Annotated in this window: 51 protein-coding genes, 1 tRNA gene and 1 pseudogene (1 of these 53 running past the window's edge); 30 read left to right on the forward strand and 23 right to left on the reverse strand. The window is 66.3% G+C overall.

The features are described 5' to 3' along the window. Positions 1-215 precede the first annotated feature (215 nt). Positions 216-338, forward strand: coding sequence for a hypothetical protein (locus tag LIG30_RS27450; RefSeq protein WP_268760690.1), 123 nt, complete (start codon positions 216-218; stop codon positions 336-338). Positions 339-1,219: 881 nt separating this feature from the next. Here LIG30_RS27450 and fusA read toward each other — a convergent pair. The 4 genes from fusA to LIG30_RS06140 all read right to left on the reverse strand — a co-directional run bounded on the left by fusA (position 1,220) and on the right by LIG30_RS06140 (position 5,277). After that, complete coding sequence (gene fusA / locus LIG30_RS06130; RefSeq protein WP_038710551.1) at positions 1,220-3,334, reverse strand: elongation factor G; 2,115 nt, start codon at positions 3,332-3,334, stop codon at positions 1,220-1,222. Positions 3,335-3,557: 223 nt separating this feature from the next. After that, positions 3,558-4,058 (reverse strand): DUF192 domain-containing protein, encoded by a 501-nt coding sequence (locus tag LIG30_RS06135; RefSeq protein ID WP_038710552.1) that lies wholly within the window; start codon positions 4,056-4,058, stop codon positions 3,558-3,560. Between the two features lie 158 nt (positions 4,059-4,216). Further along, entirely contained in the window at positions 4,217-4,432 is a 216-nt protein-coding gene (locus tag LIG30_RS25090; RefSeq protein WP_083493929.1) for a hypothetical protein, read from the reverse strand. A gap of 266 nt (positions 4,433-4,698) precedes the next feature. Beyond that, the gene (locus tag LIG30_RS06140; protein WP_038710553.1) at positions 4,699-5,277 is read right to left on the reverse strand and encodes a pseudouridine synthase; all 579 of its coding nucleotides are present in this window, start codon (positions 5,275-5,277) and stop codon (positions 4,699-4,701) included. 271 nt (positions 5,278-5,548) lie between these two features. On the opposite strand from LIG30_RS06140, the gene icd reads away from it, so the two are divergent. Both icd and LIG30_RS06150 read left to right on the forward strand, forming a co-directional pair. Further along, entirely contained in the window at positions 5,549-6,805 is a 1,257-nt protein-coding gene (gene icd / locus LIG30_RS06145) for an NADP-dependent isocitrate dehydrogenase (RefSeq protein WP_038710554.1), read from the forward strand. A 307-nt stretch (positions 6,806-7,112) separates the two neighbouring features. Continuing rightward, positions 7,113-9,341, forward strand: coding sequence for an NADP-dependent isocitrate dehydrogenase (locus tag LIG30_RS06150; RefSeq protein WP_038710556.1), 2,229 nt, complete (start codon positions 7,113-7,115; stop codon positions 9,339-9,341). A gap of 183 nt (positions 9,342-9,524) precedes the next feature. Here LIG30_RS06150 and LIG30_RS06155 read toward each other — a convergent pair whose 3' ends face one another. Then, on the reverse strand, positions 9,525-9,752 hold the full coding sequence (locus tag LIG30_RS06155) for a hypothetical protein (protein WP_038710558.1): 228 nt from the start codon (positions 9,750-9,752) through the stop codon (positions 9,525-9,527). A gap of 768 nt (positions 9,753-10,520) precedes the next feature. Here LIG30_RS06155 and LIG30_RS06160 point away from each other — a divergent pair. Then, positions 10,521-12,122, forward strand: coding sequence for a multicopper oxidase family protein (locus tag LIG30_RS06160; RefSeq protein WP_038710664.1), 1,602 nt, complete (start codon positions 10,521-10,523; stop codon positions 12,120-12,122). Between the two features lie 115 nt (positions 12,123-12,237). On the opposite strand, the gene LIG30_RS06165 is transcribed toward LIG30_RS06160, so the two are convergent. Beyond that, positions 12,238-12,441 carry a cold-shock protein gene (locus LIG30_RS06165; RefSeq protein WP_038710559.1) on the reverse strand — a complete coding sequence of 68 codons (204 nt, stop codon included), beginning with the start codon at positions 12,439-12,441 and terminating at the stop codon, positions 12,238-12,240. A 519-nt stretch (positions 12,442-12,960) separates the two neighbouring features. Here LIG30_RS06165 and clpS point away from each other — a divergent pair. From clpS to LIG30_RS06185, 4 genes are all read left to right on the forward strand, one after another. Then, on the forward strand, positions 12,961-13,275 hold the full coding sequence (clpS, locus tag LIG30_RS06170; RefSeq protein WP_038710560.1) for an ATP-dependent Clp protease adapter ClpS: 315 nt from the start codon (positions 12,961-12,963) through the stop codon (positions 13,273-13,275). Continuing rightward, positions 13,272-15,572: an ATP-dependent Clp protease ATP-binding subunit ClpA gene (gene clpA, locus LIG30_RS06175; protein ID WP_038710561.1), complete on the forward strand. Its 2,301-nt coding sequence runs from the start codon at positions 13,272-13,274 to the stop codon at positions 15,570-15,572. The genes clpS and clpA overlap by 4 nt, the downstream gene beginning before the upstream one ends. A gap of 99 nt (positions 15,573-15,671) precedes the next feature. Further along, complete coding sequence (locus LIG30_RS06180; protein WP_038710563.1) at positions 15,672-17,051, forward strand: amino acid permease; 1,380 nt, start codon at positions 15,672-15,674, stop codon at positions 17,049-17,051. A gap of 212 nt (positions 17,052-17,263) precedes the next feature. Next, on the forward strand, positions 17,264-18,022 hold the full coding sequence (locus LIG30_RS06185; protein ID WP_038710564.1) for a COG4705 family protein: 759 nt from the start codon (positions 17,264-17,266) through the stop codon (positions 18,020-18,022). Between the two features lie 40 nt (positions 18,023-18,062). Here the strand turns inward: LIG30_RS06185 and dut are convergent, their stop codons facing one another. The 5 genes from dut to LIG30_RS06210 all read right to left on the reverse strand — a co-directional run bounded on the left by dut (position 18,063) and on the right by LIG30_RS06210 (position 24,315). Beyond that, positions 18,063-18,509 (reverse strand): dUTP diphosphatase, encoded by a 447-nt coding sequence (gene dut / locus LIG30_RS06190; RefSeq protein WP_038710565.1) that lies wholly within the window; start codon positions 18,507-18,509, stop codon positions 18,063-18,065. Positions 18,510-18,584: 75 nt separating this feature from the next. Next, positions 18,585-19,796 carry a bifunctional phosphopantothenoylcysteine decarboxylase/phosphopantothenate--cysteine ligase CoaBC gene (coaBC, locus tag LIG30_RS06195; protein WP_038710567.1) on the reverse strand — a complete coding sequence of 404 codons (1,212 nt, stop codon included), beginning with the start codon at positions 19,794-19,796 and terminating at the stop codon, positions 18,585-18,587. 68 nt (positions 19,797-19,864) lie between these two features. Beyond that, on the reverse strand, positions 19,865-20,380 hold the full coding sequence (lspA, locus tag LIG30_RS06200; RefSeq protein WP_038710569.1) for a signal peptidase II: 516 nt from the start codon (positions 20,378-20,380) through the stop codon (positions 19,865-19,867). Beyond that, entirely contained in the window at positions 20,380-23,217 is a 2,838-nt protein-coding gene (gene ileS, locus LIG30_RS06205) for an isoleucine--tRNA ligase (RefSeq protein WP_038710570.1), read from the reverse strand. The genes lspA and ileS overlap by 1 nt, the downstream gene beginning before the upstream one ends. A 105-nt stretch (positions 23,218-23,322) precedes the next feature. After that, positions 23,323-24,315, reverse strand: coding sequence for a bifunctional riboflavin kinase/FAD synthetase (locus LIG30_RS06210; RefSeq protein WP_038710572.1), 993 nt, complete (start codon positions 24,313-24,315; stop codon positions 23,323-23,325). 124 nt (positions 24,316-24,439) lie between these two features. On the opposite strand from LIG30_RS06210, the gene purN reads away from it, so the two are divergent. The 6 genes from purN to nadC all read left to right on the forward strand — a co-directional run bounded on the left by purN (position 24,440) and on the right by nadC (position 31,349). Continuing rightward, positions 24,440-25,102 carry a phosphoribosylglycinamide formyltransferase gene (purN, locus tag LIG30_RS06215; protein WP_038710574.1) on the forward strand — a complete coding sequence of 221 codons (663 nt, stop codon included), beginning with the start codon at positions 24,440-24,442 and terminating at the stop codon, positions 25,100-25,102. Then, on the forward strand, positions 25,099-26,361 hold the full coding sequence (locus LIG30_RS06220) for an RsmB/NOP family class I SAM-dependent RNA methyltransferase (RefSeq protein ID WP_038710576.1): 1,263 nt from the start codon (positions 25,099-25,101) through the stop codon (positions 26,359-26,361). Before purN ends, LIG30_RS06220 begins: the two co-directional genes overlap by 4 nt. Before the next feature lie 18 nt (positions 26,362-26,379). Then, a complete protein-coding gene (locus tag LIG30_RS06225; protein ID WP_038710577.1) occupies positions 26,380-27,732 on the forward strand; it encodes a mechanosensitive ion channel family protein in 1,353 nt (450 codons plus the stop codon). A gap of 195 nt (positions 27,733-27,927) precedes the next feature. Continuing rightward, positions 27,928-29,124, forward strand: a complete 1,197-nt coding sequence (locus tag LIG30_RS06230) for a DesA family fatty acid desaturase (protein ID WP_038710579.1) — start codon at positions 27,928-27,930, stop codon at positions 29,122-29,124. 210 nt (positions 29,125-29,334) lie between these two features. Continuing rightward, positions 29,335-30,471 carry a quinolinate synthase NadA gene (nadA, locus tag LIG30_RS06235; RefSeq protein ID WP_038710665.1) on the forward strand — a complete coding sequence of 379 codons (1,137 nt, stop codon included), beginning with the start codon at positions 29,335-29,337 and terminating at the stop codon, positions 30,469-30,471. After that, positions 30,468-31,349, forward strand: coding sequence for a carboxylating nicotinate-nucleotide diphosphorylase (gene nadC, locus LIG30_RS06240; RefSeq protein WP_038710580.1), 882 nt, complete (start codon positions 30,468-30,470; stop codon positions 31,347-31,349). Before nadA ends, nadC begins: the two co-directional genes overlap by 4 nt. A gap of 90 nt (positions 31,350-31,439) precedes the next feature. Here nadC and nadB read toward each other — a convergent pair whose 3' ends face one another. The 4 genes from nadB to radC form a co-directional block, all read right to left on the reverse strand. Further along, positions 31,440-33,026, reverse strand: coding sequence for an L-aspartate oxidase (gene nadB / locus LIG30_RS06245; RefSeq protein WP_038710581.1), 1,587 nt, complete (start codon positions 33,024-33,026; stop codon positions 31,440-31,442). A 167-nt stretch (positions 33,027-33,193) separates the two neighbouring features. After that, complete coding sequence (gene rpmG / locus LIG30_RS06250) at positions 33,194-33,361, reverse strand: 50S ribosomal protein L33 (protein WP_007586229.1); 168 nt, start codon at positions 33,359-33,361, stop codon at positions 33,194-33,196. Positions 33,362-33,378: 17 nt separating this feature from the next. Beyond that, a complete protein-coding gene (gene rpmB / locus LIG30_RS06255; protein WP_004186391.1) occupies positions 33,379-33,612 on the reverse strand; it encodes a 50S ribosomal protein L28 in 234 nt (77 codons plus the stop codon). A 232-nt stretch (positions 33,613-33,844) separates the two neighbouring features. Next, entirely contained in the window at positions 33,845-34,561 is a 717-nt protein-coding gene (radC, locus tag LIG30_RS06260) for a RadC family protein (RefSeq protein WP_038710583.1), read from the reverse strand. Between the two features lie 136 nt (positions 34,562-34,697). Between radC and LIG30_RS06265 the strand changes: the two genes are divergently transcribed. From LIG30_RS06265 to LIG30_RS06295, 7 genes are all read left to right on the forward strand, one after another. Further along, complete coding sequence (locus LIG30_RS06265; protein ID WP_038710585.1) at positions 34,698-35,153, forward strand: FKBP-type peptidyl-prolyl cis-trans isomerase; 456 nt, start codon at positions 34,698-34,700, stop codon at positions 35,151-35,153. Positions 35,154-35,155: 2 nt separating this feature from the next. Next, positions 35,156-36,136, forward strand: a complete 981-nt coding sequence (gene ispH / locus LIG30_RS06270) for a 4-hydroxy-3-methylbut-2-enyl diphosphate reductase (RefSeq protein ID WP_038710586.1) — start codon at positions 35,156-35,158, stop codon at positions 36,134-36,136. Between the two features lie 272 nt (positions 36,137-36,408). Next, on the forward strand, positions 36,409-37,602 hold the full coding sequence (locus LIG30_RS06275) for a branched-chain amino acid ABC transporter substrate-binding protein (RefSeq protein WP_038710587.1): 1,194 nt from the start codon (positions 36,409-36,411) through the stop codon (positions 37,600-37,602). Between the two features lie 211 nt (positions 37,603-37,813). Further along, positions 37,814-38,764 (forward strand): branched-chain amino acid ABC transporter permease, encoded by a 951-nt coding sequence (locus LIG30_RS06280; protein WP_038710588.1) that lies wholly within the window; start codon positions 37,814-37,816, stop codon positions 38,762-38,764. A gap of 18 nt (positions 38,765-38,782) precedes the next feature. Continuing rightward, on the forward strand, positions 38,783-39,949 hold the full coding sequence (locus tag LIG30_RS06285) for an ABC transporter permease subunit (protein ID WP_038710589.1): 1,167 nt from the start codon (positions 38,783-38,785) through the stop codon (positions 39,947-39,949). A 72-nt stretch (positions 39,950-40,021) separates the two neighbouring features. Further along, positions 40,022-40,795 (forward strand): ABC transporter ATP-binding protein, encoded by a 774-nt coding sequence (locus tag LIG30_RS06290; RefSeq protein ID WP_038710591.1) that lies wholly within the window; start codon positions 40,022-40,024, stop codon positions 40,793-40,795. Beyond that, positions 40,795-41,511 (forward strand): ABC transporter ATP-binding protein, encoded by a 717-nt coding sequence (locus LIG30_RS06295; RefSeq protein ID WP_038710592.1) that lies wholly within the window; start codon positions 40,795-40,797, stop codon positions 41,509-41,511. The genes LIG30_RS06290 and LIG30_RS06295 overlap by 1 nt, the downstream gene beginning before the upstream one ends. Positions 41,512-41,615: 104 nt before the next feature. Here LIG30_RS06295 and LIG30_RS06300 read toward each other — a convergent pair. The 3 genes and pseudogenes from LIG30_RS06300 to LIG30_RS06310 form a co-directional block, all read right to left on the reverse strand. Further along, a pseudogene (locus LIG30_RS06300) lies at positions 41,616-42,074 on the reverse strand (GNAT family acetyltransferase); the annotation flags it as partial. Between the two features lie 10 nt (positions 42,075-42,084). Next, a complete protein-coding gene (locus LIG30_RS06305; RefSeq protein WP_038710595.1) occupies positions 42,085-43,269 on the reverse strand; it encodes an acetylornithine transaminase in 1,185 nt (394 codons plus the stop codon). Between the two features lie 271 nt (positions 43,270-43,540). Continuing rightward, positions 43,541-44,572, reverse strand: coding sequence for a CDP-6-deoxy-delta-3,4-glucoseen reductase (locus LIG30_RS06310; RefSeq protein ID WP_038710596.1), 1,032 nt, complete (start codon positions 44,570-44,572; stop codon positions 43,541-43,543). A 106-nt stretch (positions 44,573-44,678) separates the two neighbouring features. Between LIG30_RS06310 and LIG30_RS06315 the strand changes: the two genes are divergently transcribed. Next, the gene (locus LIG30_RS06315; protein WP_038710597.1) at positions 44,679-45,707 is read left to right on the forward strand and encodes an NAD-dependent epimerase/dehydratase family protein; all 1,029 of its coding nucleotides are present in this window, start codon (positions 44,679-44,681) and stop codon (positions 45,705-45,707) included. On the opposite strand, the gene LIG30_RS06320 is transcribed toward LIG30_RS06315, so the two are convergent. Together LIG30_RS06320 and LIG30_RS06325 are read right to left on the reverse strand one after the other, a co-directional pair. After that, positions 45,690-45,878, reverse strand: a complete 189-nt coding sequence (locus LIG30_RS06320; RefSeq protein ID WP_038710598.1) for a hypothetical protein — start codon at positions 45,876-45,878, stop codon at positions 45,690-45,692. The genes LIG30_RS06315 and LIG30_RS06320 overlap by 18 nt on opposite strands. 109 nt (positions 45,879-45,987) lie before the next feature. Further along, entirely contained in the window at positions 45,988-46,704 is a 717-nt protein-coding gene (locus LIG30_RS06325; RefSeq protein WP_038710599.1) for a pseudouridine synthase, read from the reverse strand. 126 nt (positions 46,705-46,830) lie between these two features. On the opposite strand from LIG30_RS06325, the gene copC reads away from it, so the two are divergent. Then, a complete protein-coding gene (gene copC, locus LIG30_RS06330; RefSeq protein ID WP_038710600.1) occupies positions 46,831-47,205 on the forward strand; it encodes a copper homeostasis periplasmic binding protein CopC in 375 nt (124 codons plus the stop codon). A 94-nt stretch (positions 47,206-47,299) separates the two neighbouring features. Next, positions 47,300-47,671 (forward strand): hypothetical protein, encoded by a 372-nt coding sequence (locus tag LIG30_RS06335; RefSeq protein WP_235510217.1) that lies wholly within the window; start codon positions 47,300-47,302, stop codon positions 47,669-47,671. Between the two features lie 187 nt (positions 47,672-47,858). On the opposite strand, the gene LIG30_RS06340 is transcribed toward LIG30_RS06335, so the two are convergent. The 3 genes from LIG30_RS06340 to LIG30_RS06350 all read right to left on the reverse strand — a co-directional run bounded on the left by LIG30_RS06340 (position 47,859) and on the right by LIG30_RS06350 (position 50,197). Then, positions 47,859-47,943 (reverse strand) — tRNA-Leu (locus LIG30_RS06340). Between the two features lie 87 nt (positions 47,944-48,030). Beyond that, complete coding sequence (locus LIG30_RS06345; RefSeq protein ID WP_038710601.1) at positions 48,031-49,188, reverse strand: ABC transporter substrate-binding protein; 1,158 nt, start codon at positions 49,186-49,188, stop codon at positions 48,031-48,033. A gap of 67 nt (positions 49,189-49,255) precedes the next feature. Continuing rightward, positions 49,256-50,197, reverse strand: coding sequence for a CysB family HTH-type transcriptional regulator (locus LIG30_RS06350; protein WP_038710604.1), 942 nt, complete (start codon positions 50,195-50,197; stop codon positions 49,256-49,258). 214 nt (positions 50,198-50,411) lie between these two features. Here LIG30_RS06350 and LIG30_RS06355 point away from each other — a divergent pair, with 214 nt between their 5' ends. The 6 genes from LIG30_RS06355 to cobA all read left to right on the forward strand — a co-directional run. Further along, the gene (locus tag LIG30_RS06355; protein WP_038710607.1) at positions 50,412-52,091 is read left to right on the forward strand and encodes a nitrite/sulfite reductase; all 1,680 of its coding nucleotides are present in this window, start codon (positions 50,412-50,414) and stop codon (positions 52,089-52,091) included. Positions 52,092-52,116: 25 nt separating this feature from the next. Then, the gene (locus LIG30_RS06360) at positions 52,117-52,659 is read left to right on the forward strand and encodes a DUF934 domain-containing protein (protein ID WP_038710608.1); all 543 of its coding nucleotides are present in this window, start codon (positions 52,117-52,119) and stop codon (positions 52,657-52,659) included. Further along, on the forward strand, positions 52,656-53,399 hold the full coding sequence (locus LIG30_RS06365; protein WP_038710609.1) for a phosphoadenylyl-sulfate reductase: 744 nt from the start codon (positions 52,656-52,658) through the stop codon (positions 53,397-53,399). Before LIG30_RS06360 ends, LIG30_RS06365 begins: the two co-directional genes overlap by 4 nt. Before the next feature lie 78 nt (positions 53,400-53,477). Continuing rightward, complete coding sequence (cysD, locus tag LIG30_RS06370; RefSeq protein ID WP_038710610.1) at positions 53,478-54,440, forward strand: sulfate adenylyltransferase subunit CysD; 963 nt, start codon at positions 53,478-53,480, stop codon at positions 54,438-54,440. Between the two features lie 22 nt (positions 54,441-54,462). Then, entirely contained in the window at positions 54,463-55,779 is a 1,317-nt protein-coding gene (locus LIG30_RS06375) for a sulfate adenylyltransferase subunit 1 (RefSeq protein ID WP_038710611.1), read from the forward strand. A gap of 59 nt (positions 55,780-55,838) precedes the next feature. Next, positions 55,839-56,453, forward strand: the 5' portion of a protein-coding gene (cobA, locus tag LIG30_RS06380; protein ID WP_038710613.1) for a uroporphyrinogen-III C-methyltransferase. Its footprint extends 138 nt past the window's final position; 615 of the gene's 753 nt are visible here — the first part of the coding sequence; it begins with the start codon at positions 55,839-55,841; its stop codon lies beyond the right edge, outside the window.

The following is a 56,453-nucleotide window of genomic DNA, read 5'->3' on the forward strand; positions in this document are numbered from 1 at the left end:
TGCCACCGCTGCCACCGCTACTACCGGCGCTGGCGGTGCCGCCGCCGTGACCGCCGCTGTCGCCACCAGTGCCGGCGCTACCACCATGGCCGCCAGTGCCGCTGTCGCCTTGTCCGCCTCCCGAAGTCCCGCCTCCCGATGTGCCACTACCCGAAGTCCCGCCTCCGGAACCATGGCCTCCCGAGCTACCGCCGCCTGTCGCCGGACCGGCCAATGTGCCGCTGCGCCCACTGTCGGTCGCGCCGTCCATCGTTCCCCCGACGCCGTCGTCGGCTGCCCCGGCGCTGCTGCTCCCTTGGCTGCTCGAATCGCCGCTGTCGGTGCCGCTCAAGATGTAGACGGGGGCTTCCATTGCGCTCTGCGCGACCGGTAACGGTGGGGCGGCCGGAATGTCGACGAGCGGTTGTCCGGCGATGGGCCCGGCGGGCATCGCGTCCTGCGCGACGGCATATGACCCGCAACAGCACGCGAATGCGGCGACCGCCAGCCATGTCGCCTTGCAGCCGCGTCCCGTGGGGCGCAACGGGTGTTTCGTCTTATTCATTAGTGGTCTCCCGAGGCGCGCGATGCCTTGTCGCTGCGCCGCTTTACGTGTGTGGTGCGGGAGCCATGAAGGAAATGCTGTCGTCATGACGCTCGATCCGGCCGGATCGGACGCATGACGCGCGCCGGTCGATACCGTCGCGCAGGCCCGCCGCACGGGGGCCGTTCTGCGATAAGCGTGCCAATGGCCGGTCAGGCCCGTGGCAGAAGGCACGCGCGCGACGCGCATCGCGCCATGAAACATCGGAGCAGGTGATTTGTTTCTGGAATGAAACGCGGGCGCGGGCACCCGGTCATCGAGCGCGCGCATTGGCCGCGCGCTGCCTGCGGGAAAACGGGACAGGGCCGATTCGGCGGAGGCGGGAACAGCACGGTGGCACCGTGGCTGCCGCCGAACCGCTTGCCAATTGCATCGGGCATTTCCCGTAGCGGCGAGGTTGCCGGAACGTGCCGGCGAGCGGTTCGATTTCGGTTGCAACGTCGAAACGGGCGCGGACGGCAGGCCGACCGGAATCCGGCGCGGCGCCGGGCATCACCGCGATCGGCCCGCATCCGGCTCCGGCAAGGCGGGGCAGGGCGGGAGGCTCCGGCAACGCACGCGCAAGCATGCCGGAGCGTCCGAAAAAAAAAGCCCGTCCGCGGACGGACGGGCCTGGCGAGCGCTTCCCGGGCGACGTTACTTCGTGCCGGTGCGCTTCGCGTTGATGACTGCTTCGGACACGTTCGACGGCGTTTCCGCGTAGTGCTTGAACTCCATCGTGTAGGTCGCGCGGCCTTGCGTGGCCGAGCGCAACGACGTCGAGTAGCCGAACATCTCGGCGAGCGGCACCTCGGCGCGCACGAGCTTGCCGCCGCCGCCCGCGATGTCGTCCATGCCCTGCACGATGCCGCGCCGGCTCGACAGGTCGCCCATCACGTTGCCCATGAATTCCTCGGGCGTCTCGACCTCCACGGCCATCATCGGCTCGAGCAGTACCGGCTTCGCGCGGCGCATCGCTTCCTTGAACGCCATCGAGCCGGCCATGCGGAACGCGTTTTCGTTCGAGTCGACGTCGTGATACGAGCCGAACGTCAGATGCACTTTTACATCGACGACCGGGTAGCCGGCCAGCACGCCGCTCTTGAGCGTCTCCTGGATGCCCTTGTCGACAGCGGGGATGAATTCGCGCGGAATCACGCCGCCCTTGATTTCGTCGAGGAACTCATAGCCCTTTGCCGGATTCGGCTCGAGCGTGACGACGGCGTGACCGTACTGGCCGCGCCCGCCCGACTGCTTGACGAACTTGCCCTCGACGTCGGCCGCCGTGCTGCGGACCGTCTCGCGATACGCGACCTGCGGCTTGCCGACGGTCGCTTCCACGCCGAATTCACGCTTCATCCGGTCGACCAGAATTTCGAGGTGGAGCTCGCCCATGCCCGAGATGATCGTCTGGCCCGACTCCTCGTCGGTCTGCACGCGGAACGACGGGTCTTCCTGCGCCAGACGGTTCAGCGCGAGGCCCATCTTCTCCTGGTCGGCCTTGGTCTTCGGCTCCACCGCCTGCGAGATCACCGGCTCGGGGAATTCCATCCGTTCGAGGATGATCGGATTGGCGGGATCGCACAGCGTATCGCCCGTCGTCGCGTCCTTCAGGCCGACGGCCGCGGCGATGTCGCCCGCGCGCACCTCCTTGATTTCCTTGCGCTCGTTCGCATGCATCTGCAGGATCCGGCCGAGGCGCTCCTTCTTGTCCTTCGTCGCGTTCAGCACGGTGTCGCCCGATTCGACGACGCCCGAATAGACGCGGAAGAAGATCAGCTGGCCGACGAACGGGTCGGTCATGATCTTGAACGCGAGCGAAGAGAACGGCTCGTCGTCGTTCGGATGGCGCTCCGTCTCCTTGTCGTGCAGGTCGTGACCGAGGATCGCGGGCACGTCGGCGGGCGACGGCAGGTAGTCGATCACTGCGTCGAGCATCGCCTGCACGCCCTTGTTCTTGAACGCGCTGCCGCACAGCATCGGCACGATCTCGTTGGCGATCGTGCGCTTGCGCAGCGCAGCCTTGATCTCTTCCTCGGTCAGCGAGCGATGGTCGGCCAGGTACTTCTCGAGCAGTTCCTCGCTCGCCTCGGCTGCCGCCTCGACCATCCTGTCGTGCCATTCCTCGGCGGTCGCCCGCAGGTTCTCGGGAATCTCCTCATACGTGAACTTCACGCCCTGGCTTTCGTCGTCCCAGACGATCGCCTTCATCTTGACGAGATCGACGACACCCTGGAAATGATCTTCCGCGCCGATCGGAATCTGGATCGGCACGGCGATGCCCTTCAGGCGCTCGCCGATCTGCCGCTGCACGCGGAAGAAATCGGCGCCGACGCGGTCCATCTTGTTGACGAACGCGATGCGCGGCACCTTGTACTTGTTCGCCTGGCGCCACACCGTCTCCGATTGCGGCTGCACGCCGCCGACCGAGTCGTAGACCATGCACGCGCCGTCGAGCACGCGCATCGAGCGCTCGACCTCGATCGTGAAGTCGACGTGCCCGGGGGTGTCGATGATGTTGATCCGGTGTTCCGGATAATTGCCGGCCATGCCCTTCCAGAAGGCGGTGGTCGCGGCCGACGTGATCGTGATGCCGCGTTCCTGCTCCTGCTCCATCCAGTCCATCGTGGCCGCGCCATCGTGCACTTCGCCGATCTTGTGGCTCACTCCGGTATAAAACAGGATGCGCTCGGTAGTCGTGGTTTTGCCGGCATCGATGTGAGCGCTGATCCCGATATTGCGATAGCGCTCGATGGGGGTTTTGCGGGGCACGTGAACCTCCTGTTGGTTCGGGTCGAAAGCCGGCCGACTGCGCCGGACTGTAATGCATCAAGCGAGATTTAAAGCATAGCGCTTGCGTGTGGCTTTTGCAGATGCGGCCGCCATGCGCACAATCAAGGCCGCGGCTTGGCCGCGCAACGGACGAAAAAAAAGCCGGCGCGCGAGGCGGCCGGCCGGACGGGGGAGGGGCACGCGGCAGCGCGCCGCCCAGGCGTCACTGCACTTTCGGCAGCCCGTCGATCTTCATCCCCGCCTTGATGCCTTTCGCCGCGAACCAGCCCTTGCCCATCTCGAGCGCATAGACGCCGTTGTTGCGCGGGCAGTGGTTGTTGGTCGTCTCGGCCTGCATCTCGTCGATGTCGGTGATCGTGCCGTCGGCGCGGATGAACGCGATCGACAGCGGAATCAGCGTGTTCTTCATCCAGAAGCAATGCACCGCGTTCTCGTTGAACACGAACAGCATGCCTTCGTTCGGCGCGAGCTGCGTGCGGTACATCAGCCCCTGTTCGCGGTCGGGATCGTTCGCCGCGACGGCCGCGTCGATTGCGTACATGCCGGTACGCAGCTTGACGCGCGGAAATTCGCCCGGCGCCTTGGCGCCTGCCGGCATTTGCGCGCAGGCGGCCTGCATGCCGCCCGCGGCGACGGCGAACGCGACGGGAAACAGCGCGGCACGCGCAAGGCGGCCGAGCGAAGAGCGCAGGGAAAATCGCACAGCAAGGCTCCTTTGGTGGAAAGCGAGACCCGCATGGTACGCGATGCGCGCAGACGGGCACAAAAAGAAAAAGGCAGATCGCCTTGCGGTGACCTGCCTTTCAACGCCGTAAGAACGGCAACTACCTGTTCTTCACTGCGTTATTGCAACCTGCCTGCTTAGTTCGAAGCAGCTGCCGGGGCTTCAGCGGCGCTTGCTGCTGCCTTCTTCGAAGCGTGCTTCTTGTGAGCGTGCTTCTTGTGCGCCTTCTTGGCCGGTGCCGAAGCAGCTTCTGCCTTCTCAGCCGGTGCCGAAGCAGCAGCCGGAGCCGATGCTTGTGCGAAAGCTGCCGTTGCGAAGAGACCAGCGACCAGAGCGGCGATCAGTTTGTTCATGTTGTGTTCCTCAGCTTTAGTTAATTAACCAAATGACCCGGCATAGGAGTCAAGACATCTAACGTGCCATCCACCTTTCGGTTGACAAACGCTTTGAGAAATTTCTCGTTGCGCTGCGGGCGCCGAACCGCATTCGCAAAAACCGCCGCCAGGGCGGCACAAATGCGGTATTGGCGCCAATGCCGGATAGCTCAGGTTGGCATCTGCGTGGTTTAACGCGCGGTCTTCGCAGTCGGTTGACGAAAAAAACACGCGTCATGGAAATGTCATGCGGGCCGTGCGAATCCTTCCCATGGCGCGCGCGGCGGCAGTGCGATTGTTTCGCCCGGCGCAATGCCGAGCGTGAATATATCGAGCGCGCCAATGCCGACACGCACGAGCCGCAGCGTCGGAAAGCCCACTGCGGCGGTCATTCGCCGCACCTGGCGGTTCTTTCCCTCGGTGATCGCGAGCTCGATCCAGGTGGTCGGGATCGCCGCGCGGTAGCGGATCGGCGGGGTGCGCGGCCACAGCGTGTCGGGCGGCTCGATGAATTCGGCGCGGCAGGGGCGCGTCACATAGTCGCCGAGGTCGACGCCGCGCGCGAGCGCCTTCAGGTCCGCGGCGGCCGGCGCGCCTTCGACCTGCGCCCAGTAGCGCTTGACGAGCTTGTGGCGCGGCTCGGCGATCCGCGCCTGCAGCGCGCCGTCGTCGGTGAGCAGCAGCAGGCCTTCGCTGTCCGCGTCGAGCCGGCCGGCGGGGTAGACGTCGGGCGTTTTTACCCAGTCGCCGAGCGACGGACGGGTCTCGTGCTCGGAAAACTGGCAAATCGTACCGAACGGCTTGTTGAGGGCGATCAGGGTCATGGCGGGGCGCTCGCGCGTCGGCCGGGCCGGGCGCGGGGCGGTCTATGGCAAATGGCGGAATCTTAATGCATAATACGGAACGGCAAGTCATCTGTCTTATATAAGACATAAGGGAAGACTTGATACGCTGCACCGCGCTTCGCGCCGCCGTACCCGAGAGGGGCGCTAGAATAGCGGCTCGCTGTTGTAGTCACGGGAGTGGGCCTGCCGTGCTCCCGGGCGCGCAGCTTCGACCAGATTTACTTGCTCAGCCACGTCACTGGAGTCGATCATGCCGTATCAGCACATCAAGGTTCCGGAGGGCGGTGACAAGATCACCGTCAACAAGGATTACTCGCTCAACGTTTCCGATCAGCCGATCATTCCGTATATCGAGGGCGACGGTACGGGCTTCGATATCACCCCGGTCATGATCAAGGTCGTCGACGCGGCGGTCGAGCGGGCGTACAAGGGCAAGCGCAAGATCCACTGGATGGAGATCTACGCGGGCGAGAAGGCGACGAAGGTGTACGGTCCGGACGTGTGGCTGCCGGAAGAGACGCTGCAGGTGCTGAAGGAATACGTCGTGTCGATCAAGGGGCCGCTGACGACCCCGGTCGGCGGCGGCATCCGCTCGCTGAACGTCGCGCTGCGCCAGGAACTCGACCTCTACGTGTGCCTGCGCCCGGTCCAGTACTTCAAGGGTGTGCCGTCGCCGGTGCGCGCGCCGGAAAAGATCGACATGGTGATCTTCCGCGAGAACTCGGAAGACATCTACGCGGGCATCGAATGGGCGGCCGAATCGGAGCAGGCGAAGAAGGTCATCAAGTTCCTGCAGGAAGAGATGGGCGTGAAGAAGATCCGCTTCCCGGAAACGTCGGGCATCGGCATCAAGCCCGTGTCGAAGGAAGGCACCGAGCGGCTCGTGCGCAAGGCGATCCAGTACGCGATCGACAACGACCGCAAGTCGGTCACGCTGGTGCACAAGGGCAACATCATGAAATTCACGGAAGGCCTGTTCCGTGACGCCGGCTACGCGCTCGCGCAGAAGGAGTTCGGCGGCGAGCTGATCGACGGCGGCCCGTGGATGCGCGTGAAGAACCCGAAGACGGGCAACGAGATCGTGATCAAGGACTCGATCGCCGACGCGTTCCTGCAGCAGATCCTGCTGCGCCCGGCCGAATACGACGTGATCGCGACGCTGAACCTGAACGGCGATTACATCTCCGACGCGCTGGCCGCGCAGGTCGGCGGGATCGGCATCGCGCCGGGTGCGAACCTGTCGGATTCGGTCGCGATGTTCGAAGCGACGCACGGCACCGCGCCGAAGTACGCCGGCAAGGACTACGTGAACCCGGGTTCGGAAATCCTGTCGGCGGAAATGATGCTGCGCCACCTCGGCTGGACCGAAGCGGCGGACGTCATCATCGCCGCGATGGAAAAGTCGATCCTGCAGAAGCGCGTCACGTACGACTTCGCGCGCCTGATGGAAGGTGCGACGCAGGTGTCGTGCTCGGGCTTCGGCGAAGTGCTGATCGAGAACATGTAAGTCCCTCCGGGGTGTGCCGGAGCGATCCGGCAGCCCCGGTGCGCAATTGCGGGCACCGGGGTTTTTTGTTGATAGCGGGATGGCAGGGCGATCCGCCGTCGTGACCGCAAGTGCCGCGGCGCGGCGCACGGATCGCGACCCACGCGACGCCCCGGCGTCCGTGCCCTGCAAGGTTGAACATGACGGCCCTCGCAACACCACCGCCAGGCTGAGCCGGCGCTCCCTTTCGCGATCGACTCGATCGCGTTCTCGCTGGCTTGCCGCCGGCGATCCTCTGTCCAATATTTCACGTAGCAAAGCATCGAACATGTCTACTTCGCCCAAGATCATCTACACCCTCACCGACGAAGCGCCCGCGCTGGCCACCTACTCGCTGCTGCCGATCGTCAAGGCGTTCACGCACTCGTCGGGCGTCGCCGTCGAGACGCGCGACATCTCGCTCGCCGGCCGCATCATCGCCGCGTTCGCGGACTATCTGTCGCCTGAGCAGAAGGGTTCGGACGATCTGGCGGAACTGGGCCAGCTCACGCTGAAGCCGGAAGCCAACATCATCAAGCTGCCGAACATCAGCGCGTCGGTGCCGCAGCTCAAGGCCGCGATCGCCGAACTGCAGGCGAAGGGCTACAAGCTGCCGGCCTACCCCGAGGACGCGGCGACCGACGCCGAGAAGGAAGTCAAGGCACGCTACGACAAGATCAAGGGCAGCGCGGTGAACCCGGTGCTGCGCGAAGGCAACTCGGACCGCCGCGCGCCGCTGTCGGTCAAGAATTACGCGCGCAAGCATCCGCACAAGATGGGCGCATGGCGTGCCGATTCGAAGTCGCACGTCGCACACATGACCGACGGCGATTTCTACGGTAGCGAGCGCTCCGCGCTGATCGGCGAGGCGGGCAGCGTCAAGATCGAACTGACGACCGCGGATGGCGCAAAGAAGGTCCTCAAGGAAAAGACGGCGGTCAAGGCCGGCGAAATCATCGACTCGTCGGTGATGAGCAAGAAGGCGCTGCGCAGCTTCATCGAAGCGCAGATCGCCGACGCGAAGAGCCAGGACGTGCTGTTCTCGGTGCACCTGAAGGCGACGATGATGAAGGTGTCCGATCCGATCATGTTCGGTCACTTCGTTTCCGTGTTCTACAACGACGTGCTCGCGAAGTACGCCGACGCCCTCGCGCAGGTCGGCTTCAATCCGAACAACGGCATCGGCGATCTGTACGCGCGCCTGAAGGACCTGCCGGCGGACACGCGCGAAGCGATCGAAGCGGACATCAAGGCCGAATACGCGCAGCGTCCGCGCCTCGCGATGGTCAACTCCGACAAGGGCATCACGAACCTGCACGTGCCGAGCGACGTGATCGTCGACGCATCGATGCCGGCGATGATCCGCGAATCGGGCTGCATGTGGGGCCCGGACGGCGAGCTGTACGACACGAAGGCCGTGATTCCGGACCGCTGCTACGCGGGTGTCTACCAGGCGGTGATCGAGGACTGCAAGCAGCACGGCGCGTTCGATCCGGTCACGATGGGCAGCGTGCCGAACGTCGGCCTGATGGCGCAGGCGGCCGAAGAATACGGTTCGCACGACAAGACGTTCCAGATCCCGGCGGACGGCGTCGTGCGCGTGATCGACGAAGCCGGCAACGTGCTGCTCGAGCATGCAGTCGAGACGGGCGACATCTGGCGCATGTGCCAGGCCAAGGACGCGCCGATCCAGGACTGGGTCAAGCTCGCGGTCAACCGCGCGCGCGCGACCAGCACGCCGGCCGTGTTCTGGCTGGACCCGGCGCGTGCACATGACGCGCAGGTCATCAAGAAGGTCGAGCACTACCTGAAGGATCACGACACCAACGGGCTCGAGATCCGCATCATGACGCCGGTCGAGGCGACCCGCTTCTCGCTCGAGCGCATCCGCGCGGGCAAGGACACGATCTCGGTCACGGGCAACGTGCTGCGCGACTACCTGACCGACCTGTTCCCGATCATGGAACTGGGCACCAGCGCGAAGATGCTGTCGATCGTTCCGCTGATGGCGGGCGGCGGCATGTTCGAAACGGGCGCAGGCGGCTCCGCGCCGAAGCACGTCCAGCAGTTCGTCGAAGAGGGCTTCCTGCGCTGGGATTCGCTCGGCGAATTCCTCGCGCTCGCCGCATCGCTCGAGCATCTGGGCGGCGCGTACCACAACCCGAAGGCGCTCGTGCTCGCGAAGACGCTGGACCAGGCGACCGGCAAGTTCCTCGACAACAACAAGTCGCCGGCGCGCAAGGTCGGCGGCCTCGACAACCGCGGCAGCCACTTCTACCTGTCCCTGTACTGGGCGCAGGCGCTCGCCGAGCAGACCGAGGACGCCGCGCTGCAGGCGCAGTTCGCCGGTGTCGCGAAGGCGCTGGGCGACAGCGAAGCGCGCATCCTGGAAGAACTGGGCGCAGCGCAGGGCAAGCAGATGGACATCGGCGGCTACTATCGCCCGAACGTCGAGCTGACGAGCAACGCAATGCGTCCGAGCAGCACGCTCAACGGCATCATCGACGCGATCGCCTGACCTGGCTCGCGTGGTCGCGCATCCGTGCGGCCGATGTCGTAACGATGGGTGAAACCGTGCGGCGAGCCGGACAGGGCGGCGTGGACCAGCGGTCTGCGCGCGCCGTGCGACGTTTGCTGTCCGGCCGGCCTGTCGGCTGATGCGGGAGGCCGCCCGGATACCGGGCGCGCCTCCCGTTGCGTTTCACACGTGGACGATTTCCCAATCGTCGATCTGTTCCGGCACGTCGAGCGTCGCGGTATCCATTTCGGACAGTTCCGGGCAGCTCAAGCCGCGCGCGATGTGGTCGACCGCATGTTCGGGGCTGGCGAACGCGCCGAGCGAAGCGTTGCCGAACGTTGCTTCCCAGCCGCCCGTTGCCGGCAGGATGTAGAACGATCCTTGCGCTGAACCAAAGCGAAATCCTTTCATTTCCGTTCTCCCTTTCTGATCAAACGCGATTCCGTGATGCCCCTGTCTTTCTGACGGGAGCTGGGGCGACTGGCTGCTGCGGCGGATTCAGGCTTGTCGATCGATCGATTTCGGCCTTGCTGCAATTCGCCAATCCATGTGACGAAGTCTACGTCCGCCGACCGCTCGAATGGTGCGCGTAGAGTGGATGTTCGGCATAAAAATAATCGTTTGTAAACAATGTGTTGCGTTGACTGTTTTGTATCGTGGAACGTATTTCGGCATTGCGAAAGCCGAAATTTGTGCTCCGCACCAAAACTTTTTACAGTGCAACGGTATGTTCCACATCGTGAAATTTTGACGAAATCGGCCACGCCGGGAATGGGGGCGAACCTGCGGTGCCCGGTGGCGGCCAGACCGGATATTCAACGGGGCGGGGGGCGTGCGCGTTTCGGCATCGCCGATTAGCCAGCGCGCGCGGGGCCGCCGGGGCTCCGGCGCAGAGGCCGGGCGGCCTGTCCGCGTTCGCCCGGCGGGCGCGTGCGTTGCCGGGCGAAGTCGGCTGCTTCATTCCCGTGGTCGGTCGCCGCTCACGGCGCATCGCGCATATTTTGAGACGGGCGTGCGGTTATGATGGTGCGAGCCGGCCGCAAACAGTGCCCGATCGATGCGGCAGCGCCAATGGGACGGCAACGCTGGCCCCAAGGTCACGTTCCGCGATCGCGCGCCCCGCATGCACGGGCGGCTGCCGGGCCTTTCACGATGATCGTCATGGATGAGGAACGATTGATGTTACGCAGAGCATTCCTGTCGCGCGCCGTCGGCGTCGCCGTCGCGTCGCTGTTCGCGCGCAGCGCGTGGGCTCAACACGCGGGCCACGCAGGCATGGACGACATGGATGGGATGGACGACATGCCCGGCATGTCCGGCGCGTCGGCGCACGCGCACCACGCGCCGGCGCCGCCGCCCGCCGCCGCGCTCGCGGCGCCCGATGCGCTGCCCGCCGGCGCGCCGCTTCCCGCATTGCGCACGCTCGTCAACGAAAGCCGCGAGCCAGGCACATTCCGCGCGACGCTTGTCGCGCAGCCTGTTTCACGCGCGATCTTGCGCGGCGCACGCCCGACGACGTTCTGGCAGTTCGGCGCAGGCACCCAGGGGCCGGTGGTCGGGCCGATGATCGACGTGCGCGAGGGCGACACGGTCGAGATCCGCTTCATCAACCGCTTGCCGCAACCGTCGACGCTGCATTGGCACGGCTTGCCGGTGCCGCCCGACCAGGACGGCAATCCGTCCCATCCAGTCGCGCCAGGCGCCTCGCGCGTCTACCGGTTTACGCTGCCGAAGGGCAGCGCGGGGACCTACTGGTATCACCCGCATCCGCACATGATGACGGCCGAGCAGGTGTTCCGCGGGCTGGCCGGGCCGTTCATCGTGCGTGCGGCGGACGATCCGCTCGCCGGCTGGCCCGAGCGCCATCTGTTTGTTTCCGATCTGAAGCTCGCCCGCGACGGCACGATTGCGCCGAATGACATGATGGACTGGATGAACGGCCGCGAAGGCCAGTTCGTGCTGGTCAACGGTGCGCGCCGGCCGCGCATCGATGTCGCGGCCGACGAGCGCTGGCGGGTCTGGAACGCATGCAGCGCGCGCTACCTGCTGCTCGCATTCGACGACGGTCGCGCGTTCGAGCACGTCGGCACCGACGGCGGGCTGTTCGAGACCCCGCGCGGCGTGACGTCGCTGCTGCTCGCGCCCGGCGAGCGCGCGGAGTTGCTGGTGCGCGCGGGCGACCGCGCATCGCGCGCGGTGCTGCTGGCCGCCGAATACGACCGCCGCAAGATGGCGATGTCGGCCGATGGCCATGGCAGCCTGCCGCCCGACCCGACGTTGCCGCTTGCGGACCTGGCGTTCTCGCCTGCCGATGCGCGCGCCCGGCCTGCGACGCTGCGCGCGGTGCCGGCGATGGGCGAGCCCGTCGCGCACAAGGACGTGGCGTTCGGCGAGGCAATGGACATGGCGGCGATGATGGGGGCGCCCGTGCCGGGCCGTCCCGCGGGCATGCGCTTCATGATCAACGGCGACACCTACGCGCCGCACCGAGCGACGTTCACGAGCCGTGCGGGCGACGTCGAGCAGTGGACGATCCGCAACCAGACCGACATGGATCATCCGTTTCATCTGCACGGCACGCAGTTCCAGGTGCTCGCGCGCGAGTCGAACGGCGTGCGCACGCCGGAGCCGTTCCGCGCGTGGCGCGATACGGTGAACGTGCGCATCGGGGAGGTCGTGACGATCGCCACGGTGCAGGACGTGCCCGGCGAGCGCATGTTCCATTGCCACATCCTCGAGCACGAGGATCTCGGCATGATGGGCACGCTGAAGGTGGTGTGAGGCGCGCCGGCGCCGCACCGCGCCGGCGCGCGGCTTGCCGCGAGCGCGCGCGCCGGCCGCCCCAAAAAAGAAACCCGGCGTCGAGCCGGGTTCCCTGGTCCGAAATCCGTCGCCGTCAGGCTGCCTGGATGTTCGAAGCTTGCTTGCCCTTCGGGCCTTGCACGATCTCGAAGCTGACCTTCTGGCCTTCCTTCAGGGTCTTGAAGCCCTGCATGTTGATGGCCGAGAAGTGTGCGAACAGATCCTCACCGCCCTCGTCGGGGGTGATGAAACCGAAGCCCTTCGCGTCGTTGAACCATTTGACAATACCAGTTGCCATACCTACATCCCCTGTCACACAGTCGCTACTTACCACGAGCACGCTCGAAAAGCTAAACGACCGGAAAATACAGCCGTTCCCCCCTCACAAGCTCACCACGGCACCCGCTGCTTACCATCCAGGCAAGTTAAAAAAAGTGCCAGCTTGATTGTTGGCGCTCTTTAATTGAGTGTCAAGAGAATTTTTAGACATATAGAGGGGCGTTGTAAAGAACCCATTTTCAGGGTTTTTACGGCTTTGCTATGCGGCATTGCGACGAGCGCGGCATCTTGAAAAGCCGCATAATCGGCTCATATACCCGCTTCGGGTGACGCGCTTCGGGCGTGCCCCGGCTTGTGGGATACTGCATGCAAGCGCGGCGGTTCGCGTCGCGCGCGAAGTTCGAAAGCCGGCCCCGCAGCCGGCTTTCCTGTGGTGCGAATGCGGCGGCGCGATTCCGGGAAGCCGTAGAGGGCGCCGGCCGGTCGGGTCGGGTAACGACAGGATTGCGGGCCTGTCCGAGTTGTTTAGAATGGGTGTATGGCGATTATCCCGGACAAGCAGGACAGCACCGTCCTGGAACGCAAGCGGCAAAAGCTGAAGCCGCCTTCCATGTACAAGGTGGTGCTGCTCAACGATGATTTCACGCCGATGGAATTCGTCGTGATGATCGTGCAGGAGTATTTCAAGAAGGATCGCGAGACGGCCACGCAGATCATGCTGCAGGTCCATCGCGAAGGGCGTGGGGTTTGTGGGGTCTATACGCGGGACATCGCGTCGACCAAGGTCGAGCAAGTCGTTACCCATGCGCGGCAGGCGGGGCATCCGCTGCAGTGCGTGATGGAGGAAGCATGATTGCCCAGGAATTGGAAGTCAGCCTGCACATGGCGTTCATGGAAGCACGTCAGGCACGCCATGAGTTCATTACGGTCGAGCACCTGCTGCTCGCCCTGCTGGATAATCCGACGGCAGCCGAAGTGTTGCGCGCGTGCGCGGCCAACATCGAGGACTTGCGTCAGAACCTGCGCAACTTCATCCACGACAACACGCCCACCGTTCCGGGCACCGACGACGTCGACACGCAGCCGACGCTCGGCTTCCAGCGCGTGATCCAGCGCGCGATCATGCACGTCCAGTCGACGTCGAACGGCAAGAAGGAAGTGACCGGCGCGAACGTGCTCGTGGCGATCTTCGGCGAGAAGGACTCGCACGCGGTCTACTACCTGCAGCAGCAGGGCGTCACGCGTCTCGACGTCGTCAACTTCATTTCGCACGGCATCGCGAAGACCGGCAGCGGCGAGGCCGCGAAGTCGAGCGACGCGAATGCAGAGAGCGAGGATGCGAACGCGCAGAAGGAAACGCCGCTCGCGCAGTTCACGCAGAACCTCAACCAGATGGCGAAGGACGGCCGCATCGATCCGCTGATCGGGCGCGAGTCCGAGGTCGAGCGCGTCGTGCAGGTGCTGTGCCGTCGCCGCAAGAACAATCCGCTGCTCGTCGGCGAGGCCGGCGTCGGCAAGACGGCGATCGCCGAGGGGCTTGCGTACCGGATCACGCGCGGCGAGGTGCCGGACATCCTCGCGAACGCGCAGGTCTACTCGCTCGACATGGGCGCGCTGCTCGCGGGCACCAAGTATCGCGGTGATTTCGAGCAGCGCCTGAAGACGGTGCTCAAGGAGCTGAAGGAACGTCCGCACGCGATCCTGTTCATCGACGAGATCCATACGCTGATCGGCGCCGGCGCGGCGTCGGGCGGCACGCTCGATGCGTCGAACCTGCTGAAGCCGGCGCTGTCGTCGGGCACGCTCAAGTGCATCGGCGCGACGACGTTCACCGAATATCGCGGCATCTTCGAGAAGGATGCGGCGCTGTCGCGGCGCTTCCAGAAGATCGACGTGAGCGAGCCGACCGTCGAGCAGACGGTCGCGATCCTGCGCGGGCTGAAGTCGCGCTTCGAGGAGCATCACGGCGTCAAGTATTCGTCGGGTGCGCTGTCGGCGGCCGCCGAGCTGTCGGCGCGCTTCATCACCGACCGTCACCTGCCGGACAAGGCGATCGACGTGATCGACGAGGCGGGTGCCGCGCAGCGCATCCTGCCGAAGTCGAAGCAGAAGAAGACGATCGGCAAGAGCGAGATCGAGGAAATCATCTCGAAGATCGCGCGCGTGCCGCCGCAGAGCGTGTCGCAGGACGACCGCAGCAAGCTGCAGACGCTCGATCGCGACCTGAAGAGCGTCGTGTTCGGCCAGGACCCGGCGATCGACGCGCTGGCTGCGGCGATCAAGATGGCGCGCGCGGGCCTCGGCAGGACCGACAAGCCGATCGGCTCGTTCCTGTTCTCCGGCCCGACGGGGGTCGGCAAGACCGAAGTGGCGCGCCAGCTCGCGTTCACGCTCGGCATCGAGCTGATCCGCTTCGACATGTCGGAATACATGGAGCGCCATGCGGTGAGCCGTCTGATCGGCGCGCCGCCGGGTTATGTCGGGTTCGACCAGGGCGGTCTGCTGACCGAGGCGGTGACGAAGAAGCCGCATTGCGTGCTGCTGCTCGACGAGATCGAGAAGGCGCATCCGGACATCTTCAACGTGCTGCTGCAGGTGATGGACCACGGCACGCTGACCGACAACAACGGCCGCAAGGCGGATTTCCGCAACGTCATCATCATCATGACGACGAACGCGGGCGCCGAGTCGATGCAGAAGGCGACGATCGGCTTCACGTCGCGCCGCGAGGCGGGCGACGAGATGGCCGACATCAAGCGCCTGTTCACGCCGGAGTTCCGCAACCGGCTCGACGCGACGATCAGCTTCCGTCCGCTCGATGAGGAAATCATCATGCGGGTGGTCGACAAGTTCCTGATCCAGCTCGAGGATCAGCTGCACGAGAAGAAGGTCGACGCGCTCTTCACCGACGCGTTGCGCAAGCATCTCGCGAAGCATGGCTTCGACCCGCTGATGGGCGCGCGGCCGATGCAGCGGCTGATCCAGGACACGATCCGCCGCGCGCTGGCCGACGAGCTGCTGTTCGGCAAGCTCGTCAACGGCGGGCACGTGACGGTCGACGTCGACGCGGACGACAAGGTGCAGCTGTCGTTCGACAAGGCGGCGAATCCGCCGCGCAAGCCGAGCGAGGAGACGATCGAAGTCGAGTAAGCCGGTATTTTCTGTTTCAAGCCAACGGCGCGGGAAGTCCTCCGCGCCGTTTCGTTTTATTTGCCGCAGATGGCGTGTAGGTGGTGGGGAGTTCGGGTTTTGACACAACGACAACAAACGTTCGACAACATCGTCGAACGTGAACAGGGATTGCATCGCGCGCTGTCGTCGGGGCAGATGGCGATGATTGCGATCGGCGGGGCGATCGGCACGGGGCTGTTCCTCGGCAGCGGGTTCGCGATCGGGCTAGCCGGCCCGAGCGTGCTGATCTCGTACGCGATCGGCGCGCTGCTCGCGCTGCTGCTGATGGGCGCGCTCGCGGAAATGACCGTCGCGCATCCGACGGCCGGATCATTCGGCGCGTACGCGGAGCACTACGTCGGCCCGCTCGCGGGGTATCTCGTGCGCTACGCATACTGGTTCGCGGTGGTGTTCGCGATCGGCACCGAGATCAGCGCGATCGCGGTGTTCATGAAGTACTGGTTTCCCGCAGTGCCCGGCTGGTACTGGGTGATCGGTTTCTCCGCGCTGCTCATCGCGGTCAACATGGCGAGCGTCACGCTGTACGGCTCGGTCGAATATGCGTTCTCGCTGCTCAAGCTCGCGGCGATCATCGTGTTCATCGTGCTCGGCGCGTATCTCGTGTGGTCGGCGCCGGCGTCGTCGGGCATCGGCTTCGCAAACTACACCGCGCACGGCGGCTTCTTCCCGAAAGGCGGGTGGGGCACGTGGGTCGCGGTGATCGTCGCGATCTTCAGCTACATGAGCATCGAGGCCGTCGCGATCGCGGCCGGCGAGGCGCGCGACCCGCAGCATGCGGTCACGCGGGCGTTCCGCTCGACGGTGTTCCGTCTCGTGCTGTTCTACCTGCTGACGCTCGCGTTGATGCTCGCCGTCGTGCCGTGGACGCAGGCCGGCACCGACGAAAGCCCGTTCGTCAAGGTGATGGCGGCGACGCACGTGCCGTATGCGGCGGGCGTGATCAATTTCGTCGTGCTGGTCGCGGCGCTGTCGGCGATGAACAGCCAGCTCTACGTGACGACGCGGATGATGTTCAGCCTGTCGCGCGCGAAGCTCGCGCCGGCGGTGTTCGGCCGGCTCGGCGCGAACGGCGTGCCGCGCGCGGCGCTGGGCGTGTCGACGAGCGGCGTGGCAGTCGCGGCGGTACTCGTCGCGCTGTCGCCGGATTCCGCGTTCACCGTGATGATGTCGATCGCGATGTTCGGCGCGCTGTTCACGTGGATGATGATCTTCGTGACGCACCTGTGCTTCCGCCAGCATTACCGCGGGCCGGCGCTGCCGTTCCGGATGTGGCTGCATCCGTTCGGCAGCCTGCTCGGCGCCGGGCTCGTCGCGTCGATTCTCGCGACGACCGCGCTCACGCACGAATTCCGGATGACGATGGTCGTCGGCGTGGTGTTCGTCGTGCTGCTGACGCTCGCGTACGTGCTGCGCTTTCGTCACCTGCACGCGCGCTGAAGCGGCGCGTCGGGCATGCCGCGCATCCGCACACGTCGCGCGGGCGTTGGCCCGGGCACGATGCGGGAGCCGTGTCGCGCTTTGCGCGTCCCGCCGCGCGCCGGCACGTGTCGCCCGATGCTAAGCGTGTGTTAAGCAACGGCCGTTTACCATTCGACACGTTGCCGAAGCGATGGGCTTCGGTTCGCGAATTTTTCCTGCACGAGGCTCCAATGAAGAAATTGCCCGAGATCACGCTGGCGTTCTGGATCATGAAGATCTGTGCGACCACGCTCGGCGAAACCGGCGGCGATCTGCTGTCGATGACGCTGAACGTCGGCTATGCGTACAGTTCGATCCTGCTGTTTGGTTTCTTTCTCGTCGCGCTCGCCGCGCAATTGAGCACGACGCGCTACCGGCCGGTGATCTACTGGGCGGTGATCGTCGCGACGAGCACCGCCGGCACGACGATGTCGGATTTCATGGACCGCACGCTCGGCCTCGGCTACGCGACCGGCACGTCGATCCTCGTCGCGATCCTGCTCGGGATCTTTGCGGTGTGGCGGCTCACGGGCGAGTCGCTGTCGGTCGACGAAATCAGGACGCGCAAGGTGGAAGTGCTGTACTGGGTCGCGATCCTGTTCTCGAACACGCTCGGCACCGCGCTCGGCGATTTTCTCGCGGACAGTTCGGGCCTCGGCTTCGCCGGTGGCGCGCTGCTGATCGGCGGCCTGCTGGCGGCCATCGTGCTCGCGCACTACTTCACGCGCCTCTCCAGCGTGTTGCTGTTCTGGGCGGCGTTCGTGCTGACGCGGCCGTTCGGCGCGACCGTCGGCGACCTGCTCACCAAGCCGGTTGCGAAGGGGGGGCTGGCGCTCGGGACGATCGGTTCGTCTGCGGTGCTGGCGGGCGTGCTTGCCGTGATGGTCGCTTACGCGGTGTACAGCCTGCAGGCGCGCCAGCCGGCCGCCGTGCGGGCCGCCGTCCGGTAACGGGGGGCGGCACGCGGCGCGCGATGCGCCGCGCTGCCGTTCAGTGACGGCCGGTGCTGCCGAACCCGCCCGCGCCGCGGTCGCTCGCGGTGAATTCGTCGACGATGTTGAACTGCGCCTGCACGACCGGCACGATCACGAGCTGCGCGAGCCGCTCGAACGGATTCAGCGTGAAGGCCGTCTGGCCGCGGTTCCACGTCGAGATCATCAGTTCGCCCTGATAGTCGGAGTCGATCAGGCCGACCAGGTTGCCGAGCACCACGCCGTGCTTGTGGCCGAGCCCCGAGCGCGGCAGGATCATTGCCGCATGGCCCGGGTCCGCGAGGTGGATCGCGAGGCCGGTCGGCACGAGCGTGGTCTCGCCCGGGTTGAGAATGATCGGTGCGTCGATGCACGCGCGCAGGTCGAGGCCGGCACTGCCGGGCGTCGCATAGGCAGGCAGGTAGTCGCGCATGCGCGCGTCGAGGATCTTCAGGTCGAGTTTCATGCGGGGATCGGTTCGAAAAGCGCGCGCCATGCCGCGTGACGGCCGGCGGCGCGCGATGTTTCAGGTCGTTTCAGGTCAGATGAGCCGGGTGTCGGGCAGGCGCTTTGCGATTTCCTCGACGAGCGCCTGCGCGAGCTGGTCCTTGTGCGCGCGCGGCAGGCGTGTGATCCCGCCCGCTTCGAACAGCACGACTTCGTTGTCGTCGCGGCCGAACGTCTGCGGGCCGAGGTTGCCGATCAGCAGCGGCACGTTCTTGCGCTTGCGCTTTTCTTCGCCATGCACGTCGAGGTCGCCGCTTTCGGCCGCGAAGCCGACGCAGAACGGCGGATGGGGGAGCGCGGCGACGGTCGCGAGGATGTCCGGGTTCTCGACGAACGCGAGCGCGGGCACCTTGCGGTCGGCGGTCTTCTTGATCTTGTGTTCGGCGGGATGCGCGGCGCGCCAGTCGGCCACTGCCGCCACCGCGATGAAGATGTCGGCGTCCGGCACCGCGTGCATCACCGCATCGTGCATCTGCTGCGCGGTCTGCACGTCCTCGCGGGAGACGCCCCACGGCGTGTGCAGCGCGACCGGGCCGGCCACCAGATGCACGTCCGCGCCGGCCTGCTGGGCCGCGCGCGCAAGCGCGAAGCCCATCTTGCCGCTCGAGCGGTTCGTGATGCCGCGCACCGGGTCGAGCGGCTCGAACGTCGGCCCCGCGGTGATCAGCACGCGCCGGTGCGCGAGCAGCTTCGGCTGGAAATGCGCGGCGATCGCCTCGTAGATCGCGTCGGGCTCGAGCATGCGCCCGTCGCCGACCTCGCCGCATGCCTGCGCGCCCGAGTCCGGGCCGAGCACAGCGACGCCGTCGGCGCGCAGCTGCGCGACGTTGCGTTGCGTGGCCGGGTTCTGCCACATCTGTCGGTTCATCGCGGGCACGACGAGCAGCGGGCAATCGCGTGCGACGCATAGCGTCGACAGCAGGTCGTCGGCGAAACCGTGCGCGAGCTTCGCTAGGAAATCGGTCGACGCGGGCGCGATGACGATCGCGTCGGCTTCGCGCGACAGATCGATGTGCGCCATGTTGTTGTCGACGCGCGGGTCCCACTGGCTCGTGTAGACCGGCCGGCCGGACAGCGCCTGCATCGTGACGGGCGTGATGAACTGCGTGGCCGCCTCCGTCATCGCGACCTGCACGGTCGCGCCGGCCTTGGTGAGCAGGCGGGTCAGCTCGGCGATCTTGTAGCAGGCGATGCCGCCGGTCAGGCCGAGGACGAGGTGTTTTCCTGCGAGTTCTGGGTGTGCCAACTCAGGCCTCCGGATGGGTCAATCGGGACGGCCGGCGCGAGGCCGGCCGCCGACGCGGCGAGGCGCGTTCAGCGCGCGCCGCGGACGCGCCGCAGTTCGTCGAAGATCAGCAGCGCCGCACCGACGGTGATCGCGGAATCGGCGAGGTTGAACGCCGGGAAGTGCCATGCGCCGGCGTGAAAATCGAGAAAGTCGATCACGTGGCCGTACATCAGGCGGTCGATCACGTTGCCGAGCGCGCCGCCCAGGATCAGCGCGAGCGACAGGCTGAACAGGCGCTGATGGCCGTGGCGCTTCAGCAGGTAGCAGATCACGAGCGTCGCGCCGATGCCGAGCGCGGTGAACGCCCAGCGCTGCCAGCCGCCCGCCGTCGCGAGAAAGCCGAACGCCGCGCCCTGGTTGTAGACCAGCACGAGACTGAAGAACGACGTCAGCGCGTGCTGCGCGCCATAGGCGAAGGTCTTCAGAATCGCGATCTTCGTCAGCTGGTCGAACAGGATCACGATGAGCGAAATGCCGAGCCAGGGCGCGAGCGCCCCGTTCGTCGCGCTCCCGTGCTGCGCTTTCGTCTCGGGTTTGGCCATTACGCAGCGCTCCGGGCTTCGCCGTTTTCGAACAGGTTCGAGAAGCAGCGGCCGCACAGCGTCGGATGGTCGGCGTGCGCGCCGACGTCCTCGCGGTAGTGCCAGCAGCGCTCGCACTTCTGGTAGCGCGACGCCGCGACGTCGACGCTCTGCTGCGCGTCGTCGTCGACCTTCACCACGGTCGCGGCCGACGTGATCAGCACGAACTTCAGGTCGTCGGCGAGGCTCGCGAGCGCGTCGTAGCGCGCGCCGCTCGCGTGCACGGTCACTTCCGCCTGCAGCGACGAGCCGATGCGGTTCGCGGTGCGGGCTTCCTCGAGTGCCTTCGTGACGTCGCCGCGCACTGCGCGCAGCACCGTCCACTTGTCGATCAGCGCAGCCGCGCCGGCCACTTCCGGATACGCGTAGTACGTCTCCGTGAAGATCGTGTCGCTCGCCGGCCGGAACACCTTCCACGCTTCCTCGGCGGTAAACGACAGGAACGGGGCGAGCACGCGCAGCAAGCCTTGCGTCAGGTGGTAGAGCGCCGTCTGCGCCGAGCGGCGGGCCGTCGAGTCCTGCGCGCTGGTGTACAGGCGGTCCTTCAGCACGTCGAGGTAGAAGCCGCCCAGGTCTTCCGAGCAATACGTCTGCAGCTTCGCGACGACCGGGTGGAACTCGTACTTCTCGTAGTGCGCGAGCAGCTCGGTCTGCAGCTGCTCGGAGAACGCGACCGCGTAGCGGTCGATCTCGAGCCACTGGTCGGGCGGCAGCGCGTGCTGCGCGTAGTCGAAATCGGACAGGTTCGCGAGCAGGAAGCGCAGCGTATTGCGGATGCGGCGATAGCCTTCGGTCACGCGCTTGAGGATCTCCTCCGAGATCGCCAGCTCGCCCGAATAGTCGGTCGACGCGATCCACAGACGGATGATTTCCGCGCCGAGGCGGTTCGCGACTTCATGCGGGTCGATGCCGTTGCCGAGCGACTTGCTCATCTTGCGGCCTTCGCCGTCGACCGTGAAGCCGTGCGTGAGCAGGCCCTTGTACGGCGCGCGGCCGTCGAGCATCGAGCCGGTCAGCAGCGACGAGTGGAACCAGCCGCGATGCTGGTCCGAGCCTTCGAGGTACAGGTCGGCCGGAAACTGCAGGTCGTCCTGGTGCGAGCCGCGCAGCACGTGCCAGTGCGTGGTGCCCGAATCGAACCACACGTCGAGCGTGTCGCGGTTCTTCTCGTACAGGTTCGCGTCGTCGCCGATCAGCTCGCGCGGGTCGAGCGCCTGCCATGCCTCGATGCCGGACTGCTCGACGCGCTTCGCGACTTCCTCGAGCAACTCGAGCGTGCGCGGGTGCAGCTCGCCGGTTTCCTTGTGGACGAAGAATGCCATCGGCACGCCCCACTGGCGCTGGCGCGACAGCGTCCAGTCCGGGCGGTTCTCGATCATGCTGTGCAGGCGCTGCTTGCCCCACGACGGATAGAATGCGGTCGCGTCGACGCCTTCGAGCGCGGTCTCGCGCAGCGTCTTGCTGCCGTCGTTCGGCTTCACGTCCATGCCGGCGAACCACTGCGACGTCGCGCGGTAGATGATCGGCGTCTTGTGACGCCAGCAGTGCATGTAGCTGTGCAGGTATTTCTCGTTGCGCAGCAGCGTGCCGGCTGCATTCAGTGCCTCGACGACCTTCGGGTTCGCGTCCCAGATCGACAGGCCGCCGAACAGCGGCAGCGACTCGATGTAGCGGCCGTCGCCCATCACCGGGTTGATGATGTCCGAATCCATCATGCCGTGCGCCTTGCACGACGTGAAGTCTTCGATGCCGTACGCGGGCGACGAGTGGACGACGCCCGTGCCGGTGTCGGTCGTCACGTAGTCGCCGAGATAGACGGGCGCGGTGCGCTTGAAGCCGGGGTGGGCCGACGCGAGCGGGTGATGGAAGCGCAGGTTGACGAGTTTCTCGCCGACGGCGGTCGCGATCGTGCGGCCGGTCAGCTTGAAATCCTCCATGCACGCGGCGACGCGCTCTTCCGCGATGATCAGCAGGCCGCGCTCGGTGTCGACGAGCGCGTAGACGATTTCCGGATGCAGGTTCAGCGCCTGGTTCGCCGGGATCGTCCACGGCGTGGTGGTCCAGATCACGATGCCGCCCTCGGCGCGCGGCAGCGCGGGCAGGCCGAATGCCTGCGCGGTCTTCTCCGGCTCCGCGAACGGGAACATCACGTCGATCGTCGGATCGGTGCGGTCCTTGTACTCGACTTCCGCCTCGGCGAGCGCCGAGCCGCAGTCGAAGCACCAGTTGACGGGCTTCAGACCGCGGTACACGTAGCCCTTCTCGATGATCTTGCCGAGCGCGCGGATCTCGCCCGCCTCATTGGCGAAGTTCATCGTCTTGTACGGGTTGGCCCAGTCGCCGAGCACGCCGAGGCGCTTGAAGCCGACCTTCTGCTTCTCGATCTGCTCGGTCGCGTACGCGCGCGCCTTGCTCTGCACTTCGGCCGCGGGCAGCGACTTGCCGAACTGCTTCTCGATCTGGATCTCGATCGGCATGCCGTGGCAGTCCCAGCCGGGCACGTAAGGCGCGTCGAAGCCTGCCATGTTGCGCGACTTCACGACCATGTCCTTCAGGATCTTGTTCACCGCGTGGCCGAGGTGGATGTCGCCGTTCGCATACGGCGGGCCGTCGTGCAGGATGAACTTCGGCCGGCCCTTGCTGGCCGCGCGGATCTTTTCGTAGATGCCGTGCGTTTCCCAGTCCTTGACCCATTGCGGCTCGCGCTTCGGCAGGTCGCCGCGCATCGGGAACGGCGTGTCGAGCAGGTTGACCGGATACTTGGCCTGCGGTTTCGAATCGGCTTTCTTGTTGCTCATGGTGAGATCGCTATCAAATCGGGGGACGCTCGTGCGTCGTGAATCGGGTGCGCCCGCGCGTCGCGTGCGGCGCCGGAATGCGGCGCGTCGCGCCGCAGGACGGGGTCAGCTAATTCGGTCGGTCGCCGACGTCGAGAAGCCCGTCGCCCGGCTGCCGGGCGCAAGGCCGCGCTCGGCGAAATAGGCGCGCGCGTTGGCGACGTCCTGGGCGATCGCCCGCGACAGCGCCTCGAGATCGTCGAACTTGGCCTCGTCGCGCAGCTTCTGCAGGAATTCGACGCGCACCAGCTTGCCGTATGCGTCGCCGTGCCAGTCGAGCAGGTGCACTTCGAGCAGCACGCGGCCCGAATCGACGACCGTCGGGCGCAGGCCGAGGCTCGCGACGCCGGGCAGCGGCCCTTCCGCGATGCCGTGCACCTGGACGACGAAGATGCCCGCCAGCGCCGGCCGCTTGTGCGCGATCGGCAGATTCAGGGTCGGAAAGCCGAGGTCGCGGCCGAGCTTGAGCCCGTGCGTGACGTGGCCGCTGATCGCATAGCCGTGGCCGAGCGCCTGCGCGGCCGCGGCGAGATTGCCCGCCGCGAGCGCGGCGCGCACGCCGGAGCTGGAGATCCGCGCGCCGTCCGGATCGGCGACCGTGCCCATCTGCTCGACCTCGAAGCCGTATTGCGCGCCCGCCGCCTTCAGCGACTCGAAGGTGCCCGCGCGCTTCGCGCCGTAGCAGAAGTCGTCGCCGACCATCATCCAGCGGGTGTGCAGGCCGCTCACGAGCGTGTGCTCGACGAACGCTTCCGGCGACTGGCTCGCGAACGTATGGTTGAAGTGTTCGACGACGACGCGGTCCACGCCGTGATCGCGCAGCGCCTCGAGCTTGTCGCGCAGCATCGCGATGCGCGCCGGCGCGGTGGCCGCGTCGAAGAACTCGCGTGGATGCGGCTCGAAGGTCATCACGCACACGGGCAGGCCGCGCGCGTCCGCCGCCGCGCGCACGCGCGCGAGCAGGGCCTGATGGCCGCGATGGACACCGTCGAAGTTGCCGATCGTCAGCGCGCACGGGGCGCGGCTTTCGGCGTTGGGCAGGCCGCGGAAGACTTTCACGATAGCGGGTGGCAGCGTCGGGGGAATGAGCGGGTGGATGCCGCAAAGCAGAAGATTATAAACGTTCGGGCGGGCAGTCGGCTGAGGAGGGGGGAAACGCAAGGCCGAATGGTAAAATTCGCGGATGAAAAAACTCGTCATCTTGATTTCCGGTCGCGGCAGCAACATGGAAGCCATCGTCCGCGCGTGCGCGCAGGAGCAGTGGCCCGCCCGCATTGCCGCCGTGATCGCCAACCGGCCGGATGCGGCCGGCCTCGCATTCGCCGCGTCGCACGGTATCGCGACCGCGGTGGTCGACCATCGCGCGTTCGACGGCCGCGACAGTTTCGACGCCGCGCTCGCGGCCGAAGTCGACCGTTTCGGCGCGGATCTCGTGATCCTCGCCGGCTTCATGCGCATCCTGACCCCGGCCTTCGTGAAGCGCTATGAGGGACGGATGCTGAACATCCATCCGTCGCTGCTGCCGAGCTTCAAGGGCATTCACACGCACCAGCAGGCGCTCGACGCGGGCGTCGCGCTGCATGGCGCGACCGTGCACTTCGTGATCCCCGAGCTGGACAGCGGCGCGATCGTCGCGCAGGGCGCGGTGCCGGTGCGCGCGGGCGACGACGCGGCCGCGCTCGCGAAACGCGTGCTCGCGGTCGAGCACGTGCTGTATCCGCGCGCGGTGCGCTGGTTCGTCGACGGGCGCCTGCGCCTCGAGGCGGGACGCGCGGTGGTCGCGCCTGACGAAGCCCGCTGGATCTTCGCGGATGAATCGAACAATACGACGAGCGAGGGTGTATGAAGCTGCATGGTTTTCTGATCGGACAAACTGAAACGTTGCTCGCCGAGGTGCTGAAGTTCGCCGGCCCCGCCGACGCGACGACGAGCCGCTTTTTCCGCGCGCATCCGAAGCTCGGGCACGCGGAGCGCGGCGTGATCGCCGAGGCGGTGTTCGCGGTGCTGCGCCGCAAGACAGAATTCGCGCACCTCGCCGAGAGCGGCACCGGGAGCCCCGCGCGGCGCCTCACGCTGCTCGGCCTGATGCAGACGGCCGGCCGCTCGGCGCTCAGGCCGTTCGTGTCGGCCACCGAGCTCGCGTGGCTCGAGCATGTCGCGAAGATCGATCCGGCGAGCCTGCCGCTGCGCGTGCGCACGAACCTGCCCGACTGGATTTACCAGGCGCTGGCGGCGCGTTTCGACGCCGACGAAATCGCGCAGCTCGCCGCCGCGCTCAACTATCCGGCGCCGCTCGACTTGCGCGCGAACGCGCTGAAGGCGACGCGGGAGCAGGTGATCGACGCGCTGAAGGTGTCCGGCATCGACGCCGGTGCGACGCCGTTCGCGCCGTTCGGCGTGCGCGTCGTCGGCAAGCCCGCGCTGACGAAGCTCAAGCTCTTCGAGGAGGGCATGATCGAGGTGCAGGACGAGGGCAGCCAGCTGCTGTGCTCGCTCGTCGCGCCGCGGCGCGGCGAGATGGTCGTCGATTTCTGCGCGGGCGCGGGCGGCAAGACCCTCGCGCTCGGCGCGATGATGCGGTCGACGGGGCGCCTCTACGCGTTCGACGTGTCGGAGAAGCGGCTCGCGAAGCTCAAGCCGCGGCTCGCGCGGAGCGGCCTGTCCAACGTGAATCCGGTGCTGATCGACAGCGAGCACGACGCGAAGATCAAGCGGCTTGCCGGCAAGATCGACCGCGTGCTGGTCGACGCGCCGTGCAGCGGCCTCGGCACGTTGCGCCGCAATCCCGATCTCAAGTGGCGCCAGTCGCGCACGTCGGTCGACGAGCTGACGCCGAAGCAGGCGTCGATCCTCGCGAGCGCGGCGCGCCTCGTGAAGAAGGGCGGCCGGCTGGTCTACGCGACCTGCAGCGTGCTGGAGGAGGAGAACGAGGCGATCGTGCGCGCGTTCCTCGCCGATCATCCGGAATTCGTGCTGGTGCCGGCGAACCAGGTGCTGGCCGAGCAGCGCATCGAGCTCGACACCGGCGATTACCTGTCGCTCTGGCCGCACCGCCACGCGACCGACGGCTTCTTCGCCGCGGTGCTCGAGCGGCGCGCGCAGTAACGGCGGCGGGTCGGACGGATGTTGCAGAACCGCTTGCTGTCGCACCGGCTCGCGTCGGTGATCCAGGACTTCAACCAGCCGGTGATGATCTGGCAGATGGGCGTGCTGGTCGGCTCGCTGTGCTTCGCCTGGCTCGCGGCGCGGTTCGTGCACGGCCGCATCGACGCGCGGCGCCGGGCGGCCGGCCGCCCGGCGGGCGCGGGTGCGCAGAGCCTCGAGCGCGCGCTGTTCCCGATCATCGGCGGCATGTTCGTGTGGCTCGCGCAGCTCGCGTTCGACGATTTCATGTCGACGTCGCTGCTGTCGCTCGCGCTGGTGCCGCTGTTCGGCATCGGGCTCATCTACGTGCTGTTCTTCGTCGCGCGGCGCGCGTTCGCGCGCGACGGCCACAGCCATGCGTGGCTGTCGATCGTCGAGAAGATCGTGTCGATCGTCGTGTGGGCCGGCATGGCGCTCACGGTGCTCGGCATCCAGCATGACGTGCTGGAGTGGCTCGACAGTGTCAAGTTCCGGGTCGCGAACGCGCACCTGACGCTGCTGTCGCTGATCTCGGGCGCGCTGTGGATCTGCGTGACGCTGATGATCGCGATGTGGCTCGGCTCGGTGCTCGACGACCGCCTGACGCGCGCGACCACGCTCGATGCGAACCTGAAGGTGGTGCTGTCGCGGGTCGGCCGCGCGTTGCTCGCCGTCGCGGCGGTGCTGATCGGGCTGTCGCTGGTCGGCATCGACGTGACCGTGCTCGGCGTGTTCGGCGGCGCGCTCGGCGTCGGACTCGGCTTCGGCCTGCAGAAGATCGCGAGCAACTACGTGTCGGGCTTCATCATCCTGCTCGACCGCTCGCTCAGGCTCGGCGACGCGATCAATGTCGGCGGGCTGCAGGGCATCGTCACGCAGATCCGCACGCGCTACACCGTCGTGCGCGGCCTCGACGGCAACGAGACGCTGGTCCCGAACGAGAAGCTCATCACCGACGTGGTGCAGAACCAGTCGTCGTACCTGACGCGCGGCTATGCGAAGGTCACGGTGCAGGTCGCCTACACGACCGACGTCGAGCACGCGCTGACGCTGCTCGTCGAGGCGGCCCAAGGCGTGCCGCGCGTGCTCGCGGAGCCGGCGCCCACGCCGTACCTGACCGGCTTTGGCGCGGACGGCATCGACCTGGAGCTGGGGTTCTGGGTCGAGGATTCCGCCACCGGCACGTCGGGCGTGCGCTCGACGGTGAACCGGAACATCTGGCGGCTCTTTTGCGCGCACGGGATCGAGATTCCGTTCCCGCAGCGCGATGTGCGCGTCGTCGGCCTGCCGGACGGTTTCGGCGCGGTTCGCCCGGCCGACGGCGACGGCGCGGCGGGGCGAACCGTCATGTAAGCGATCCATCGGCGGATTTTCAAGCCGGCGCAGTCCACGGACGGATCGCTCTGCGTTGCGCCAAGGCAAGAAATATTCATTTTTTACAAAGACTTGGAACGGTTGAAGTAAAATCCCGTCCTACTACTCGGTATGCTTTCGTTTTTCTGACGCCGGCTTGCGTGGCCGGCGCCGCTCACTCCACAGGTAACTGCCTTGTTGAACTCCTTGCTCGACTTTCTTTCCCACGGGCTCTTGCACTTCTCGTGGTGGCAGATCGTAGTGTTCACGCTTGTCGTCACGCACGTGACGATCCTCGGCGTCACGATCTACCTGCACCGCTGCCAGGCGCACCGCGCGCTCGAGCTGCACCCGATCGTCAGCCATTTCTTCCGCCTCTGGCTGTGGATGACCACGGGCATGCTCACCGGCCAGTGGGCGTCGATTCACCGCAAGCATCACGCGAAGTGCGAAACCGAAGAGGATCCGCACAGCCCGCAGACGCGCGGCATCTGGAAGGTGCTGCTCGAAGGCGCCGAGCTGTACCGCGCCGAAGCGAAGAACGAAGAGACGATGCGCAAGTACGGCCACGGCACGCCGAACGACTGGATCGAGCGCAATCTGTATTCGAAGTACACGGTCCTCGGCGTGAGCATGATGATGGTGATCGACATCGCGCTGTTCGGGATCGTCGGCCTGACGGTCTGGGCCGTGCAGATGGTCTGGATCCCGTTCTGGGCGGCGGGCGTCGTCAACGGCATCGGCCATTTCTGGGGTTATCGCAACTTCAACGCGGCCGACGCGAGCACGAACCTCTTCCCGATCGGCATCGTGATCGGCGGCGAGGAGATGCACAACAACCACCACACGTTCGCGACATCGGCCAAGTTCTCGAACAAGTGGTACGAGTTCGACATCGGCTGGATGTACATCCGCATCCTGTCCGCGTTCAAGCTCGCGAAGGTGAAGAAGATTGCGCCGACGCCGCGCCTGAAGCAAAGCAAGGCGGTGCTCGACCAGGAAACGCTGCAGGCCGTGCTGTCGAACCGCTACGAAGTGATGGCGCGCTACGGCAAGGCCGTCAAGCGTGCGTACCGCCAGGAACTGGCGCGCCTGAAGGAACTGGGCGCCGGCGAGAAGTATCAGCGGATGCGCGGCGCGCGCGCGTGGTTCCACAAGGAAGAGTCCGGCCTGAACGAGCCGCAGAAGCGCATGCTGCCGGAGATCTTCGCGAACAGCCAGAAGCTGCAGACGTACTTCCAGCTCCGCAAGGATCTGGCCGCGATCTGGGACCGTTCCACGGCATCGCGCGAGCAGCTGCTCGCCCAATTGCAGGATTGGTGCCATCGTGCCGAACAAAGCGGCATCAAGTCGCTCGAGGAATTTGCGATGCGCCTGCGCCGCTACGCCTGATTCGAAATCGTTTAGAATTTCAGGACGTCACAAACCCCGCGCTGGCGGGGTTTTTTCTTTTGAGCCGGCCGCAACGCGCGCCGGCGGATCAGCAGGGCTGAGCCCTGCATGGGACATGAGCGCGAAGCGTGGGGCCGGAGCACGTGCCAGGAGCACACCCCGGCTCGACATCAACGCAGACGCGCTCGCGCTGTTCGAGAGGAGATGGAGATGCAATCGGCGTTCAAACCCGTCGAGTATGACCGGCCGGCTGCGGCAGGGACGACCTGCGGCATCGGGCAGGCGTGGGCGAAAGTGCCCGAGACGCCGTCCGCCGAGGAGCGCGCCGCGCTGAAGGCGCGCATCAAGGCATTGCTGGCGCGCGAGAAGGCGGTGCTGGTCGCACACTATTACGTGGACGCCGAGCTGCAGGAGCTGGCCGACGAAACCGGCGGCTGTGTCGCCGATTCGCTGGAAATGGCGCGTTTCGGCCGCGATCATGACGCGCAGACGCTCGTTGTCGCCGGCGTGCGCTTCATGGGCGAGACCGCGAAGATCCTCAGCCCGAACAAGCGGATCCTGATGCCGGATCTCGATGCGACCTGCTCGCTCGACCTCGGCTGCCCGGTCGACGAATTCTCCGCGTTCTGCGATGCGCATCCGGATCGCACGGTCGTCGTCTATGCGAACACCAGCGCCGCCGTGAAGGCGCGCGCCGACTGGATGGTCACGTCGTCGATCGGCCTCGAGATCGTCGCCGATCTGCATGCGCGCGGCGAGAAGATCATCTGGGCGCCGGACCGCCATCTCGGCGGCTACATCCAGAAGAAGACCGGCGCGGACATGCTGATGTGGCAAGGCTCGTGCCTCGTTCATGACGAATTCAAGGGTGTGGAACTCGACCTGCTGCGCGCCCAATACCCGGACGCGAAGGTGCTCGTGCATCCGGAATCGCCGGAGAGCGTGGTCGCGCTGGCCGATGTCGTCGGTTCGACGACGCAGCTGATCGATGCGGCGGTGAAGCTCGACGCGACGCGCTTCATCGTCGCGACGGATCTCGGCATCCTGCACAAGATGCGGCTCGCCGCGCCGGGCAAGACCTTCATCGAGGCGCCGACGGCCGGCAACAGCGCGACGTGCAAGAGCTGCGCGCACTGCCCGTGGATGGCGATGAACGGCCTCTCGAACCTGGCCGACGTGCTCGAGCGCGGCCACAACGAGATCTTCGTCGATCCCGCGATCGGCGAGCGCGCGCGCATGCCGATCGACCGCATGCTCGATTTCGCGGCGGCTCACAAGAAGCGCGTACAGGCGAGCGGCGACCTGCAGCGCGACCAGCAACTGTTCGCGAACGTGGGGGCGGCATGACGGAAGCCGTGTCCCCGCTTTACGACGAGATTCGTGCGCAGTACGGCGCCGCGTTCGACGAAGCGCTCGCGCGCAACGTCGCCGATACCGTTGCCGAGGATGTTGGCCCGGGCGACCAGACCGGGCGACTCGTGCCGGCCGGCGAGCGCCGCCGCGCGCGCATCATCGTGCGCGAGGAGGCGGTGCTGTGCGGCGTGCCGTGGTTCGACGCGGTGATGCGCCGGATCGATCCGGCGATCGACGTGCGCTGGCATTACCGCGAAGGCGACCGGATGAGCGCCGATTCGACCGTGTGCGAACTCGAAGGCCCGGCGCGCGCGCTGCTGACCGCCGAGCGCAACGGCCTCAACTTCCTGCAACTGCTGTCGGGTGTCGCGACGGCGACGCGCCGCTACGTCGACCGGATCGAAGGCACGCGCGCGAAGATTCTCGACACGCGCAAGACGCTGCCGGGCCTGCGGCTCGCGCAGAAGTACGCGGTGCGGGTCGGCGGCGGCGCGAACCAGCGTCTTGCGCTGTATGACGGCATCCTGATCAAGGAAAACCATATCGCCGCGGCGGGCGGCGTCGGCGAGGCGCTCGACGCCGCGTTCGCGCTGGATGCGGGCGTGCCTGTTCAGGTCGAGGTCGAGACGCTCGCGCAGCTCGACACGGCGCTCGCGCATGGTGCGCAATCGGTGCTGCTCGACAATTTCACGCTCGACATGATGCGCGATGCGGTGCGGATCGCGGCCGGCCGCGCGGTGCTCGAAGTGTCGGGCGGCGTCAATTTCGACACGGTGCGCGCGATCGCCGAGACGGGCGTCGACCGGATCTCGATCGGCGCGCTGACGAAGGACGTGCGCGCCACCGATTATTCGATGCGGATCGTCGACTGACGGACTGACGCGTGGCGGCGAGTCCGCTTCAAACGAAAAAAAGCCGTTGGCGTACTCGCGCCAACGGCTTTTTTGTCGGCTGCGGGCGGCTTAGCGGCGCACGCGGGGCGACAGCACGGTCGGCAATGCCTTCGGCAGCGCGTGCGGCCAGTCGCGGCTGTAGTGCAGGCCGCGGCTCTCGCGCCGTGATTGCGCGCTCTTGACGATCAGCGACGCGACGTCGACGAGATTGCGCAGCTCGAGCAGATCCCGGGTCACGCGGAAGTTCGCGTAGTACTCCTGGATCTCGTCGCGCAACAGCGATAATCGGTGCTTCGCGCGTTCGAGGCGCTTGTCGGTGCGCACGATGCCGACGTAGTTCCACATCAGGCGCCGCAATTCGTCCCAGTTGTGCGCGACGACGACTTCCTCGTCGGCATCGGACACGCGGCTTTCGTCCCACGCGGGCAGCGAGCCCGGCGACGCCATGTCGAAGCCGGCCGCTTCGATCGCCTCGGCGGCTGCGCGGCCGATCACGAGGCACTCGAGCAGCGAGTTGCTGGCGAGGCGGTTCCCGCCGTGCAGGCCCGTATACGACGTCTCGCCGACCGCGTAGAGGCCGGCCAGATCGGTGCGGCCCGCGAGATCGGAGACGACGCCGCCGCACGTGTAGTGCGCGGCGGGCACGACCGGGATCGGTTCGCGTGCGATGTCGATGCCGAATTCGAGGCAGCGCGCGTGGATCATCGGGAAATGCTCGAGCAGGAACGCTTCGGGCTGGTGGCTGATGTCGAGGTACACGCAGTCGATCCCGCGCTTCTTGATCTCGAAGTCGATCGCACGCGCAACGATGTCGCGCGGCGCAAGCTCGGCGCGTTCGTCGTGCGCAGGCATGAAGCGGGTGCCGTCCGGCAGCTTCAGCAGGCCGCCTTCGCCGCGCACCGCCTCGGAGATCAGGAACGATTTCGCATACGGGTGGAACAGGCAGGTCGGATGGAACTGGATGAATTCCATGTTCGCGACGCGGCATCCTGCGCGCCACGCCATTGCGATGCCGTCGCCGGTCGCGGTGTCCGGATTCGTCGTGTAGAGATAGACCTTGCCCGCGCCGCCGGTGGCGAGCACGGTGTGCGGCGCCTCGATCGTGATCGTGCGCCCGCTCGCGACGTCGAGCGCGTACAGGCCGTGACAGCGGCGGCCGGGCAGGCCGAGCCGTTCCGACGTGATCAGGTCGATCGCGTGATGGTCTTCGAAGAACGTAATGTTCGGATGCTGCCGCGCGCGCTCGGAGAGCGTCGCGAGCACCGCGTGGCCGGTGGCGTCGGCGGCGTGAATGATGCGCCGGTGGCTGTGGCCGCCTTCGCGCGTCAGGTGAAAGCCCAGCTCCGCCGCGTCGTCCTTCGTGAACGGCACGCCTTGCGAGATCAGCCATTCGATCGCTTCGCGGCCGTGCTCGACGATATAGCGCGTCGCGCCTTCGTCGCACAGGCCGCCGCCTGCGATCAGGGTATCGTTGACGTGGTTCTCGATGCTGTCCGCGGAGTCGAGCACGGCGGCGATGCCGCCCTGCGCGTTATCGCTCGCGCCCTCCATCATCGAACGCTTCGCGATCAGCGCGACGCGCCGCGTGTTGGCCAGATTGAGCGCGACCGACAGGCCTGCCAGGCCACTGCCGACGATCGCCACGTCGAATTTCATGCTGCATCTCCGTAATTGCGCTTTTGGGCTTGTGTTCCCCGCGTGCCGCAGGGAAAGGGGAGAGCATACCGCGTCGCGCGCAAGCGTGCGCGCAAAACGCGTGCAAAGCAAGAAGCCCCGCAATTGCGGGGCTCTTCGTCATCGTCAGGCTGGCAGGAACCAGGAGATTACTTGATCTTGGTTTCCTTGTACGCCACATGCTTGCGGACGACGGGATCGAACTTCATGATCTCCATCTTTTCCGGCATGTTGCGCTTGTTCTTCGTGGTCGTGTAGAAGTGACCCGTGCCAGCGGTCGACTCGAGCTTGATCTTGTCGCGTGCGCCTTTTGCCATGATTACGCTCCTTGGGCTTAGGCTTCGCCGCGTGCGCGCAGGTCTGCGAGCACGGAATCGATGCCGTTCTTATCGATCAGACGCAGGCCGGCGTTCGAGACGCGCAGGCGCACCCAGCGGTTTTCGCTTTCGACCCAGAACCGGCGGTTTTGCAGGTTCGGAAGGAAGCGACGCTTCGTCTTGTTGTTTGCGTGGGAAACGTTGTTGCCGCTCATCGGCGCTTTCCCAGTTACTTGGCATACGCGTGCCATGAGAGCACTCCTAATACGCTAAATTCGGGGTTCGATCGCCGGTGAAGGTCATCTTCGAGCAGCCACGTGATCCATAGCTGCACTCCGAACGCCCACGCCTTTTCAGACAAGGCCCTTCGATGGCTAGAACTGGTTGGAAAAAATACAGACGGCAATTCTAGCAGAAAAAGTTCAGGAAAATCAAACGTAATTTCGCTCCGGTGTCGCCGCGCCCCTGCGCGGCCCGCCGGGCCTACAGCCAGCCGGCCCGCGCGAACGAGAACGTGTCGCTCGCGCCGACCACGATGTGGTCGAGGAGGCGCACGTCGACGAGCGCGAGCGCGTCGCGCAGCACGCGCGTCAGCCGGCGGTCCTCCGCGCTCGGCCGCACCGCGCCCGACGGGTGGTTGTGCGCGACGATCAGCGCGGCGGCGTTGGCCGACAGCGCGCGGCGGACGATTTCGCGCGGGTAGACGGCCATCCGCGTCAGCGAGCCCTGCGTGCTTTCCTCGGTGTCCAGCAGCCGGTGGCGCGCGTCCAGAAACAGGCTGACGAACACCTCGCACGGGCGCGTGCCGATCAGCAGGCGCAGGTAGTCCTCGACGGCGCCCGGCGAATCGACGGGCCGCCGCTCGCTCGCTTTCTGCGCCAGCGCGCGCCGCGCCAGCTCGGTCACCGCGACCAGCAGCGCGGTGCGGGCGGGGCCGATGCCGCGCTGGCCCCGGAAGTCGCCCGGCGTTGCGTCGAGCAGCCCGCGCAGCGAGCCGAACTGCGCGAGCAGCGCGCCGGCGACGTCGAATACGTTGCGGCCCGGCACGCCGGTGCCGAGCAGCAGCGCGATCAGCTCCATGTCGGACAGCGCGGACGGGCCGCGCGCGAGGAGCCGCTCGCGCGGCAGTCCGTCGTCCGGCCCGGCGCCCGGGGCGTCGTCGGCGTCGAAGCATTCATGCGGCGGGGATTGTTGCAGCATCGTTGATTCTCCATTGTCCGCGCGCGGGCAAGGGGGATGACGTCGGTCATTCAGCCTTGTGCGCTCAGGTGTCTTACAATAGCGACTTTGCGCTGGGCCTCACGGCCGTTTCGGGCGCCGACTGAACGAGTAATTCATGAGCCTCATCGATATTTCCGAAGTGAAGCCCGGTTCGCACGTCACGCTGCATTACCGACTGGCGCTCGCCGACGGCGCCGACATCGTCAACACCTTCACCGACAAGCCGGCCACGCTGCTGCTCGGCGCGGGACAGCTTGCGCCTTCGCTGGAAGACATTCTCCTCGGGCTCAAGGTGGGCGACCATTCGACTTTTCAGCTAGCGCCGGAGCAGGCGTTCGGCCCCCGTAATCCGGACATGATCCAGCGCGTGTCGCTCGCGACGCTGCGCGAGAACGGCATGGTCGGCGAGGATTTCGCGCCTGGCGACCTGATCGAGTTCAACGCGCCCGACGGCGGCCGATATGCAGGGGTGCTGAAGGAAATCAGCGAAACCTCCGCGCTCTTCGATTTCAATCATCCGCTCGCGGGCCAGGCGCTCACGTTCGAAGTGAAAATCATCGGGATCCTGTAATCATGAGCTCCACCGATACGCTGTCCGGACAGACCGTCGCCGCCGACGCGGAAATCCTGCTCGCACAGCCGCGCGGTTTTTGCGCGGGCGTCGATCGTGCGATCGAGATCGTCGAGCGGGCCATCGCGATGCACGGTGCGCCGATCTACGTGCGCCACGAGATCGTCCACAACAAGTACGTGGTCGAGGATCTTCGCAAGAAAGGCGCGATCTTCGTCGAAGAACTCGAGGAAGTGCCGTCCGGCAACACGGTGATCTTCAGTGCGCACGGCGTGTCGAAGACGGTGCGCGACGAAGCCGGCGTGCGCGGCCTGCGCGTTTACGACGCGACCTGTCCGCTCGTCACGAAGGTGCACGTCGAAGTGGCGAAAATGCGCCAGGACGGTGTCGACATCGTGATGATCGGGCACAAGGGGCACCCGGAGGTCGAGGGGACGATGGGGCAGGTCGAGCGCGGCATGCACCTTGTTGAGAGCGTCGAGGACGTCCAGAAGCTCAATCTGGCCGATCCGGACCGGATCGCCCTCGTCACGCAGACGACGCTGTCCGTCGACGATGCGGCCGAGATCATCGCCGCGCTGAAGGCGAAGTACCCGAATATCCGCGAGCCGAAGAAGCAGGACATCTGTTACGCGACGCAGAACCGCCAGGATGCGGTGAAGTTCATGGCGCCGCAGTGCGACGTCGTGATCGTGGTCGGCAGCCCGAACAGCTCGAATTCGAGCCGCCTGCGCGAAGTCGCGGAGAAGCGCGGCGTCGCCGCGTACATGGTGGACTCGCCCGAGCAGATCGATCCCGCGTGGGTCGCGGGCAAGCGCCGGATCGGCGTGACGGCCGGCGCGTCGGCGCCGGAGGTGCTCGCCCAGGCGGTGATCGCGCGGTTGCGCGAACTGGGCGTGCGTAACGTCCGCGCTCTCGAGGGGATCGAGGAGAACGTGTCGTTCCCGCTGCCGCGTGGCCTGAATCTGCCGTCCGGCGACTGAAATCTTTCAGGTTCCTTGCTTTGCCGAAAAGCGCGCCCCAGGGCGCGCTTTTTTTTGCACCGTGCTCCGGCAAGCGCAACCTGCATTCCCTCATATGGTGCAACCGGGTTGCTCCAATCTCCCGAAACCGTGTCCCGAAAATGGTTGCAATGCAGGAAAACCCTGTCAAATCAGGAATATTGGCCGTCCTATAAATGGAGTTACAATGCGCCCGTTTTCAGGCCTAAGCGGTCGCGAAACCTGGTTTTGGCAAGGCGCGGGAGACCTATTTGATGCATGTGAAGTTGGCTTACGCCGTGTCCGTCGCCGCAGCGGTTGCGATGCTTTCCGCGTGCAGCAACAAGAGTGACGACGGGGCGAAAAAGGGGGAGGTGGCCCCCGCGGCAGTGCCGGCCAGCGACGTGCGCGTCGTCAAGATCGGCCATGCCGCCCCGTTGACGGGCAGCATCGCGCATCTCGGCAAGGACAACGAAAACGGCGCCCGCCTGGCGATCGAGGAGATCAACGCGCACGGCCTGACGATCGACGGTCATCCGGTGCAACTGGCGCTCGTCGCCGAGGACGACGCGGCGGATCCGAAAGCTGGCACGCAAGTTGCTCAGAAATTGGTGGACGACCGGGTCGTAGCGGTAGTGGGGCACCTCAATTCGGGGGTGTCGATCCCGGCGTCGAAAATTTACAGCGACGCAGGCATCGTGCAGATTTCACCTTCATCGACCAACCCCGACTATACGAAACAGGGGTTCAAGACAACCTACCGCGTCGTGGCGACGGATGCGCAGCAAGGCCCCGCGCTCGCCAACTACGCGTTGCACGCGCTCCACGCGAAGCGCTTCGCGGTCGTCGACGATGCGACCGCATACGGCAAGGGGCTTGCCGACGAATTCGCGAAGACCGTCCGCGCTGCGGGCGGGCAGATCGTCGCGCGGGAAGCGACCAACGACCGCGCGACGGATTTCAAGGCGATCCTGACGAAGATCAAGAGCGACCACCCCGACGTCATCATGTACGGCGGCATGGACGCGACGGGCGGCCCGTTTGCGAAGCAGGCGATGGCGCTCGGTATCGGAGCAAAAATCCTTGGCGGCGACGGTGTGTGTACCGACAAGGTGGTCGAGCTCGCGGGCAACGCGGTGCGGAACCTGATCTGTTCCGAGGCGGGGCTTGCCCTGTCGAGGATGGAGAAAGGAACGGACTTCGAAAAGAAGTACGAGGACCGTTTCCACACGCCGGTGCAGATTTACGCGCCGTTCACGTACGACGCCGTCTACGTGATCGTCGACGCGATGAAGCGCGCCAATTCGATCGACGCGTCCAAGGTCCTGGCTGCGATGCCGTCGACCGATTACCGCGGGGTAATCGGTCACATCGCATTCACGCCGAACGGCGATTTGAAAGAGGGTGCGATTACGCTCTACGACTTCAAGGAGGCCAGGAAAACCGTCCTCGATGTCGTGACGATGTAGTGACGGGACTCGTGACGGCACCGAAACAGTGCGGTGCCGTTTTTGTATCCGCTCCGGCGGTGCGCCCGGCTGTACAGGCCGGGTGGCAAACGCCGGGACGATCCACCCTTACCGGTCTTTTCTAGTACCCGCAGTACCGCCGAGGCGATGTGATTCCCCGCTTACCCGCGGGGCGAAGTGTCGTCCGGTAGTACGGGCCAAGGAGCTTTAAATGGATATTTTCGTCCAGCAGGTCCTCAACGGGCTGGTGCTCGGCAGTGTCTACGCCATCATCGCGTTGGGCTACACGATGGTGTACGGCATTCTCGGCATCATCAACTTCGCGCACGGCGACGTGCTGATGATCGGCGCGATGGTCGCGCTGTCTGCGATCACCGTGTTGCAGAACCACTTTCCGCAGTTGGGCAACGTCGCGACGCTGACGATCGGCCTCGGCATCGCCGCGGTGGTGTGCGCGGCCGTCGGCTTCACGATCGAGCGTGTCGCGTACCGGCCGCTGCGCCGCGCGCCGCGTCTCGCGCCGCTGATCACCGCGATCGGCGTGTCGATCCTGCTGCAGACGGCTGCGATGATCATCTGGTCGCGTAACCCGCTGCCGTTCCCGCAACTGCTGCCGACCGATCCGATCAACGTGATCAAGGCGACCGACACGACGCCGGGCGCGGTGATCTCGATGACCGAAATCGTGATCGTCGCCGTCGCGTTCCTCGTGATGGGCGGCCTGCTGCTGCTCGTGCACAAGACCAAGCTCGGCCGCGCGATGCGCGCGATCGCGGAGAGCCCGAACACCGCGAGCCTGATGGGCGTGAACCCGAACTTCGTGATCTCGGCGACCTTCATGATCGGCTCGGCGCTGGCTGCGCTGGCAGGCGTGATGATCGCGTCGGAATACGGCAACGTGCACTTCTACATGGGCTTCATCCCGGGCATGAAGGCATTCACGGCCGCGGTGCTGGGCGGTATCGGCAACCTCGCGGGCGCGATGGTGGGCGGGGTGATCCTCGGTCTCATCGAGCAGTTGGGCGCCGGCTACATCGGCAACCTCACGGGCGGCGTGTTCGGCAGCAACTACCAGGACGTGTTCGCCTTCATCGTGCTGATCATCGTGCTGGTGTTCCGTCCGTCGGGCCTGCTGGGCGAACGTGTCGCGGACCGCGCTTAAGGGAAGGGGAGCAAGAACATGACATCCATTCAACCGATTGAAACGTCGACGACGCTGGTCCAGGAGCGCAACACCGCGAAAACCGTCACCGTCGGCATCCTGACCGCGGCCTTCGTGATCGCCGCGCCGATCATCATCGGCGCGGCCGGCGGCAACTACTGGGTCCGCGTGCTGGACTTCGCGATGCTGTACGTGATGCTCGCACTGGGGCTGAACGTCGTGGTCGGCTTCGCCGGCCTGCTGGACCTCGGCTACATCGCGTTCTACGCGGTGGGCGCGTACACGGCGGCGCTGCTGTCGTCGCCGCACCTGACCACGCAGTTCGAGTGGATCGCGAACCTCGCGCCCGCCGGGTTGCACGTGCCGTTCCTGATCATCGTGCCGATCGCAATGGCGATCGCCGCGATGTTCGGGATCCTGCTCGGCGCGCCGACGCTGCGCCTGCGCGGCGACTATCTCGCGATCGTCACGCTCGGTTTCGGTGAAATCGTGCGGATCTTCATGAACAACCTCGACCGTCCGGTGAACATCACGAACGGCCCGAAGGGGATCACGGGGATCGATCCGGTGCAGGTCGCGGGCTTCAACCTGTCGCAGACGCACTCGCTGTTCGGCATCCAGCTGCCGTCGGTCTACATGTACTACTACCTGTTCGTGCTGTGCGCGCTGCTGGTGATCTGGACCTGTACGCGCCTGCAGCATTCGCGTATCGGCCGCGCATGGGCGGCGATCCGCGAGGACGAGATCGCGGCGAAGGCGATGGGCATCAACACCCGTAACGTGAAGCTGCTCGCGTTCGCGATGGGCGCGTCGTTCGGCGGCCTGTCGGGCGCGATGTTCGGCTCGTTCCAGGGCTTCGTGTCGCCGGAATCGTTCACGTTCTGGGAATCCATCGTCGTGCTCGCGTGCGTCGTGCTGGGCGGCATGGGCCACATCCCGGGCGTGATCCTCGGCGCGGTGCTGCTCGCGATCTTCCCGGAATTCCTGCGTTCGACGATGGGCCCGCTGCAGAACGCGGTGTTCGGCCATGAAATCGTCGATACGGAAGTGATCCGCCAGGCGCTGTACGGCCTCGCGATGGTGGTCATCATGCTGTATCGCTCGGAAGGCCTGTGGCCGGCGCCGAAGCATGAGGACAAGATCGCGAAACTGGCGAAGCGCAGCGCCAAGTCGGCACGCGCTTAACGGACGAATAGGGATGTGGGACCAGTGTAAGCGCTAAAGCGCTGACGCTGGTCGACACAGGAGAGAAGGTAAATGAGCGAAAAAATTCGACTGTCCGTCAAAGGCGTGAACAAGCGCTTCGGCGGCCTGCAGGCACTGTCCGACGTCGGCCTGGAAATCAAGGAAGGCCAGATCTACGGCCTGATCGGCCCGAACGGCGCCGGCAAGACGACGTTCTTCAACGTGATCACGGGGCTTTACACGCCCGATTCGGGCGATTTCAGGCTCGATGGCCAGCCCTATACGCCGACCGCGGTGCATCAGGTCGCGAAGGCGGGGATCGCGCGGACGTTCCAGAACATCCGCCTGTTCGGCGGGATGACCGCACTCGAGAACGTGATGGTGGGCCGCCACGTGCGGACCAAGCACGGCTTGCTGGGCGCGGTGTTCCAGACGCCGGCCGAGCGCCAGGAAGAGCGCGAGATCAAGGAGCGCGCGATCGAGCTGCTCGAGTACGTCGGCGTGCTGCAGTACGCGGATTACACGGCGCGCAACCTGTCGTACGGCCACCAGCGGCGCCTGGAAATCGCGCGCGCGCTGGCGACCGACCCGAAGCTGCTCGCGCTCGACGAGCCGGCGGCGGGGATGAACGCGACCGAGAAGGTCGAACTGACGCGCCTGCTCGACAAGATCCGTTCGGACGGCCGCACGATCCTGCTGATCGAGCACGACGTGAAGCTCGTGATGGGATTGTGCAACCGGATGACGGTGCTCGATTACGGCAAGGTGATCGCCGAGGGTCTGCCGCAGGACGTGCAGAAGAACCCGAAGGTGATTGAGGCATATCTCGGCGCAGGGGTGCACTGATGGCAGCGGCAATGTTGAAAATCAAGGGCTTGCAGGTCAACTACGGCGGCATTCAGGCCGTCAAGGGCGTTGACATGGAAGTCCGTCAGGGCGAACTCGTGACGCTGATCGGCGCGAACGGCGCGGGCAAGACCACGACGATGAAGGCGATCACGGGCCTGAAGGCGTTCTCGGCGGGTGACATCGAGTACGACGGCAAGTCGATCAAGGGCGTGCCGACGCACGAGCTGCTCAAGCACGGCCTCGCGATGGTGCCGGAAGGCCGCGGGATCTTCGCGCGGATGTCGATCGTCGAGAACATGCAGATGGGCGCATACCTGCGCAACGACACCGAGCAGATCAAGCAGGACGTCGAGCGGATGTTCGGCTTCTTCCCGCGCCTGAAGGAGCGCGCGACGCAGCTCGCGGGCACGCTGTCGGGCGGCGAGCAGCAGATGCTGGCGATGGCGCGCGCGATCCTGTCGAAGCCGAAGCTGCTGTTGCTCGACGAGCCGTCGATGGGCCTGTCGCCGATCATGGTCGAGAAGATCTTCGAAGTGGTGCGGACGATCTCGAAGGAGGGCATCACGGTGCTGCTCGTCGAGCAGAACGCCCGCCTAGCGCTGCAGGCGGCCGACCGCGGCTACGTGATGGACTCGGGCACGGTGACGATGGAAGGCGACGCGAAGCAGATGCTCGACGATCCGAAGGTGCGCGCCGCGTATCTGGGCGAGTAAGCACGCTTGTCGCGATGCAAAAAAGCCGCATGTCCGGAAGGACATGCGGCTTTCTCTTGTGTGCGGGCTGGCGCACGCCCGTCATCGGCGCGAACGGACGGACGCTAGGCGGCCGGCAGCAGCTTGCCGAACGAGACCCGTTCCTCGACGCGATAGCCGAGCATCTCGTAGAAGCGGCACGCCTGCGCGTTGCCGGGCAGCACCTGCAGGTTCACCTTAAGGCAGCCGCGCGCCGCCAGTGCAGCCTCCGCATGCGCGACGAGCGCACGGCCGACGCCGGCGCGCCGCTCGCCGCCGGCGACGCCGATCGAGTACAGCCAGCCGCGATGACCGTCGTAGCCGGCCATCACCGTGCCGACGACGCGGCCGCGCAGCGTCGCGACGAAGAACAGCTCCGGCTGCGTCGCGCACTTCAGCTCGATCGAGCGCCGCGGATCGCGGTGCGGCGCGTCCGGTTCCCCGTAGCCGGGAAACGCGTCGCGCCACAGCGCCAGCACGGCGTCGGTATCGGCGCGGTCGAACGCGCGGACCGCGAGGTCATCGGCCGCGGCGATCTCCATCGCGCGTCGCCTGTCAGAGCGAGTCGAGCACCGAACGCAGCATCGCCATCATCTGGTCGATCTCGTCGGTCGTCACGTTCAGCGCGGGCATGAAGCGAAGCAGGTTCGGGCGCGCCGCGTTCAGCAGCAGGCCGTCCGGCTGCATCTCGCGTGCCTTCTCGACGATCTGCGTGCCGATGTCCTTGCCGAGCAGCAGCGCGCGCAGCAGGCCCTCGCCGCGCTCGCCTTCGAAGCCGCGCTCTTCCGACAGCTCCAGCAGCTTGCGCTTCAGGTATTCGCCCCGCGCGCGCACGCCTTCGAGGAACCCCGGCGCGACGAGCTGCGAGATCACCGCGTAGCCGGCCGCCGTCATCAGCGGGTTGCCGTTGTACGTGCCGCCCTGGTCGCCGGCCTCGAACACCGCGACGTCCGCCTTCGACAGCAGCGCCGCGAGCGGCACGCCGCTGCCGATGCCCTTGCCGAGCGTCATGATGTCCGGCTCGACGTCGGCGAGCTCGTATGCGAACAGCGTGCCAGCGCGGCCGCAGCCGCTTTGCACTTCGTCGACGATCAGCAGCAGGTTGTGCTGCTTCGTCAGCGCGCGCAGCGCGCGCATGAATTCGCGCGTGGCCGGAATCACGCCGCCTTCGCCCTGGATCGGTTCGAGCATCACGGCGACGGTCTTTTCGTTGATCAGCCGTTCGACCGACGCGATGTCGTTCAGCTCGGCCTTCGGGAAGCCCGGCACCTGCGGCGCGTAGAGCGTGTCCCAGCCCGGCTTGCCGCTCGCCGACATGGTCGCGATCGTGCGGCCGTGGAAGCTGTGGTCGAACGTGATGATCTCGTACGCGCCGTTCCGGAACTTGCGGCCCCATTTGCGCGCGAGCTTGATCGCGCCTTCGTTCGCCTCGGCGCCGCTGTTGGTGAAGAAGACCTTGTCGAACACGCTGTGCTGCGTGAGCAGGCCGGCGAGCTTAGCCATCGGCTCGTTGTAGAAGGCCGGCGACGGGTTCAGCAGCTTCTCCGCCTGCGTCTTCAGCGCGTCGACGACGCCGTCGTCGCAGTGGCCGAGGCTGTTGACCGCCCAGCCCTGGATGAAATCCAGATATCGCTTGCCGGTGTGATCGTAGAGCCACGACCCCTTGCCGTGCGTAAACACGATGTCGGGGCGGTTCGTGATGTACATCAGCGAGTCGATCGGATAGTCGTTCAGAGACATGGCGGGAAGCTCCAGCGGGCGGTCAACGAAAAAAGACAATAAAAAAGCCACGGGATGCCGTGGCTGTGTGGTTCGAACAGCTTGTGCGTAACAAAGTGACGAGTGTTACGCGCGAGTCCGTGACGAGCCGGCGGCATCCGGGCGGAGCGGCGAGCGGCGACGTCGGAGAGCGGACAGGAAGCGGTTCATTCGCGCAAGCATAAGGCATCCCGCGCCTCACTGTAAACCGCCGCGATGCCACATATGTGTCGCGGCGGCCGTGGGACAGGGGTCAGACCGGATGCGCGAGGTCGGCGGCGCTCGTAAACGAGTCGGCGTAGAACTCGTCCGTCGGCAGGCCATGATGCTGCGTGAAGTCGCGCTGCGCGGACTCGACCATCACCGGCGCGCCGCACGCGTAGACCTGGTGGCCGGACAGGTCGGGCAGATCCTCGATCACCGCGCGGTGCACGAAGCCGGTGCGGCCGGTCCATGCGTCGGCGGCGTCCGGCTCGGAGAGCACCGGCACGAACGTGAAGTTCGGGATCTCGTTCGCCCATTGCTCGGCCAGCTCCGCGAGATAGAGGTCCTTCTTGCGGCGCGCGCCCCAGTAGAGCGTCATCGGGCGCGTGAGGCCCAGGTGCTTCGCGTGCTCGATGATCGCCTTGATCGGCGCGAAGCCGGTGCCCGACGCGAGCAGCACCATCGGCTTGTCGGAATCCTCGTGCAGGAAGAACGTGCCGAGCGGGCCTTCGAAGCGCAGGATGTCGCGCTCCTTCATCGCGCCGAATACGTGATCGGTGAACTTGCCGCCCGGCATGTGGCGGATGTGCAGCTCGATCGGGCCTTCCTCGTGCGGCGCGTTCGCCATCGAGTAGCTGCGGCGCGAGCCGTCCTTCAGGATGAACTCGATGTACTGGCCGGCGAGGTACTGCAGGCGCTCGTTGGCGGGCAGTTGCAGCTTGACCACCATCACGTCGTCCGCCTTGCGTTCGAGCGCGGCGATGCGGCACGGCAGCTTCTTGACCTGCACGCCGTCGACGCCGGCGATCTCGCGCACGTCGATTTCGAGGTCGCACTGCGCCGTCGCGCAGCACAGCAGCGCGAGGCCGCGGGTGCGCTCGTCGTTCGACAGCGCCGACGCGGCGTGCGCGCCCTGTTCGACCTGGCCCGACACGATCTGGCCTTTGCACGAGCCGCACGCGCCGTTCTTGCAGCCGTACGGCAGATGCACGTTCTGGCGCAGTGCGGCTGCCAGCACGGTTTCATCCGACTCGACCTGGAATTGCCGGCCGCTTTGCTTGAGAGTTACGTTGAATGCCATAGATTCATCGAAAACAAAATGTGGGGACCGTGCATGTCGGGCACGGCAGCTACAATGCAAACCGTTGCGCGTGGCGCAACGGTGGCTACTGATTTCGCACTACACCATGATCGCGACACGAATTCTGCGCCGGCCGCGCGTACTGATCGTCGGCTGCGGCGACGTCGGCCTGCGCTGCGTCGAACAACTGCGCGCGCGGCGCGGCGGCGTGCGCATCTTCGCGCTGACGAGCCAGCCGGGGCGGCGCGCCGAATTGCGCGCGGCGGGCGCGACGCCGATCGTCGGCGACCTGGATCGCCCGTCGACGCTCGCCCGCGCCGGCAAGCTGGCCCGCACGATCCTGCATCTCGCGCCGCCGCAGCCCGACGGCACCGACGACCGGCGCACGCGCGCGCTCGTCGCGGCGCTGGCCACGCGCGTGCCGCGACCCGCGTGTCAGCCGGCGCCGGCATACGGCAGGCTGCGGAAAGGGCGCGCGGCGGCCCGGTCGGCCGGCTCGCCTTTTCAGGCAGCGCGTATTGTAACCGAGCGTCCTTGCGCGCCGAGGCTCGTCTATGCGAGCACGAGCGGCGTATACGGCGATTGCGGCGGGGCGTGGATCGACGAAACGCGCCCGGTGCACCCGGCGAATCCGCGCGCATTTCGCCGTGTGTCGGCCGAGCGGCAACTGCGCGCCGCGGCCGCGCGCGGCGTGCTGTCGGTGCGCATCGTGCGGATTCCGGGCATCTATGCGGCGAACCGGCTGCCGCTCGCGCGCCTCGAGCGCGGAACCCCCGCGCTCGTGCCGGCCGACGACGTCTACACGAACCACATTCACGCCGACGACCTCGCGGCGATCCTGTTGCGTGCGGCGGCGCGCGGCAAGCCGTCGCGCGCGGTGCACGCGTCGGACGACAGCGAACTGCTGATGGGGGAGTATTTCGAGCGCGTCGCGCGTGCGTTCGGGCTGCCGCCGCCGCCGCGCGTGAGCCGCGCCGACGCCCAGCGCCTGCTCGAGCCGACGCTGCTGTCGTTCATGCGCGAATCGCGGCGGCTTTCCAACGCGCGGCTCAAGCGCGAATTGCGCGTGACGCTGCGCTATCCGACCGTCGACGATTTCCTGCGGACCGCCGGCGCGTCAGATCAGCGCAGGTAGCGCCTCGATCAGCAGGAAACATAGCAGCGCGCCGATCAGCGCGCCGATCAGGTTCGGGTGGTATTTGTGCTTCGCGCGCATGACCAGCAGCAGCCCGCCGATCACGATCGCGCCGAGCGCGGCGAACGCGAGCATCACATATGTCATCTCGACCGGGTGGTTGATCAGCATGATGGCCTCCCTGCAGCGCTGACCCTTTTGAATCGAGTATAGCGGGGGGCGCGCGCCGTCGCCACGCGTCAGGGGGCAGATCGCGTCGCGCGGTCGTGCGGATTTTCCCTTACAGGGTTTTCGCGGTGCCGCGCAGCGCGGCCAGCTCGGCCTCGCCGAGCCACTGCCATTCGCCCGGCGCGAGCGTGTCCGGCAGCGTGAAGCCGCCGACGCTTTCCCGGTGCAGCGCCTCGACGCGGTTGCTCGCGGCGGCAACCATTCGCTTCACCTGGTGATACTTGCCTTCGAGCACCGTCAGCGCGAGGACGTGCGTGTCGCGCGCGTCGGCGGCGATTGCGGCGATCGGCTTCGGCTCGCCGTGCAGCATCACGCCCGAGCGCAGCGCGTTCAGTTGCGTGTCGTCGAGTGGGTGGCGCACGGTCGCGACGTAGGTTTTCGGCACCTTGCGCTTCGGCGACGTGTACGCGTGCACGAACTGGCCGTCGTCGGACAGCAGCAGCAGCCCCGTCGTGTCCTGATCGAGCCGGCCGACGCACTGCACGCCGCGCGCGACGAGCGGCGGCGGCAGCAGGCTGAACACGCTCGCGTGGTGTTGCGGGTCGCGCGAGCACTCGTAGCCGGCGGGCTTGTTGAGCGCGAGATACGCGTGCGCGTGGAATGCCCACGGCGTGCCGTCGACCGAGAACACCAGGCGGTCGGTGTCGAACGGCGCGGCCGGGTTGGTGCAGGCCGTGCCGCCGACGTCGACGCGCGCCGTTTCGATCAGGCCGCGGCACTGGCGGCGCGAGCCGAAACCCTGGCTGAAGAGAATGCTTTCGAGATCCATAGCGCGCGCATTCTATCAAGCGGGAGCGCGTGGCCGGCGGGACGGCGCGCAGCAGCTGGTAAGCTGCGCGATCGCCGCGCGTCCGCGAGCCGGTTGCGGCATGCGCTCAACTTTTCCGGAGAAGACATGACTTTCGATCCCGTTTACGTCAGCCGCAAGGCCGCAGCCGTCGTGTTGGCGGCGACCGTGTCGTCGGCGGCGTTCGCGCACGCCCGGCCCGCCAACACCGAGCCGGCCGCGAACGCCGTGCTGGCATCCGCGCCGCCGGCCGTTGCGATCGGCTTCACCGAGACGCTCGAACCGTCGTTCAGCTCGATCGTCGTCGTCGACGGGCAGGGCAACGCAGTGTCGGCCGGCAAGGCGAGCGTCGATGGCGCGAACCGCAAACGGATGACGGTGCCGCTCGCAACGCTTGCGTCGGGCGCGTACACGGTCAAATGGGTGGCTGTCGCGGCAGATGGCCATCGGACGCAGGGCACGTACCGATTCAGCGTGAAGTGACGCGTTTGCGCGGTGTTGGGCGGGGTTTCCGGGCGATCCGTCCGGCTTGCGACAGGTTGGCCTGTTTCCATTCTTTCGTAAGGTGAATAGGGTGATGACCGACACCGTCTCAGAAATCTTCGACCGATTCGACAACCTCCATGACTGGTATGTCGACGGCATCTTGACTGAGAGTGAGGGCGGTTCGGGCATTCCCGATATCTTCATCCTGAGGGCACACGACGGGCAACGCCGTGCAACGGTCACATTCGAGGGAGTCACCCGGCTTGGGTTCGAAGCCGGGGGATTGCTGAATATCGTGAATTCGTTGGAGGCAGTGCGGCCGGGTACGGAGGCATACGCGAAGGCGGAGGCGTTGCTGTCTCGCTCTGCTCACGGCGAACGTCGTGCCCGTTACGTCGCCTATCTGTATTCAACCCTTGGCGTAGAGTTGGCCGTCGAATTTGACCGGCTGCGTATCGACTGATGGCGCGGGGCGGATGGTGACTGGGTACGAGTGATCGTGATCTGCGGTGGTATTTCGCATCAAGCCGTACCCTCGATTTTTGGGGCTTCCCCGGTTCCGCTCGGGACTTCCCGAAAACGAAAAACCCGCGGAAGCCTATAGCCGACGCGGGTTTTGGGAATTCTCGGGACTGCCCGAAACTATCTGATGGTGCCCAGGGCCGGAATCGAACCGGCACGCCTTGCGGCGGGGGATTTTGAGTCCCCTGCGTCTACCAATTTCACCACCTGGGCTTATCGCGACCGCGCATGCGATTGCGCGCGGCGAAAGCGCGAATTATCGCCGAAAACGCCGCGCCGGGCAAGCAGCCCGGCATCCGCTCACTGGCTGAGGTAGACGAACCCGCCGTTCTTCACGATTCCCATCACGCTCGCGCGCTGGTCGAGCCCGACGTGATCGCTGTCGCTCGTATTGACGACGCCGTTCGGCACCACCAGCTCGTGCGCGCGCTCCAGCTCCCGGCGCAGCACGTTGCGAAACTCGGGCGTGCCCGGCTGCGCGGCCTTCAGCGCGCGGCCGACCGCGTCGGCCAGCCGCGGATACACGCCGGCGGCATCGCCCGCGAACTGCGTGACCGTGCCCGCGCCGTACTTCGCCTCGTAGGCACTGACGAACGCGAGCGCCGCCTTGCGGGCCGGATGATCGGCCGGCAGCGTGCGCGCGACGACGACCGGCTGCGTCGGGAACAGCGTGCCCTCGACGTCCTTGCCGCCGAGCCGGATGAATTCCGGGGTCGCGATGCCGTGCGTCTGGTAGATCGGGCCCTTGTAGCCGCGCTCGATCAGCGTGCGCTGCGGCAGCACGGTCGGCGTGCCGGCGCCGGCGATCAGGATCGCGTCGGGCCTCGCCGCGATCAGCTTCAGCGCCTGCCCCGTGACGCTCGCGTCGGTGCGGTTGAAGCGCTCGCTCGCGACGATGCGGATCTTGCGCAGTTCGGCGAAGCGGCTGAACTCGTTGAGCCAGCTGTCGCCATAACTGTCCGCGAAGCCAATGAAGCCGACCGTCTTCACGCCGTGATTCGCCATGTAGCGGGTCATCACGTCGGCCATCGCCCGGTCGCTCTGCGCCATCTTGAACGCCCACACCCGCGCACCTTCCTGCGGCTCGACGATCGACCCGGAGCCGATCAGCGTGACCATCGGCGTCTGCGCGCCGGCGACCGCGTCGAGCGCCGCAAGCGCGGCCGGCGTGATGTTCGGCCCGATCACCACGTCCACCTTGTCCTCGGACACCAGCTTGCGGATGTTGCGCACCGCGACGCCCGGGTCGGACGCGTCGTCGAGCAGCGTCACCTGGACGTTCTGCCCGGCGATCGTCTTCGGCCACATCAGGATCGCGTTCTTGCTCGACATGCCGATCGCGGCGGCCGGGCCGGTCGTCGACAGGTCGACGCCGACCTTCAGGTCGGCGTGCGCGACCGCGCACGAAAGCAGCAGGGCGGCGCCGGCGGCGCGGCGCAGCAAGGTGGATGGCGTCATGCGTGAGATCTCCGTCGGCGATGAAAAAAAGGGGCGCCAATCGCGCCCCGGTCGTTATCGTGTCCCGTCAAAGTTCATACGAATCGGCTTCGCCCTTCAGCGCCTGCTCGATCAGCTTGCGGTTCAGCGTCGGCGACAGCAACTCGACGAGCGTATACACATAGCTGCGCAGGTAGGCGCCCTGCTTGAGCGCGACGCGCGTGACGTTGCTGCCGAACAGGTGGCCGACCGGAATCAGCCGCAGGTTGCGGTCACGCTCCGGATTGAACGCGATGTCCGCCATGATGCCGACCCCGAGGCCCAGCTCGACGTAGGTCTTGATCACGTCGGCGTCGATCGCCTCGAGCACGATGTCGGGCGACAGACCGCGCAGCGCGAACGCCTGGTTGATCTTCTTGCGCCCGGCGTACGCGTCGTCGTAGGTGATCAGCGGGTACTGCGCGAGATCGTCGAGCGACGGCGTCTTGCGGTCGAGCAGCGGGTGGTCGGCTGGCACGACGGCCGCGTGGTGCCACTGGAAGCAGGGCAGCGACACCAGATCCTTGTAGTCGGCGATCGCCTCGGTCGCGATCGCGAGATCCGCCTGGTCGTGGAGCACCATCTCGGCAACCTGCGTCGGGCTGCCCTGCAGGATCGACAGGTGCACCTTCGGGAAGCGCTTCTTGAATTCGGCGATCGCCGACGGCAGCGAGTAGCGCGCCTGCGTATGGGTCGCCGCGATCGTCAGGTTGCCCTGGTCCTGTGCCGCGTAATCTTTCCCGACCCTTTTAAGGCTCTCGACTTCCTGGAGGATGCGCTCGACCGACGCGAGGATGATCCTGCCGGGCTCGGTCAGCGAGCGCACGCGCTTGCCGTGGCGGGTGAAGATCTCGACGCCGAGCTCGTCTTCCAGCTCGATGATCGCCTTGGAGACGCCCGGTTGCGATGTATACAGCGCCTTGGCCGCCTCGGTGAGGTTGAAATTCTGCCGGACGGCCTCGCGCACGAAGCGAAATTGGTGCAGGTTCATTTATAACCCTTCCGCATATCAACAGAATTTTTTAGTCGTTTGAAATATAAGGCGAGTTTATTACGATTCACCGGAGTTTTTCAAATATCGATATCTGTATACGTCATTAGCAATCCACGGGCCACGGGTGCACGGGAGGCGAAGTCGGTGCAGAATTCGGGCGCGGCGTGGCTAGGACGCCGCGCGGTCAACACGAAAACCCTGGGGTCCCCGAATGTATCAGTACGACCAGTACGACCAGACGATCGTCGACGAGCGAGTCGCGCAGTACCGCGATCAGGTACGCCGCCGCCTGTCGGGCGAGTTGAGCGAAGACGAGTTCCGTCCGCTGCGCCTGCAGAACGGCCTGTACCTGCAGCGTCACGCGTACATGCACCGTATCGCGATTCCGTACGGCAACCTGCGCAGCGACCAGTTGCGGATGCTCGCGCGCATCGCCCGCGAGCACGATCGCGGCTACGGCCACTTCTCGACGCGCTCGAACATCCAGTTCAACTGGATCAAGCTCGAGGAAACCCCCGAGATCCTCGCGAAACTCGCGTCGGTGCAGATGCACGGCATCCAGACGTCGGGCAACTGCATCCGCAACATTACCGCCGACCAGTTTGCCGGCGTCGCGCAGGACGAGGAGATCGATCCGCGTCCGTGGTCGGAAATCCTCCGCCAGTGGTCGACGTTCCACCCCGAATTCGCGTGGCTGCCGCGCAAGTTCAAGATCGCGGTGTCCGGCTCGAAGGCCGACCGCGCGGCCGTGCAGATCCACGACCTGGGCGTCTACCTGAAGAAGAACGCGCAGGGCGAGGTGGTCGCGAGCATTCTCGCGGGCGGCGGCCTCGGCCGCACGCCGATCGTCGGCGCGGTGATCCGCGAGGACCTGCCGTGGCAGCATCTGCTGACCTATTGCGAAGCCGTGCTGCGTGTGTACAACCGCTACGGCCGCCGCGACAACCTGTACAAGGCGCGGATCAAGATCCTCGTGAAGGCGCTGTCGCCGGCGAAGTTCGCGCAGCAGGTCGAGGAAGAGTGGCAGCACCTGAAGGACGGCCCGTCGACGCTCACGCAGGACGAGCTCGACCGCGTGTCGCAATACTTCCAGCCGCCTGTTTACGAAAAGCTTGCGGACACCGACGCGTCGTTCGAGCAGCATCTGCTCGAGAACAAGGCGTTCGCGCGCTGGGTCGAGCGTAACATCGCGCCGCACAAGGTGCCGGGCTACGCAGCCGTCACGCTGTCGCTGAAGAACCACCGCGTCGCGCCGGGCGACGCGACCGACGCGCAGATGGAGCAGGTCGCCGACTGGGCCGACGCCTATTCGCTCGGCGAACTGCGCGTGTCGCACGAGCAGAACCTGATCCTCGCGAACGTGAAGAAGCGCGACCTGTTCGCGCTCTGGGAAAAGGCGAAGGCGGCCGGCTTCGCGACGCCGAACGTCGGCCTGCTGACCGACATCATCGCGTGCCCGGGCGGCGACTTCTGCTCGCTCGCGAACGCGAAGTCGATCCCGATCGCGCTGGCGATCCAGCAGCGCTTCGACGATCTCGACTACGTCTACGATCTCGGCGACCTGTCGCTCAACATCTCCGGCTGCATGAACTCGTGCGGGCACCATCACGTCGGCAACATCGGCATTCTCGGCGTCGACAAGGACGGCGCGGAGTGGTACCAGGTGTCGCTCGGCGGCGAGCAGGGCACGGGCAACGGCGGCGCGCGCCTCGGCCGCGTGATCGGGCCGTCGTTCTCCGCCGACGAGGTGCCGGACGTGATCGCGAAGCTGATCGACACGTTCGTCGAAGCGCGCGCCGACGGCGAGCGCTTCGTCGACACGTACGACCGCATCGGCATTGCGCCGTTCAAGGAGCGCGTCTACGCGGCGCGCCAGGCCGCGCACGCGTAACCAACCGGGTAGAAGGAATTAGCAGATGGCTTCGATTATCAAGAACCGCGCAGTGACCGATGACGCATGGCAGGTCGTGCGCGCGGCGGAAGACGGCGCGCTCCCCGCGGTCGGCACGCTGCCGGCGGGCAAGGTGCTGGTGCCGTTCGCGCTGTGGCAGGCCGAGCGCGCGGCGCTCGTCGCCGCGAAGACGAAGGACGAGCTGGGCGTGTGGCTCGCGCCGGACAGCGAGCCGGCCGACCTCGTCGCCGATTTCGGCGCGATCGCGCTGATCGCCGTCGATTTCCCGCGCTTCGCGGACGGCCGCGGCTACAGCATCGCGCGCCTGCTGCGCGAGCGTCACGGCTGGACGGGCGAGCTGCGCGCGATCGGCGACGTGCTGCGCGACCAGCTGAATTACATGGAGCGTTGCGGCTTCGACGCGTTCGCGGTGCGCGCGGACAAGGACATCCACGACGCGCTGAACGCATTCGGCGAATTCTCGCAGCGCTATCAGGGCGCGGTCGACAATCCGTCGCCGCTGTTCCGCCGCCGTGCGGCCGCCGCTGCCGCGAAGGTGGATGCATGAGCGCCGCTGCCGCAACGGCGCTGACGCCGGAACTCGCCGCGAAGGTCGAACGGCTCGACGCGCTGCTCGCGCAGATCGCCGCGCGCCACCCGAGCGTGAAGCTCGCGAGCAGCCTCGCGGCCGAGGACATGGTTCTCACGCACGCGATCCTGTCGAACGCGCACGCGATCGGCATCTTCTCGCTGAACACGGGCCGCCTGCACGCGGAGACGGTCGGCATGATCGACCGCGTGCGCGAGCGCTACGGCTACGAGATCGAGCAGTTCCGCCCGCAGCAGGATGCGGTCGATGCGTACGTCGCCGACCATGGCCTGAATGCGTTCTACGAGAGCGTCGAGCTGCGCAAGGCGTGCTGCCACATTCGCAAGGTCGAGCCGCTCAACCGCGCGCTCGCGGACGTGAACGCATGGGTCACCGGCCAGCGCCGCGAGCAGTCGGTCACGCGCGCGGAGCTGCACGAGGAAGAGCAGGACGAGGCGCGCGGCATTGCCAAGTACAATCCGCTCGCCGACTGGACGGAGAGCGACGTGTGGGCGTACCTGAAGGCGTTCGACGTGCCCGTGAATCCGCTCCATGCGCGCGGCTACCCGAGCATCGGCTGCGAACCGTGCACGCGCGCGGTGCGCCCCGGCGAGGACAGCCGGGCCGGCCGCTGGTGGTGGGAATCGCGCGACACGAAGGAATGCGGCCTGCACATCGCGATCACGCCGATTTCCGCGACGCCCGACGCAGCACGCTGAACGACATACCGACAAGACTGAATAGTGGCCGCCCGCCCGACGCGGGCGGCACGAACCCGGAAGAGAAGGACTGAAACCATGAGCACGACGCTCGAGCAATCCGCCTTTGCCCCGCCCACCGGCGACGCCAGCCGCATGGGCCACCTCGACTGGCTCGAAGCCGAGTCGATCCACATCCTGCGCGAACTCGTCGCCGAATGCAGCAAGCCGGCGCTGTTGTTCTCGGGCGGCAAGGATTCCGTCGTCGTGCTGCATCTCGCGCTGAAGGCGTTCGGCCTCGGCGCGAACCGCAAGACGACGCTGCCGTTCCCGCTCGTCCACATCGACACCGGCCACAACTACGAGGAAGTGATCGACTTCCGCGACCGGCGCGCGAAGGAGATCGGCGCCGAGCTGGTCGTGGGCCACGTCGAGGACTCGATCAAGCGCGGCACGGTCGTGCTGCGCCGCGAGACCGACTCGCGCAATGCCGCGCAGGCCGTCACGCTGCTCGAGACGATCGAGCAGTACGGCTACACCGCGATGATCGGCGGCGCACGCCGCGACGAAGAGAAGGCGCGCGCGAAGGAGCGCATCTTCTCGTTCCGCGACGAATTCGGCCAGTGGGACCCGAAGGCGCAGCGCCCGGAGCTGTGGAGCCTGTACAACGCGCGCCTGCACAACGGCGAGCACCTGCGCGTGTTCCCGATCTCGAACTGGACCGAGCTGGACGTGTGGCAGTACATCGCCCGCGAGAACCTCGAACTGCCGTCGATCTACTACGCGCACCAGCGCGAGATCGTGCGCCGCAACGGCCTGCTCGTGCCGGTCACGCCGCTCACGCCGATGCGCGAGGGCGAGACGAGCGAGATCGCGCAGGTGCGCTTCCGCACGGTCGGCGACATCAGCTGCACGTGCCCGGTCGAGAGCGACGCGGACCACGTCGAGAAGATCATCGCCGAGACGGCGGTGACCGAGATCACCGAGCGCGGCGCAACCCGGATGGACGACCAGGCCTCCGAAGCCGCGATGGAACAGCGCAAGAAGCAAGGTTATTTCTGAAGCACACGAGGACATTCACATCATGAGCATCATCGAGAACAACGAAGACCTCGGCGTGCTGCGCTTCATCACGGCAGGCAGCGTCGACGACGGCAAGAGCACGTTGATCGGCCGCCTGCTGTATGACAGCAAGGCGGTGTTGTCCGACCAGCTGTCCGCGCTGTCGCGCGCGAAGAACAAGCGTACCGTCGGCGACGAGCTCGACCTCGCGCTGCTGACCGACGGCCTCGAGGCCGAGCGCGAGCAGGGCATCACGATCGACGTCGCGTACCGTTATTTCGCGACGGCGAAGCGCAAGTTCATCATTGCCGACACGCCGGGCCACGAGCAGTACACGCGCAACATGGTGACGGGCGCGTCGACCGCGCACGCGGCGATCATCCTGGTCGACGCGACCCGCGTCACGATCGAGAACGGCGTCGCGGAGCTGCTGCCGCAGACCAAGCGTCATAGCGCGATCGTCAAGCTGCTCGCGCTGCAGCACGTGATCGTCGCGATCAACAAGATGGACCTGGTCGACTACAGCGAGGCGCGCTTCAACGAAATCCGCGACGCATACGTCGCGCTCGCGAAGCAGCTCGGCCTTGCCGACGTGCGCTTCGTGCCGGTGTCGGCGCTGAAGGGCGACAACATCGTCGGCGCGAGCGAGCGCATGCCGTGGTATGCGGGCGAGCCGCTCCTCGACGTGCTGGAAGCGCTGCCGGTCGAATCGCAGGCGCACGACGCGCTGCGCTTCCCGGTGCAGTGGGTCGCGCGCCAGGACGGCAGCTCGGCGGACGACTTCCGCGGCTACATGGGCCGGATCGAGGCGGGCGAAGTGAAGGTCGGCGACGAAATCGTCGTGCTGCCGTCGAACCGCACCGCGACGGTCGCCGAGATCATCGCGCCGGTGCCGGGCGGCACCGCGGCGGTCGAGCGCGCGTTCGCCGGCCAGGCGGTGACGATCCGCCTCGCCGAGGATGTCGACGTGTCGCGCGGCGACGTGTTCGTGCCGGTGGCACAGCCGATCGAGCCCGCGAAGAAGCTCGAGGCCGATCTGTGCTGGTTCGACGAAGTGCCGCTGTCGCCGCAGCGCAAGTACCTGCTCAAGCAGACCACGAGCACGGTGTTCGCGAAGATCGGCGCGGTCAAGCAGGTGCTCGACGTGCACACGCTGTCGCATGCGACGGACCGCCACGACCTGAAGATGAACGACATCGGCCGCGTCGCGCTGACGCTGCAAAAGCCGATCGTGTGCGACACGTATGACGCGCATCCGGGCACGGGCGCGTTCGTGCTGATCGACGAGGCGACGCACCACACGGTCGCCGCGGGCATGATCCGGGCGTTTTCGGCGTGACGGGCGCGGCGCCGCCGCAGGGTGGCGCCGGTTCTGACCCACCCAGGGAAGCGACAGACATGGGCAAGGTGTATTTGATCGGCGCCGGGCCGGGCGCCGCGGATCTCATCACGGTGCGCGGCGCGCGCCTGCTCGCCGAGGCCGACGTCGTGCTGCACGACGCGCTGATCGAGCCGGCGATGCTCGATTACGCGCCGAACGCACGCAGGATCGCGGTCGGCAAGCGTTGCGGGCAACGCTCGACCGCGCAGCACTTCATCAACAAGCAGATCGTCGATGCGGCGCGCGAGCATGCGCTGGTGGTGCGCTTGAAGGGTGGCGATCCGATGCTGTTCGGCCGCGCCGACGAGGAAATGCGCGCGCTCGAGGCGGCCGGCATCGACTACGAGATCGTGCCCGGCATCACGGCAGCGCTCGCCGGCGCAGCGTCGCTCAAGCGTTCATTGACGCTGCGCGGTGTCGCGCGCAGCGTCGCGTTCGCGACGCACAGCCGCGCGCCGGACAGCGACGAGATCCGCGAGACGGCGCGCGCCGACTCGATCGTCTACTACATGGGCCGCGACAGCGCGCCCGGCATCGCGCAGCAGCTGATCGACGCGGGCCGCGCGCCGGAAACCCCGGTCGCGATCGTCGAGGCATGCAGCACGCCGCGCGAACGCACGCTGACGCTGACC

Origin of the sequence: Burkholderia sp. lig30, from assembly GCF_000687455.2 — a bacterium.
GTDB lineage: Bacteria > Pseudomonadota > Gammaproteobacteria > Burkholderiales > Burkholderiaceae > Burkholderia.

Excerpts from the sequence above, each read along its gene's own strand:
- LIG30_RS25090 (WP_083493929.1), bottom strand. The coding sequence starts at position 4,432 with ATGAACAAACTGATCGCCGCTCTGGTCGCTGGTCTCTTCGCAACGGCA.
- LIG30_RS06140 (WP_038710553.1), bottom strand. The coding sequence starts at position 5,277 with ATGACCCTGATCGCCCTCAACAAGCCGTTCGGTACGATTTGCCAGTTT.
- icd (WP_038710554.1), top strand. The coding sequence starts at position 5,549 with ATGCCGTATCAGCACATCAAGGTTCCGGAGGGCGGTGACAAGATCACC.
- LIG30_RS06150 (WP_038710556.1), top strand. The coding sequence starts at position 7,113 with ATGTCTACTTCGCCCAAGATCATCTACACCCTCACCGACGAAGCGCCC.
- LIG30_RS06155 (WP_038710558.1), bottom strand. The coding sequence starts at position 9,752 with ATGAAAGGATTTCGCTTTGGTTCAGCGCAAGGATCGTTCTACATCCTG.
- LIG30_RS06160 (WP_038710664.1), top strand. The coding sequence starts at position 10,521 with ATGTTACGCAGAGCATTCCTGTCGCGCGCCGTCGGCGTCGCCGTCGCG.
- LIG30_RS06165 (WP_038710559.1), bottom strand. The coding sequence starts at position 12,441 with ATGGCAACTGGTATTGTCAAATGGTTCAACGACGCGAAGGGCTTCGGT.
- clpS (WP_038710560.1), top strand. The coding sequence starts at position 12,961 with ATGGCGATTATCCCGGACAAGCAGGACAGCACCGTCCTGGAACGCAAG.
- clpA (WP_038710561.1), top strand. The coding sequence starts at position 13,272 with ATGATTGCCCAGGAATTGGAAGTCAGCCTGCACATGGCGTTCATGGAA.
- LIG30_RS06185 (WP_038710564.1), top strand. The coding sequence starts at position 17,264 with ATGAAGAAATTGCCCGAGATCACGCTGGCGTTCTGGATCATGAAGATC.
- dut (WP_038710565.1), bottom strand. The coding sequence starts at position 18,509 with ATGAAACTCGACCTGAAGATCCTCGACGCGCGCATGCGCGACTACCTG.
- lspA (WP_038710569.1), bottom strand. The coding sequence starts at position 20,380 with ATGGCCAAACCCGAGACGAAAGCGCAGCACGGGAGCGCGACGAACGGG.
- ileS (WP_038710570.1), bottom strand. The coding sequence starts at position 23,217 with ATGAGCAACAAGAAAGCCGATTCGAAACCGCAGGCCAAGTATCCGGTC.
- purN (WP_038710574.1), top strand. The coding sequence starts at position 24,440 with ATGAAAAAACTCGTCATCTTGATTTCCGGTCGCGGCAGCAACATGGAA.
- LIG30_RS06220 (WP_038710576.1), top strand. The coding sequence starts at position 25,099 with ATGAAGCTGCATGGTTTTCTGATCGGACAAACTGAAACGTTGCTCGCC.
- LIG30_RS06225 (WP_038710577.1), top strand. The coding sequence starts at position 26,380 with ATGTTGCAGAACCGCTTGCTGTCGCACCGGCTCGCGTCGGTGATCCAG.
- nadA (WP_038710665.1), top strand. The coding sequence starts at position 29,335 with ATGCAATCGGCGTTCAAACCCGTCGAGTATGACCGGCCGGCTGCGGCA.
- nadC (WP_038710580.1), top strand. The coding sequence starts at position 30,468 with ATGACGGAAGCCGTGTCCCCGCTTTACGACGAGATTCGTGCGCAGTAC.
- nadB (WP_038710581.1), bottom strand. The coding sequence starts at position 33,026 with ATGAAATTCGACGTGGCGATCGTCGGCAGTGGCCTGGCAGGCCTGTCG.
- rpmG (WP_007586229.1), bottom strand. The coding sequence starts at position 33,361 with ATGGCAAAAGGCGCACGCGACAAGATCAAGCTCGAGTCGACCGCTGGC.
- rpmB (WP_004186391.1), bottom strand. The coding sequence starts at position 33,612 with ATGGCACGCGTATGCCAAGTAACTGGGAAAGCGCCGATGAGCGGCAAC.
- radC (WP_038710583.1), bottom strand. The coding sequence starts at position 34,561 with ATGCTGCAACAATCCCCGCCGCATGAATGCTTCGACGCCGACGACGCC.
- LIG30_RS06265 (WP_038710585.1), top strand. The coding sequence starts at position 34,698 with ATGAGCCTCATCGATATTTCCGAAGTGAAGCCCGGTTCGCACGTCACG.
- ispH (WP_038710586.1), top strand. The coding sequence starts at position 35,156 with ATGAGCTCCACCGATACGCTGTCCGGACAGACCGTCGCCGCCGACGCG.
- LIG30_RS06275 (WP_038710587.1), top strand. The coding sequence starts at position 36,409 with ATGCATGTGAAGTTGGCTTACGCCGTGTCCGTCGCCGCAGCGGTTGCG.
- LIG30_RS06280 (WP_038710588.1), top strand. The coding sequence starts at position 37,814 with ATGGATATTTTCGTCCAGCAGGTCCTCAACGGGCTGGTGCTCGGCAGT.
- LIG30_RS06285 (WP_038710589.1), top strand. The coding sequence starts at position 38,783 with ATGACATCCATTCAACCGATTGAAACGTCGACGACGCTGGTCCAGGAG.
- LIG30_RS06290 (WP_038710591.1), top strand. The coding sequence starts at position 40,022 with ATGAGCGAAAAAATTCGACTGTCCGTCAAAGGCGTGAACAAGCGCTTC.
- LIG30_RS06295 (WP_038710592.1), top strand. The coding sequence starts at position 40,795 with ATGGCAGCGGCAATGTTGAAAATCAAGGGCTTGCAGGTCAACTACGGC.
- LIG30_RS06305 (WP_038710595.1), bottom strand. The coding sequence starts at position 43,269 with ATGTCTCTGAACGACTATCCGATCGACTCGCTGATGTACATCACGAAC.
- LIG30_RS06310 (WP_038710596.1), bottom strand. The coding sequence starts at position 44,572 with ATGGCATTCAACGTAACTCTCAAGCAAAGCGGCCGGCAATTCCAGGTC.
- LIG30_RS06315 (WP_038710597.1), top strand. The coding sequence starts at position 44,679 with ATGATCGCGACACGAATTCTGCGCCGGCCGCGCGTACTGATCGTCGGC.
- LIG30_RS06320 (WP_038710598.1), bottom strand. The coding sequence starts at position 45,878 with ATGCTGATCAACCACCCGGTCGAGATGACATATGTGATGCTCGCGTTC.
- LIG30_RS06325 (WP_038710599.1), bottom strand. The coding sequence starts at position 46,704 with ATGGATCTCGAAAGCATTCTCTTCAGCCAGGGTTTCGGCTCGCGCCGC.
- copC (WP_038710600.1), top strand. The coding sequence starts at position 46,831 with ATGACTTTCGATCCCGTTTACGTCAGCCGCAAGGCCGCAGCCGTCGTG.
- LIG30_RS06335 (WP_235510217.1), top strand. The coding sequence starts at position 47,300 with ATGACCGACACCGTCTCAGAAATCTTCGACCGATTCGACAACCTCCAT.
- LIG30_RS06345 (WP_038710601.1), bottom strand. The coding sequence starts at position 49,188 with ATGACGCCATCCACCTTGCTGCGCCGCGCCGCCGGCGCCGCCCTGCTG.
- LIG30_RS06350 (WP_038710604.1), bottom strand. The coding sequence starts at position 50,197 with ATGAACCTGCACCAATTTCGCTTCGTGCGCGAGGCCGTCCGGCAGAAT.
- LIG30_RS06355 (WP_038710607.1), top strand. The coding sequence starts at position 50,412 with ATGTATCAGTACGACCAGTACGACCAGACGATCGTCGACGAGCGAGTC.
- LIG30_RS06360 (WP_038710608.1), top strand. The coding sequence starts at position 52,117 with ATGGCTTCGATTATCAAGAACCGCGCAGTGACCGATGACGCATGGCAG.
- LIG30_RS06365 (WP_038710609.1), top strand. The coding sequence starts at position 52,656 with ATGAGCGCCGCTGCCGCAACGGCGCTGACGCCGGAACTCGCCGCGAAG.
- cysD (WP_038710610.1), top strand. The coding sequence starts at position 53,478 with ATGAGCACGACGCTCGAGCAATCCGCCTTTGCCCCGCCCACCGGCGAC.
- LIG30_RS06375 (WP_038710611.1), top strand. The coding sequence starts at position 54,463 with ATGAGCATCATCGAGAACAACGAAGACCTCGGCGTGCTGCGCTTCATC.